This is a genomic window from Paenibacillus sp. EKM301P, assembly GCF_011800295.1.
Classification (GTDB): Bacteria; Bacillota; Bacilli; order Paenibacillales; family Paenibacillaceae; genus Paenibacillus; species Paenibacillus polymyxa.
Genome location: NZ_JAALFM010000003.1, coordinates 634,386 through 682,680, shown reverse-complemented (window position 1 = coordinate 682,680; position 48,295 = coordinate 634,386). Strand labels below are relative to the sequence as shown.

The following is a 48,295-nucleotide window of genomic DNA, read 5'->3' as shown; positions in this document are numbered from 1 at the left end:
GCATGTATTAGGCACGCCGCCAGCGTTCGTCCTGAGCCAGGATCAAACTCTCCATTAAAGACCAACCGAAGTTGGTTATAGAAAGAGCGATTAGCTCATTTTGAAACTGACGAGATAAAATATCTCATTGTTTGATTTTGCGAACAAAATCATTTTACTCACTCGTTGTTCAGTTTTCAAAGATCAAACATTCGTTGTTTGCTTTAGAGCAACTCTCGTTCCCCTCAGCAACTTTTATAGTATATCATGTTATTCAGGTTTGTGTCAACACTTTTTTAAAAGTGTTTTTCGCTTCTTTATTCCAACACTTGAAGCGACAATAAAGAATATATCATATCTTCACTATATTGCGCAACTATTTTTTTTGAAAAGACCCAGTTAAGTAACAATACACTCGATATAAAGCTCTCTTTGAAGCATAAGGTTAATGATCTCCCCCTCTACTTGAATCAACGGACGAGTCGGGTGATCTCGATCAGCAAAAATAATTTCCCCTGTACGGTTATCATTCAGACGCACCTTGGTCCCATTATTAAATTGGGTTAGCTTTTGAATGAAGACTTGCACGACACTTGGGTCCAGCTTTCCAAATGATTCTGATTTAATTTGCTCTAGAACCAGATAAGGCGATTGGGCAGGTCGGTATGTTTTTTCTAGAGTCATGGCATGGAATACATCAGCCACCCCTACGATTTTAGCGTATATATGAATTTGCTCTCCCTTAAGGCGCAATGGATATCCAGTACCGTCCACTTTCTCATGATGCTGAAGAGCTGCCAAACGTACACCTTCGTTAATAGCCTTCACATTTTTAAGCATTTGGTATCCTAGTGATGTATGGAGGCGTACTTCTTCTTGCTCTTCTCGTGTTAGTTGGGAGGGCTTGTACAGAATGGACGGGTCCATCTTAGCATTCCCTATATCATGAAGCAATCCGGCAAAAGCCACCTGCATCCAATCCTTTTGAGGCAACCCAATCCATTGTGCAATGGAGTAAGAGGTAAGGGAGGTTAGCACGGCATTGTGAAAAATATAGTCCACTTCGATCATAGCAGGCGGAGTATAGGTCATTACATTATAGCGTTGGATATGTGCCAGCAAGGACTCCAGTTGTCCGCGCAACTCATATATAGATAAATTAGAGACAAGTACGGATTGAAACGCATTCTTAACAAGCATCACCATTTTGTCATACTCATCCTGGAATTGTTCGGCTTCATCTCGCCCATCTAACGAAGCTCCCTGCGATTCAGCTGTCCCAGATCGAACAGTGGTAGGCTCGCTACTGGATTTTGCAATATCATCCGTCCCTACCTCTACTTGTTGAATCAGGAACGCCTCTAAAATCTCTAAGTCACGTGGTAGCAAAATACGCCCTTTCGGTAGCAGCAGGCTGCCCATTTCAGTAAAAACGTCGCTTTGCAATTTAAGTCCTGCTTTTAATTCGGATACGGGTACAGTTGTCATGGTCAACCTCTCTGTTCTCACAACAGCTGCTCCAGCTGCCAGTTATGATGTCATTATATTACTTGGAAATGATCCTGTACATTCATTTTATGCCATTTAAAACGTGCTAGTCTGAATTGTGATCAACCTGAACAAGAAAAAAAGACTCTCTTGACCAAATAGCCAGAGAGTCTCTTCAATCTAAATTTGTTGCTTCTATATTCAGGGCTTATTCGTCCCCAGAAGATTCTGAACCGTTACCTTCCGTATCTTCTGCATTCGCTCCAAGAGTTGGTTCAGCAGATGACAGAGTTGGCTCCTCACCAGTTCCTCCATCCTCTAATAAATCCTCAAGCAGTTCATCTTGCTCCTCATTCTTGTTCGCCCGACAAACCGTTGCAACCGAATCATCATCGCGAATATTAATCAATCTTACCCCTTGCGTATTCCGACCCATCGTGGAGATTTCCCCCATGCTAGTCCGGATCAAGGTGCCACTAGCTGTAATAATCATCAAATCCTCTTCGGCTTTTACTACCTTGAGGCCGACCACTGGACCATTTTTATCGGTAACGTTAATCGTCTTGATCCCCTTGCCTCCACGGCTCTGGATACGATAATCCACAGCAGGGGTACGTTTGCCATAACCCTTGGCCGTTACGATCAGAATATCCAGGTCGGTATTGACGATATCCATGCCGATTACAGCATCGCTTTCGTCAAGACTAATCCCTTTAACTCCTGTAGCGCTACGCCCCATAGATCGTACGTCACTTTCAGGGAAGCGGATAGACATACCTTGTGCTGTACCGATAATCATTTCCTGCTGTCCATCAGTCAGCTTCACTTCGATCAGGGCGTCATCTTCACGCAAATTAATGGCAATCAGGCCGCCTTTGCGGATATTCGCATAGTCATCAAGAGGTGTTTTCTTAATAATCCCATGCTGGGTCGCAAAGAATAGATAACTATCCTCCACAAATTCCTCAATTGGAATTACTGCATTGATCGACTCACCCTGCTCAATCTGAATCAGGTTAATAATCGGTGTCCCCCGAGCTGTCCGGCTTAAATCCGGAATCTCATAGGCCTTAATCCGGTATACCTTGCCCTTGTCCGTAAAGAATAACAAATGATGATGTGAATTCGTAATGAACAGATGCTCTACGAAGTCCTCATCTTTGGTATCCATACCTACTACACCACGACCACCGCGTTTTTGACTACGATACGTAGTAACAGGGAGGCGTTTGATATATCCAGTATGGGTTACAGTAATAATAACGTCTTCACGCGGAATGAGATCCTCATCCAGAATACTTTCTTCACCCACTGTAATTTCAGTGCGACGTTCATCGGCGAAGCGTCCTTTCAACTCATTCAGCTCTTCGCTAATGATGTTGAGTACCAGATGCTCATTCGCCAAAATTTCGCGGTATTCCATTATCTTTTGAATTAGCTCGTTATATTCGTTCTCGATCTTCTCACGTTCCAAACCGGTTAAGCGTTGCAGACGCATATCGAGAATAGCCTGAGCCTGCTCAAGAGTCAGTGAGAAACGCTCAATCAGTCCTTCACGGGCTGCTTCTGCAGTTTGGGAAGAACGAATCAAGGAAATAACTTCGTCCAGATGGTCAAGAGCAATACGCAAGCCTTCCAGAATGTGTGCTCTAGCTTCGGCTTTTTTCAGATCAAATTCTGTCCGACGACGAATAACCTCAACCTGATGCTTGAGATAATAATACAAGACATCTTTCAGGTTCAAAATCTTCGGCTCATTGTTTACAATCGCAAGCATATTGATACCGAAATTGGACTGCATGGCCGTATGTTTAAACAAATTATTCAGAACGACGTTCGGGTTCACATCTCTACGCAACTCGATCACAATACGCATACCCGTACGGTCGGATTCATCGCGAAGATCCGTAATGCCCTCAATACGCTTGTCACGTACTAGTTCAGCAATTTTCTCGACCAGACGAGCCTTATTCACTTGGTAAGGCAGCTCATGCACGATAATCCGTGCTTTATTGCCAATCTCCTCTATGGTGGTCTTTGCACGCATAGTCACAGACCCGCGGCCAGTCTGGTACGCCTGACGAATGCCTGAGCGACCTAAGATATAACCTGCTGTCGGGAAATCGGGCCCTTGAATGTAATCCATAAGTTCCATCGGCGTAATGTCAGGGTTTTCGATCAGTGCTTGTACACCATCGATAACCTCTCCCAAGTTATGCGGTGGAATATTGGTTGCCATACCAACTGCAATCCCGCCGACACCGTTAACCAGCAAGTTAGGATAACGTGCAGGCAATACGACAGGCTCGTTCTCTTCACCATCGTAGTTAGGCATAAAATCAACGGTCTCTTTGTTCAAATCACGGAGCATTTCCATGGCAATCTTGGACAGCCGTGCTTCAGTGTAACGCATTGCTGCTGCCATATCTCCATCCACGGAGCCAAAGTTACCGTGTCCATCCACCAACATATAACGCAAGGAAAAATCCTGCGCCATCCGCACCATCGTATCATATACAGCCGTATCACCATGAGGGTGATACTTACCGATAACTTCACCGACGATTCTTGCCGATTTTTTATAAGGCTTATCTGGCGACATGCCTAGCTCGGACATCGCGTACAGAATACGACGGTGTACCGGCTTCAGTCCGTCCCGCACATCAGGCAAGGCACGGCTAACAATAATACTCATGGCATAATCCATAAAGGATTCGCGCATTTCCACTCCGATATCCCTATTGATGATTTGCGAGTTATTTTGATCCGCCATGCTGGTCCTCCTTCTCATCCTTCAATACAGCGCTCTCTATGTGAAAAGCCTAACAAGACACTGCCTATATACTCCGCTCCTTGCGCAGGATTTTGGCTGAAATCCTCATCTGTATAATTATATTACTTTCACAAAAAGAGCACAATTAAACGCATTTGTCCTCTTTACAGCGTAAAACCCTCGTCATTCCCCTTCTGCCTGTAGCAGATTGCTATTTTCTTGTACAACTTACAAGCCCTGATTATAACAAATTCCCCTGAACTGGGGATTAGCCCCCACCCTAAGGGCCTTTTCCACATACAATACGTATACGGTCAGGGTTCTACTTAGCAAAATTCCGAAAAACGCCGTATTTCTCTATTATATCATTGTTTTACGCGCTTGTCCTTTAGTTTCCCTTGTTTTGTTAAAGGGTGTGAATTCCAGGTACATGACTCATAATTCGAAAAGAAAGGGATGAGAATACTTGTCTATTCAGCGAGTATCCAGTAAGTGGGCCAAAACAAATGCCATTCTTCCCCATCCGACATTGGCCGCTTATATACCGGAAACACGTTTGTACACGTTTGAGCATCTGAATGAAATGTTGGCGGTGTATGGAACTGTCTATATTAAGCCGGATAATGGTACCTATGGCAAAGGGGTTATGCGTGCAGAAAGGCAGACAGAGCAGCTTCCGCCGACAGAAGAAGGAATCATCGAGGAGAGAACTTGGTATGTGCTTCGCTATGAAGTAGATATCCTCACCTTTGAAAGCCTGGATGAGCTGCATAGGGTGGTTTCTTCTCGTATAAAGAAACGTCCATATCTGATACAGCGCGGAATTCCTCTTCTTCAGCATGAAGCCCGTCCCTTCGATCTGAGGGTATTGACCCAGATGAACTTGAGACATCACTGGGAAACAACGCTTATTGTAGGACGTGTAGCTGCTCCTGACAAAGTCGTCACCAATCATCACAGCGGTGGGACAACGCGTTTTTTCAATGAACTGGTGGCTCCATATATGGATGTAAAGGAAGCCGTACGACTGGAGCAAAAATTATCGAAAATGGGCGAGCGAGTAGCCTGGCAGCTACAAAAAAGATACCCTCGTTTAAGGGAAATCGGGTTAGATGTGGGATTGGACCAGCAAAACTATCCATGGATTTTGGAGGTCAATACAAGACCAGCCATCAAAGTGTTCGCTTCCCTCCCAAATAAAAGCCTCTATCATAAAATATTCAGATATGCAGTAGGCTACGGCCGGTATACGGCATCCACAGGTAAACCTGTACGCTCTAAGAAAAAGGCCTAAAACATTGAAATTAAATATTCAAATCCATCCGGGCTGGTTAATGACAAGAAAAGGGACGCCCATTTGGGCGCCCCTTGTACACTCTTGCTTATACAACCCTAATGAACAGATAACATAGCCATCAGGATGGAATAACACACATTAGAAATCTAGGTTTTTCACGTACTTCGCATGTTCTTGGATAAAGTCACGGCGAGGCTCTACATTGTCACCCATTAAGGTATTGAACAGTGTATCAGCCAGCATCGCGTCACTGACAGTTACCTGCAGCATTGTACGGCTCTCTGGGTCCATCGTGGTTTCCCAAAGTTGGGTCGCATTCATCTCACCCAAACCTTTATAGCGCTGTACATTGTACTTCGCATTTTCTCCAAATTCCTTGATGATCTCGTCACGTTCCGCTTCAGAGTTCGCATAACGCACAACTTTGTTACGCTCAACTTTGAATAGTGGTGGCTGAGCAATGTATATATAGCCTGCATCAATGATTTTGCGCATGTAGCGATAGAAGAATGTCAGCAACAATGTGCGAATATGAGCACCATCGACATCGGCATCTGTCATGATAATAACCTTGTGGTAACGGGCTTTGCTGATGTCAAAATCATCTCCAATCCCTGTACCCATTGCTGTTACCATTGACCGTATTTCATCACTGGACAAAATACGGTCCAAGCGTGCCTTTTCCACATTCAGGATCTTACCGCGAATTGGCAAAATCGCTTGAAAGTGACGATCACGCCCCTGCTTGGCCGATCCCCCTGCTGAGTCACCTTCGACGATGTACAGTTCACTGATCGAAGCATCCTTAGAGGAGCAATCCGCCAGCTTACCTGGGAGCGAACTGATTTCCAGCGCACTTTTGCGACGTGTAAGTTCACGCGCTTTGCGTGCTGCTTCCCGGGCACGAGCTGCTTGTAACGATTTATCAACTACACGGCGGGAGACGGACGGGTTCTCCTCCAGAAATTCCTGAAGTTTCTCTGCGAACAGGGACTCGACAATTCCTCGAACTTCACTGTTGCCAAGCTTTGTTTTAGTCTGACCCTCAAACTGTGGTTCAGGAATTTTGACGGAGATAATCGCTGTCAAACCTTCGCGTACATCGTCACCAGTCAAATTGGCATTGTTGTCCTTAATCAAGCCATTTTTGCGTGCATAATCGTTAATAATCCGGGTTAATGCACTCTTGAAACCTGATTCATGAGTTCCGCCCTCATGAGTATTGATATTGTTGGCGAAAGAATAAATATTCTCGGTATAGCTGTCGTTATATTGCAATGCAACTTCGACTTGAATCATGTCACGAGAGCCTTCGACATAAATCGGCTGTTCATGCAGGGCTTCTCTTTTTTGATTCAGAAACTGCACATATTCACTGATTCCACCCTCATAGTGGAATGTATCGCTGGCGCCTGTCCGTTCATCGGTCAAGCTAATTGCAATGCCTTTGTTCAGGAAAGCCAGCTCACGAATCCGCGTCTGCAGCGTATCATAGTCATATACGGTCGTTTCGGTAAAGATTTGTTCGTCCGGATAGAAGGTCGTTTGGGTACCTGTCTCTTCGGTGTCACCGATGACTCTGACATCATACTGTGGGGCACCACGATGGTATTCCTGCTCATATACATGTCCATCCCGTTTAACATGAACAATCATTTTGCTGGAGAGCGCGTTCACCACGGATACACCAACCCCGTGCAGACCACCAGACACCTTGTACCCTCCGCCTCCGAATTTACCACCTGCGTGAAGTACGGTCATTACGACTTCCAGCGCTGATTTTTTCATTTTGGCGTGTTCACTTACCGGAATACCGCGGCCGTTATCTGTAACGGTAATGCTATTATCTTTGTGAACGACAACTTGAATGCTGTTACAATAACCCGCCAGCGCTTCGTCAATACTGTTGTCCACAACTTCCCAGACCAGATGATGGAGCCCCTTGGCGCTCGTGGAGCCAATATACATCCCAGGACGTTTCCGAACCGCTTCCAGGCCTTCGAGGACCTGAATCTCGCCTGCATCATAAGACGGTTGATTCATAGACATGCCTTTCACCTACTTCTATAGATTTCTATGGTTAAGCATTGGCAACAAACTGGTTTGCCCGCTTTTTGAGTGTTGTTGAGGAGATGGGGGAATAATACACCGTATTCTGAGTCACTACGATGGACTTGGCTTCCTCTTCGCCAATCATCTCGACATGCTTTTGCTGTTGGGCGTGGTTCACGTATTGTTTGGAGATTTTAGAGGATTTTTCAATCGAGATATCGAAAATAGCCACAAGCTCGGACGAGCGGATGATCTTTTCTCCACCCAGATGAATATACATAGCGGTCACTCACTCCTTAGTGTTCCACATGCCCGTCGTGGACGTGATAAATATGGGCACCCTTAAGTCGTTCTGCGTTCAACGTCTCAATCCCGGTTGCCGTGATAAAGGTCTGTACCTTGCTTTGGAAAGTCTCGATCAGCTGAGTCTGACGATAGGGGTCCAGCTCAGACAATACATCATCCAGTAGCAGGATAGGATACTCCCCAATTTCCTCATGAATTAATTCTATTTCGGCCAGCTTCAAAGACAGGGCCGTCGTCCGCTGCTGCCCCTGAGAGCCATACGTATGCACTTCTCTGCCGTTAATGGCAAAGGCCAAATCATCACGATGGGGTCCCGCCAAAGTCATGCCACGGCGGATTTCCTGTTCCCTCATTTGGGATAACTTTATCATAAATCGCTCCAATAAGACAGCTTCATCTTCTTCCTCTGGCTCACCGAAGGAGGGAACATAGGTTAATTTTAACTCTTCTGTCCCCCCTGCAATCCCTTCATGAATGGCTTGGGCCCATTTTTGTAGCTTTGTTATAAATTGTTTCCGCTTTTTTACAATTTTAACACCATGCTCAACAAGTTGCTCATTCCATACCTCCAGCATCAGCTGCACGGACGCCATATCTTTACCCCAAGCTTGCTTGAGCAGATTATTTCGCTGAACCAGCACTTTCTGATATTGCTGCAAATGATACAAATATCCTGGCGCAACCTGTCCGATTTCCATGTCAAGAAACCGGCGGCGAACCCCCGGTGTTCCTTTGACAATTTCCAGATCCTCGGGCGCAAACATGACCACGTTTAACGAACCGATAAAATCGCTCAGCTTTCGCTGCTCTAGCCCGTTGATCTTTGCTTTTTTGCCTTGTGTGGATAACGAGAGATCCAATCTGATTTTCCCGTATTTTTTATCCACATCGGCAGCTAGATGGGTGGAAGTAGCCCCGAAAGAAATTAATTCCTTATCGCGGGACGTTCGGTGACTTTTAGTCAAGGCCAATACAAAAATCGCCTCAACCAGATTCGTTTTGCCTTGCGCATTTTGTCCGATCAGCAAATTAACGGGCCCGAATTCATTCAGCTCCAACTGTTGATAGTTCCGGTACTGCTGCAAAACAATGTTGTTCACAAACACATAGGGTCCCCCTTGTTATTCCGCACCTAAAAGGAGTCCTTGCCGTTCAGGCGATCATGCTCCTGCCGTAACCTCGAAACGTCCAATGTCCTCTACTTCTACGGTATCGCCTGGGTACAATTTTCTCCCCCGACGTTCTTCTGGCTCACCATTAACGCGGACTTGTCCCTCCTGCAGCAGGGCTTTAGCCATGCCTCCTGTGGATACACAATCGGCTAATTTCAAAAATTGATCGAGCTTGATGTATTCGGTCTGTATAGATATTGGTTTCAAGGCCTGTTCATCCTTTCGCTTGTTCGGGTGGGTGACGCTAGTTGGTTGTGCGATATGGCAGGATGATATACAGCGCATTGCTGGAATCTGCCGGTTTTAAAATAATGGGGCTCATAATGCCAGTAAAAGCAATCGTCAGCTGCTCGCTGTCAATCACCTTCAGCACGTCGAGCATATATTTGGAGTTGAACGAGATTTTGAGTGGCTCTCCCTCAAATTTAGACACATTTACTTCCTCACGCACTTTACCAAGCTCAGATGAGCTGGAGGAAATCTCTAGATCACCGTTTTCCAACGATTGCATTTTCACAATATTCGTTTTTTCCTCACGGGACAACAAATAAGCACGGTCAATAGACTCGCTCAAACTTTTTGTGTCCACAACCAGTTCTGTTTTGTAGGAAGTCGGAATAATTCTAGAAGTATCAGGATAGGTGCCATCCAAGATGCGAGAATAAAATAACACACGATCCACCTTAAATAATACCTGATTGTCCGCTACGACGATATCCACAAGCATATTTTGATCCGGAATAATTCTGCTCAGCTCATTGAGTGTTTTACCTGCAATGACAACATTGCTAAAACGCAAGCCTTCAGAGGTCTCCAAATGAGCGCTGCGGGTGGCAAGGCGGTGGCGGTCCGTGGCGACAAATTTTAATTCACCCTCAGCCAGATTCCACAATACACCCGTCAAAATAGGTGTCGTTTCATGGGTAGAGATGGAGAATACCGTCTGTTTAATCATATTTTTAAGCAAATCACCTGGCACAGAGATGACTTGATTTTCTTCAATGTTGGGAAGCACCGGGAATTCCTCAGGGTCCAAACCAACGATTTGAATTTCAGTAGCACCGGATGAGATAAAGGTTTGGAATTGGTCTTTTACCTCCATGCGGATCTCCTGAGACGGCAACTTTTTAATAATTTCTACAAAGAATTTAGCGGGCAGCACTACACTGCCAGGTTGTTCGATCTGAACGACAGTTTGGTCACCATCCTCCATCGGAATAAAGGATTGAATAGAGATGTCTGTATCGCTAGCGGTCAGTGTGACTCCCTGGTGATTCACATCCAGCTTAATACCACTCAGAATTGGAATCGTGGTCCGACTGGATATCGCTTTGGATACATGTTGTATAGCCTCGTTCAAAACGTTTTTCAGAATGCTAATCTTCATAAGTTCCTCCTACGGGTTTTAATCCTGCAAGCACGCGTTGACGCGGGCCTTATATAGGTGATGTATATCTTTAAAATATATTAGTAATAGTAATAGGCGCACTGAATATGTGGATAACTATCTGTAACCCTAATAAAATCAAGCCTATCCACATGTGTATAAATTGTGTATAGGCTCTGAACTTGTTCAGGTTGGATTTTTGATTTTTTCTATTAGGTTGTTGATAACTTTAAATAGATCCTGATCCACTTGAATGGATTTGGAGATTTTTTCGTGCGCATGAATGACAGTTGTATGATCACGACCACCAAAAGCTTCGCCGATTTTCGGCAAAGAATAGTCGGTTAGCTCACGGGAAAGATACATGGCAATCTGCCGTGGAAAAGCTACAGCCTTCGTCCGCTTACGTGCTTTGAAATCTTCCAGTCGTAGATTATAAAATTCCCCGACTTGATGCTGTATATCCTGAATCGTGATCATTTTTGGACGGCTGGATGGGATAATATCCTTTAACGCCTCAGCCGCGAGATGGCTTGATACATCCTGATTGGTTAAGGAAGAATAAGCGACAACGCGAATGAGCGCCCCCTCCAGCTCACGGATGTTTGTATCAATTTGATTTGCAATATACATCATGGCCTCATTAGGAATATCCAGGTTTTCTGCCCGCGCCTTTTTCCGAAGAATAGCAATTCTCGTCTCCAAATCCGGCGGTTGAATATCCGTAATAAGTCCCCACTCGAAGCGAGAGCGTAGCCGTTCTTCCAGCGTTGGAATTTCTTTAGGCGGTCGATCGCTTGAGATTATAATCTGCTTGCGTTCCTCATGAAGCGCGTTGAACGTATGGAAAAATTCCTCTTGCGTCGATTCCTTGCCCGCAATGAATTGAATATCATCAATGAGCAAAATATCAATGTTGCGATATTTATTCCGGAAACTCTCTCCGCGGTTGTCCCTGATGGCATTAATGAACTCGTTCGTAAACTTCTCCGACGATAAATAAACGACCTTGCTGGTCGGATTATGCTCCAAAATATAGTGACCGATAGCATGCATCAGATGCGTTTTCCCCAGACCTACACCACCGTATAGAAACAGCGGATTGTAAGCTTTGGCCGGCGCCTCGGCGACGGCCAGCGATGCCGCGTGGGCAAAACGGTTCCCCGATCCAATGACAAATGTATCGAATGTATATTTGGGATTCAGCATATGGGATACAGCTTCTTCTTGAACGACCGGCTGCTGCTGAGGTTGTTGCTGAAGGTCAACCTCGGCGGGCTTGTTCTCTTCAATAACGAACTTGACCTCTAAATGTTTGCCCAAAATCTCATAAACCGTTGCTCCGACTAACTTGGTATAGCGGCTTTCAAGCCATTCCACGGCAAAAGTTGTCGGTGCAGAAATCACAATGGAGTGGTCATTTAGTTTCGCTGCCTTGGTAGCCTTAAACCAAGTGTCGTAACTCGGCTTACTCAGCTTGGTTTGTATGATGGATAGAATTTGCTGCCATAGTTCAGAGGTATGGCTGTCCACAGACGTCACTCCTTTTAAATCCTGACATTTTGCCGAATTAAGCTGCAGAGAGCTGCTCTCGGCGCTTCGGCAAAACGCCTAAAATCACAAAAATATTGTTGAAGGCCATAAAAAGACATACCGCCGCCTAAATCATGCGGCAGTGTAGTGAGAGAACGCAGCACAAAATGCCCTGAAAAATAGTATTGGAAAATTCCACTGCTGATCAGCAGAAGAAAGGCGATATTTCTCAGGAGGGAATGTGCGGCACGATCCGTTCTCTTAATCCCGCAGGCCAAAACGGGACTGCAATATGTCGAAATCAAATGAAAAATGTAGAATATATCCCCAGAATCCCGAATCCGCACAAAAATAAAAAGATGGATAAATTGAACTTGTTCACAACTTTATCCACAGGGTGTTGATAATATGGAGGGTAAAACAACATATTCACATTCAAAAGTAATATCATCATAGCAAAAGAAGCCTTGTATTTCAATGACTCGTGGTTATTTATCCACAAATTCAATCTGTTGTGTACAATTTTTATTCACAACACAAGATATTGTTTATAATTTGTTCAGTTTTCGACAATAACTCTTTTTTGCTCTAAAATGTTATGCACAGGTTATGACCATTTAAATCACAATTCCATTCTTTTTGTGGATCTGTGTATAACATCCGTTGCCTTTTGGTTACACCGGGTTGTTTTTGTGTTGAAAATTTCCGGTAACGTTTCCGACAATATTTTTGACGAAACTGATAGTGGGGATTTGAAACGGCGTGGATTGAAGTCGTAAATGAATAGATGAAAAAAAGGCAGTTTTTAGAATAGGAACGTAAGCTACAGTAAAATGCTGATGAATGTTGATCAAGGAGAAGAAACGAAAAAATTGGGAATAAAGGGATAGAAAAGAGTAGAGTGGGTGATGCAAAAAGAGGAAGAGGGCTTGTGAATGTGAAAAAGAGGGAGAGAATTCAGAAGTACATTGACTTTGACCGCTATTTGTGGTTAAATGTACAAAGGTGTTTTTTGTGGAGATTGCTATGTTAGGTATATTCCATATAAAACGTATTCCTTGTAAGGAGGTGCAGCACAATGAGACCGACTTTCAGACCGAATGTCAGCAAACGTAAAAAAGTTCACGGCTTCCGTAAAAGAATGAGCACGAAGAATGGCCGTAAAGTTTTGGCAGCTCGTCGCCAAAAAGGTAGAAAAGTATTGAGTGCGTAATGCGTGCATAAAGACCACTACGGTGGTCTTTTTTTTCATAATTGAAGTATTTATGGATCGGATGCTTCTTCTATTGTAGAAATGTAGTGTAAAAAGAGGGACAAGTCCTACATCCTGCTCTATATTAGATGAAGTTATTGAAAACGGATATAAAATAAGCGAGATTACCATGTTGGAATATTGTCCATACTTCTTACTATATAAGAGGTAAGGATTGCTTACCGATATGTGTAAAAGAAATGAGCAAGGAGAAGCGCCGTGCAAAAAAAATTGCGTCTACGAAACCGGGCGGACTTTGGGCGCGTATACCGCCATGGCAAATCTTTTGCCAACCATCAGTTTGTGGTGTACTGGTTCCGCCGCAGAGAGGTAGAGCAGTTCCGCGTCGGAATTTCGGCTAGCAAGAAGATCGGCAATGCAGTTGTACGCAACCGGATGCGCAGGATCGTTAAGGAAATCGTGCGCCATCATGAGCAGGAATTGGTGGAGCAGATTGACCTGATTTTTATCGTTCGTAAGGGTGCGGTTACTAAGTCGTATCAAGAGCTGGAGAAAAGCGTGCTGCACGTTTTGCGCAAAGCCTCGCTGCTCAAGTCTACGCGCCGATAGTCAGTATCTTTGTCCTACAGGATATGGTATGATTTACGTTGGAATGGATTGGTTAAGAAAGGGGTTATGAAGTGTCGCGTTTGAAGACTCAACGAGGAAAATGGTTCCTCCTGATTGCCTTATTGGCACTTGTTGCTGTGCTGTCCGGATGTACCCAGGCGGCTCACAATTCTTACACGACGGCAGACTTGGCCAATGGATCTTGGTGGCAAAGATATGTCGTTTACTGGTTTTCGTATGCGCTGGATACATTTGCCCAATGGTTCTCTGGAGAATATGGCCTGGCCGTACTGATTCTGGTGATCATTGTGCGTACTATTATTTTGCCGCTTACACTCAAGCAAGTACGCAGTTCCAGAGCAATGCAGGCTATTCAGCCGCAATTAAAAGAAATTCAAGCGAAATACAAGGATACACCTGAGCGAGTCCAGCAAGAAACGATGAAATTGTTTCAAGAAAACAAGGTTAACCCAATGGCGGGCTGTCTGCCTTTGTTAGTACAGATGCCCATTTTCATCGCGCTTTATAATGCCATTTATTATAACTCGGCATTGCGGGATCATGACTTTTTGTGGCTCCAGTTAGGTAAACCGGATCACTTCTTTATCCTGCCGATTCTAGCAGCGATTACGACTTTTGTCCAAACTTGGATGATGATGAAAATGAATCCGACACCGCAGCAAGGACCTATGCAATTTTTGCTGTATGTCTATCCGGTGCTAATTCTATTCATGTCGTATAACTTCCCGTCTGCTTTGCCGTTGTACTGGTTTTTCAGTAATATTTACACGATTGTTCAAAACTATTTCCTTTATCGGAATAATGATAAGGACGCAGCATTGGCTAATGTAAAAACAGCGAGTCTCGCGAAAACAGGTTCCTCTAATAATAGTAAGAAAAAAGGCGGCAAAAACACGAAGGGGGCTAAAAAGTCGAGATGACCAAAGTCGTGACATCAGGAAAAACCGTTGAAGATGCTGTAAGACAAGGACTCTCCCAGCTGGGAGTAAGCCGTGAACGGGTAACCGTAAACGTGTTGGAACAGCCGTCAAAAGGATTCCTGGGGTGGCTAGGGGTCAAAAAGGCGAAGGTGGAGCTTACGCTGCTTTCTGAGCCGTCTCCTGAAACCACACACACGGCTGAACCTCATGTATCGGCTCAAGCACCTTCTGACGTGGGACAGGCTGTATCACAAGCTGGGTCTGTTGCGCAGGAAGCACAGATGAACATGGAAGCATCCAGGGGACATATAGATCCTTATGAAGAGGCGGTGCGTTTCATCCGTGAAACAGCTGCAGGAATGGGACTCGACGTCGAAGTCGATGTCCGTCATCGCAAGGATGAAAGTACACTGGATATCTCCGGTCCATCGCTCGGTATGCTGATTGGCCGCAGAGGACAGACATTAGATGCATTGCAGTACCTGACGAATATTGTTGCTAACCGTCATTCTGATAAATTTATCCGAATTGTGCTGGATGCCGAGCAATTTCGTGCACGTCGGCGGAAAACGCTGGAGGATTTGGCGGAACGATTAGCGAACCAGGCTGTTCGTTACGGCAAGGAAGTGGTACTGGAGCCAATGCCGTCCCAGGAGCGGAAGCTGATTCATGCCAAGCTCCAGCAGCATGCGCTGGTTAGAACATACAGCAAGGGGGACGAGCCTAATCGGCGCGTTGTCATTGCTAAGAAATAATCCGACGCAATGGCTCTCTGCAAGCTGCAGAAGCCATTGCTTTTTTTCTTATATTTCACACTGAAACGGGTGCCGTCCTTGATGAAGGGCGGCAATGCCGTTTTTACTTGATAGGAGGTAGAAACGATATGCTGAGCGATACCATAGCTGCCATTGCAACGGCTGTCGGCGAGGGCGGCATTGCAGTTGTGCGGGTCAGCGGTCCAGAAGCGGTCACGGAAGTGGAGGCTTTGTTCCGTAGTAAAACGCCCTTAAGTAAGGCTCCAACGCACACGGTACACTATGGACATATTATAGATCCTCAAAGCCAAGAGAAGGTGGAGGAAGTTTTAGTTACAGTGATGCGGGCACCACGCTCTTTTACAACAGAAGATGTGGTAGAGATCAGCACTCATGGCGGAGTGGTAGCCGTTAAACGGGTGATGGATTTGTTACTGCTGCAAAATATACGTCTGGCTGAGCCAGGTGAATTTACGAAACGCGCTTTTTTGAATGGTCGTATTGACCTGAGTCAAGCGGAGGGCGTTATTGACTTAATTCGTTCCAAATCGGATAAAGCCTTTTCGATGGCTCTGAAGCAGGTGGATGGGCAGCTGTCCCAGAATATTCGTCGTTTGCGTCATGTTTTGGTCGAGACACTTGCTCATATTGAAGTGAACATTGATTACCCTGAGCATGATGTAGAATCCTTTACGTCTGAGTTAATCAAGGATAAAAGCAGCCAGGTTATAGCGGAAATTGATCGGCTGCTGCATACAGCGGAGCAGGGGAAAATTTTGCGTGAAGGGCTGACTACAGCGATTGTCGGAAGGCCGAATGTAGGCAAATCGTCGCTGCTTAACACGTTGGCTCAGGGCGAACGGGCGATTGTGACCGATATTCCGGGTACGACCCGTGACGTTATCGAGGAGTATGTGACGATTAATAATATTCCGCTCAAGCTGTTGGATACAGCTGGAATTCGTGAAACGATGGACGTCGTGGAACGGATCGGGGTAGAGCGTTCAAGAACGGCAGTTAGTGAAGCGGATCTGTTGCTCATCGTTATGAATGCCAACGAACCACTGCACGAGGATGAAATGGCATTAATGGAACAAATCCGCGGTAGACAAGCGATTGTTATTATGAATAAAATGGACTTACCGGCCCAAATAGACCGGGATTTGTTGCTGCGCTATGTTCCTGAAGAGCTTATTGTGCCAATGTCTGTGAAGGAAAATGAGGGAGCAGATCGGTTGGAGCAGGCTATATCGAATTTATTCTTTAGCGGCAAGCTAGAATCAGCGGATATGACGTATGTCAGCAATGTACGGCATATTGCTTTGCTGAAGAAAGCGCGCCAATCGCTGGTAGATGCCTATGAGGCCGCTGATCAATTTGTTCCAATTGACATGATCCAGATTGATGTAAGGCTGGCATGGGAGCATTTGGGTGAGATTGTAGGCGATACTGCGCATGATGCGTTAATAGATCAAATATTCTCACAATTCTGTCTGGGCAAGTAGAACATTCAAGCATGGCTGTTTTAAGCCTGCTATCGTTATAGATACACAAGAGCATATTCGGGGTGAAGACTCGAATGTATAAGGAGGCAAGAGAGGTATGGGATATCAAGGAGGCGACTATGATGTGATCATCGTCGGTGCGGGCCATGCGGGCGTAGAATCGGCTTTGGCAGCGGCACGGATGGGCTGTCGTACATTGATGATCACAATTAACTTGGATATGGTCGCATTCATGCCCTGCAACCCGTCTATTGGTGGTCCCGCAAAGGGTCATGTAGTACGGGAAATTGATGCATTGGGTGGCGAAATGGGTCGGAATATCGACAAGACATTTATTCAAATGAGAATGTTAAATACTGGTAAGGGTCCTGCCGTGCATGCCTTGCGCGCACAAGCAGACAAGTTCTCTTATCAGCATGCGATGAAGGAAACGATGGAGAAAGAACCGAATCTGACCTTACGTCAAGGCATGGTTGAAGAGCTGATTATAGAAGACGGCCAATGCGTAGGTGTGATTACGAAGACGGGCACAGAGTATCGTAGTAAAGCAGTTGTCCTGACGACGGGCACCTATCTGCGCGGAAAAATCATTATGGGTGAGCTGATGTATGAGAGTGGTCCGAACAATCAGCAGCCTTCGCTGAGACTTTCTGAACATTTGAGAGAGCTTGGGTTTGATCTCGTTCGCTTTAAAACAGGGACGCCACCACGTGTGCATAAGGATACGATTGATTTTAGCAAAACAGAAATACAGCCAGGCGATGACCAGCCGAAGTTCTTCTCCTATGAAACGAAGTCCTCGGATAATGAGCAGTTGCCTTGCTGGCTGACGTATACTTCAGTGGAAACACATCAGATTATTAATGATAATTTGCATCGTGCACCGATGTTCTCTGGTCTGATCGAAGGAACGGGACCACGTTATTGCCCCTCTATTGAAGATAAAGTGGTGCGTTTCAGTGATAAGCCGAAGCACCAAATCTTTCTGGAGCCTGAGGGTAAAAACACATCTGAATACTATGTTCAAGGCTTGTCAACAAGCTTGCCAGAGGATGTGCAATTAGCAGTACTGCGTACCATTCCAGGGATGGAAAAGGTAGAAATGATGCGTAACGGTTACGCTATTGAGTATGATGCGATGGTACCTACTCAGTTGTGGCCTACTTTGGAAACGAAAAAAGTACCTGGCTTGTTCACAGCAGGTCAGATTAACGGGACATCCGGTTATGAAGAAGCTGCGGGTCAAGGAATTATGGCTGGGATTAATGCAGCTCGCAAGGTGCAGGGAAAAGAGCCCGTCGTACTGGATCGTTCTCAAGGCTACATTGGGGTTCTGATTGACGACCTGGTGACAAAGGGTACAAATGAGCCATATCGTTTGCTGACATCCCGTGCAGAATACCGTCTGTTGTTGCGGCATGATAACGCGGATCTTCGATTGACTCCGATCGGGCATGATATTGGTCTGATTACTGACGAACGATACGAGCGCTTTTTGGATAAAAAACAAAAGGTAGAGCAAGAAATTGAGCGTTTGCGCTTAGCTAAAGTTCGTCCGGTTGATGTAAATGAGATGCTGGAGCAAGGCGGATCTGCACCGATACAGGACGGCAGTAATTTGTTAACAGTACTGCGTCGACCTGAGATCAGCTATGCACAAGTGGCACAAATTTCACCTTCACCTGTAGCTCTTACTGAGGAAGAGCAAGAACAGGTAGAAATCCAAATTAAGTATGCGGGCTACATTGAAAAGCAATTAATGCATGTAGAACGCCTGCAAAAGATGGAGAAGAAGAAGCTTCCAGAGGATATCGCATACAATGAAGTTCAAGGCTTGGCCATTGAAGCCAAGCAGAAACTTGAGAAGATCCGTCCGATGTCCATTGGTCAGGCATCCCGTATCTCCGGTGTAACTCCTGCGGATATTTCCATTTTGTTGGTTTATCTGGAGCACTATAACCGTGTAACGGCAGCGAGGGGATCTTAATGGACGCGATACAACAGCAGTTTAAGCAGCGGCTGGCAGAGCATAGCATTGTGATTAATGACAGTCAGTTAGAGCAATTTGAAACGTATTACCGTGTGCTGGTCGAATGGAATGAAAAAATGAACCTGACGGGCATTACTGAGCGAGATGCAGTGTACACCAAGCATTTTTACGATTCTGTTTCACTTGCCTTTTATGTTCCGTTAAATGATGTGGGGAGCCTGGCTGACATTGGGTCAGGTGCTGGTTTTCCTGGGATTCCCTTGAAAATATGCTTTCCACATATTCAATTGACCATTGTAGACTCATTGAACAAACGCATACAATTTTTAGCTCATGTTGTAGAGCAGTTGGGACTGGAAAATGTCGAACTGATTCACAGCAGGGCAGAGGAATTGGGGCGCAAAGCAGGATATCGTGATAGCTATGATCTGGTCACAGCTCGAGCCGTTGCCCGTCTCGCGGTACTAAATGAATTTTGTCTTCCTTTTGTCCGTGAGGGGGGCCACTTTGCAGCGATGAAGGGTAGCGACCCAACGGAAGAAATCAGGGAAGCCTCCTACAGTTTGAAAGAGCTAAAGGGAAAAATCAAGCATGTTCAGGCCTTTCAGCTACCTGTTGAGGATGCAGCCAGACATATGATTATTATTGAAAAAAGAGCAGCTACACCACGGAAATACCCGCGTAAGCCAGGTACTCCTTTGAAAACACCTTTAGTGTAAATGTTTGAAAAAAAGTGAATGTTTCACGTGAAACATTCACTTTTTTATGGTTTATAAACTCCTTGCTTAAGATGACTCCTTGCCGAATGCCCTCTACATAATTTATTCTTTTATCCTTCTGAAAAGCTGTTAGAGACGATAGGATTATGACTGGAAAAGTGATAGAATAGAGATAATCGTTTTAGTGTAAGTTGGCTGCTTCCCGTACCCATGATTTCAGATATACATATAGGGAAGTGGGACAACAAATTTGTCAGGGGAGTACGTGGAGTGTACCCGCTTACGGCGCTGTTTCATATAGAAGGGTCTACAATCCCCGTAAGGAACTGTTTTTCACGAAGCGCTGTTTGTATGGTGCTATTATGAAATTAGGTGGTATTATACGGAATGAAAGAACAATTTTCCAAGCTATTTGGTTTGACGGAGCGCTCCAATGGGGACGAAATAAAACAAATTCCAGTTCGGGATATTGTCAGCAGTCCTTATCAGCCCCGCACCATATTTGACGACGAAAAGATTGATGAGCTATGCCAGACTATTAAGACGCATGGTGTAATTCAACCGATTGTCGTTCGTTTCCGTAATGGACAATATGAAATTATAGCAGGGGAACGTCGTTGGAGAGCTGTCACCAAGCTGGGTATGGAGACGATTCCAGCCATTGTTCGTGAGTTTAATGATTCACAAGCTGCATCCATCGCGTTGATTGAGAATCTTCAGCGGGAGGGCCTAACTGCGATTGAAGAGGCTGTAGCTTATCAAAAGCTGATTGACCTGCATCAACTCACCCAGGAAAGCCTCGCTCAGCGACTTGGCAAAAGCCAATCCACTATTGCTAATAAGATACGGCTGCTTCATTTGCCGGAGAGAGTGAAAGAGGCTCTAATGGAGCGGAAGGTGTCCGAGCGTCACGCTCGTGCATTATTGTCGTTAGAGACCGAAGAGCTACAGTACAAGGTTTTAGATGAAGTGATTGCTAAGGAACTCAATGTGAAGCAAACAGAGGCACGAGTTGCCTTCTATAAACAAGTATCCACGATTAAGAAATCTAAGCGGATTTCCTTTACCAAGGATGTCCGGCTTGCGCTGAATACGATTCGTCAATCCATTGATATGGTGTCTGGCTCAGGGTTGGATATCAAAACAAAGGAATCTGATCATGAGGATCACTATGAGATTGTCATTCAAATTCCCAAACGTAAGTAAGGGATGAAGCGTACAGCGGCAGCAATTGCCGCTTTTTCTGTCTAACGCCAACATAAAACCGCAGCATACTCGTATTCTATTTTGAAATTGCCGTTATCCGTAAGTTAAGGACTAAGTAACGTCTTCATAGAGCTTTTGCAATCATGGAACGTAGCAGGATTCCGATTAAATTATGAGGTGAATGAAGTGTCAAAAATAATAGCCGTAGCCAATCAAAAGGGCGGAGTAGGCAAAACGACTACTTCCGTGAATTTGGGCGCCGGACTTGCTTCCCTCGGCAAAAGGGTATTGCTCGTGGATATCGACCCGCAAGGTAATACAACTAGCGGTGTGGGTATCAATAAGGCGGATGTGGCAAATTGTATTTATGATGTACTCATTAACGAAGTTGACCCTAGCGAGGCGATTATCAGTACACAGGTTGAGGGATTGGATATTATCCCGGCAACCATCCAATTAGCAGGTGCTGAAATCGAGCTGGTACCAACTATTTCTCGCGAATTGAGATTAAAAAGATCACTTCAACTCGTCAAGCATAATTACGATTATATATTAATTGATTGCCCTCCATCACTGGGGATTTTGACGCTCAATTCCTTGACGGCTTCCGATTCAGTCATTATTCCAATCCAATGTGAATATTACGCGCTGGAAGGATTAAGCCAATTGTTGAATACCGTGCGATTAGTGCAAAAACATCTAAACACCTCATTGCAAATTGAGGGCGTATTGCTAACCATGTTTGACGCCCGCACGAACTTGGGTATTCAGGTGATTGAAGAAGTGAAAAAATATTTTCAAAGCAAAGTTTATCAGACGATTATTCCACGCAACGTGAGACTCAGCGAAGCACCATCACATGGCCAGTCCATTATTACGTATGATCCCCGGTCTCGTGGGGCAGAGGTATATATTGAGTTGGCAAAGGAAGTGGTATCTTATGAGTAAACGGTTGGGAAAGGGACTGGACGCACTTATTCCCTCCCTTACAGTCAGTGACGAGGATAAGGTTGTTGACATTCCGCTCAGTCAGTTGCGGGCGAACCCATACCAGCCTCGGAAAACGTTTGATGAGGAGTCCATTAAGGAATTAGCGGAATCCATTCGTCAGCACGGTGTTATCCAACCCATTATTGCGCGTAGTGTCTTGAGAGGTTATGAGATTATAGCCGGGGAAAGACGGTTTCGGGCCTCTCAATTTTGCGGGAATCCAACCATACCTGTGGTTGTTCGCAATTTTACAGATCAGCAGGTAATGGAGATTGCCCTGATTGAGAATTTGCAGCGTGAAAACTTAAATGCAATGGAAGTGGCGGTGGCTTATCAGGGGTTAATGGATCAGTTTTCTTTAACTCAGGAAGAGTTGTCCATGAAAGTGGGAAAATCACGTTCACACATTGCCAATTTTCTCCGTTTGCTCGCATTGCCTGAGGAGGTTAAGGATCATGTTTCACGTGGAACATTGTCTATGGGGCATGCTAGAGCAATTGTCGGGCTCAAAGATCCAGACATGGTAAAACAGCTGGCCATGCAATGTATTGAGCAACAGTGGAGCGTTCGTGAACTTGAGGAAGCCGTACAACAGTTGGATCATAAGCCTGGAGAAACAAAAGCTAAAGCCAAGGTGCGAAAAAAGGACCCCTATATTGACCATATGGAAGAGTCCCTGCGCGAGCGTTTTAAAACAACTGTAAAGATCAAGCACAATAAAGATAAAGGAAAAATCGAATTGAATTATTACAGCCAGCAGGATTTGGAAAGATTACTGGAGCTATTACAGTAGTCTGTAAAAATATGGACATGTCTCCTTGAGTGAAATGGAAAGTGAGATATGTCTTTGCTTTGTCTGGAATTGCAGGAATTAGAATGGTTTTGATGGATAAACTAATAGCCTTGTGTTATTTGTCTCGCTGTTCTCAAACGTTTAAAATAAAAGGTAAGCAAAGCAGTAACATGATTTTTGAGGTAGAGGGGTAGAAACAAACATATGGCTGAATTGAATGGACTAATCATGGAGCAGCTTGCTGGTATTGTTGCAGGGATCGTGCTTATTTTGCTTATCCTGTTGATTGTTGTTATTGTACAGGGATCAAAGCTAAAGAAGATGCGGCGAAAGTATGAAACCATGATGGCAGGCAGCGGGGTAGAGAATTTGGAGACGCTGCTGATTGATTTAAAGGTACAGATGGACACGATTGAAGATGAGCAGGAAGCCCACCGTGCAAGTATGAAATCACTACGCAGCAAACTGACTGGCTTGAAGGGACATATAGGCATCAAACGCTATAATGCCTTTGGTGAGAGAGGGAGCGATCTAAGCTTCTCTCTGGCTATTGTAGACGATAATCAGGACGGAATAGTATTGACCGGTATTTATAACCGGGATGGCTCATATGTGTATGCCAAGCCTCTGGAAGCAGGACAATCTTCTTATTCCTTATCACCTGAAGAGAAAGAAGCTATTACTCTTGCGCAGCAAGTAGGACAGACCGGTAATGCCACTCCTTAATTGCGGAGTATAAGCTACTAGCTATGATATCTGATAATTTCATGACCAAATTTAGTCTCGTATTTTGCAACACAAAGTATTCCATGAAGCCGCCGACGTTAACGATACCAGTCAAATGGATATCGCCGACCGGCGGTAATTCTTTATTTACACCTGCTCCAGGCTTGAGAGGACCCTCTGCAACCTGAATGCATCCAACACTGGAGGTTTGTCCAAGACATGCGTCTATCCCAATGATATAAGGCTGTTCGTATCGGTCATGTATGCCGTTCAGCGTCGTTTGAAGGTTCATAGCATGTACAGGCTCATCTAATGTCCCATACAAGTTAAACAGGGGGCTTTTATAGCGTGACAAATGGGTACCAACGAGCGGACCAAGGCAATCTCCAGTAGAACGATCGGTGCCGATGCAAATGATGACGATATTTTGCAGACTCCGTGCCTGATGCAGATGGAACAGCAAACGATGGATGATGGCTGATTGGATCCCGGGATCGGTGTGTGATATTTTTAAGCTTAGGGGTTCTTGCCCCGGAATGAAGTCAGAATGAGTCATGGAATCTCCCTTTCGTCCTGTAATGGAGCGTGCAGGTTGTGCTCGCCTACTTTTAAGATTTCACTTGGCCTGCGGGTAACAATTATTCTCAAGATAGTAGCTAGTATATGGATAAACTTGCGTTTTTATACTCGGGAAAAGTAGATTATTCATAGTCGTATGTTTGAAGTCGGGAGATATGCTTATATAGATAGGAAATAGAATGTGGGAAATAGTAAGAGTAGTTCCCTGGTTTGAGGAGGAGTACAGCATGACCTTTATACATTGGTTGGCCGGTAATTTAGACACGGATGACGTAGTGCAAGGTGCGATTCATTGGAAGGATGCTGTATGGAAATGGCTTACAGATAGTGCGATGTGGTCTACCTTTTTGTTTGTGGTTTTGAAAATCGTAATTATTTTCATCATTACACGTATCTTTATTCGAGTTATTAATAAAATTATAGATAAGTCGATGGAGCAAAAGGGAGATAACGGCAGATTCCGATTGAATACCAGACGGTTAACGACTGTGGGCGAACTGCTGAAAAATGTAACAAATATTGTGTTCAATTTCATCTTGATTATGCTGGTGCTATCGCAAATGGGTATAAATCTAGGCCCTCTGATTGCTGGAGCTGGAGTGCTTGGGTTGGCTGTAGGTTTTGGGGCACAGAGCTTGGTTAAGGATGTAATTACCGGATTCTTTATTATTTTTGAGGATCAATTTGCCGTAGGAGACGTCATTCAGACGGGAACTTTCAAGGGGACGGTAGAAATGATTGGGCTGCGTACAACCAGGCTGGTGAGCTGGAAAGGTGAGGTGTATATTTTACCGAACGGCTCCATTACGACGGTAACGAACTTCTCTATGTCCAACGCGTTGGCGGTGGTAGATGTGCCGATGAAGGCGGAGCGTAGTCTGGAGGAAGCCGTCAGTTTGGTAAAGCAGGCGATCCAAGGCATCGAAGAGTCCAATGCGCAGATACTTAATATGCCGGATGTGTTAGGCGTTCAGTCCATGACTACATCAGAGTATATCGTACGGGTTGTGGCGGAATGTATGCCGAACACAGGGGCCTTGGTAGAGCGTGATATTCAGAATAATATCAAGAGGGCTCTAGAGGACGAGGAACATCGTCAGGCCGCACTGGAGACGGCGATCACCCTTGAAAAAGAAGATGAGTCAGGAAGAAAAGGGGGAGAGAAGGGTGGAGCGTAAGTCGTTTGAACTAGGGGATATTGTGCAGATGAAGAAGCCTCATCCATGTGGAACGAACGAGATGGAAATTATCCGGATGGGGATGGATATTCGAATCAAATGTGTCGGATGCCAGCATAGTGTGCTGATTCCGCGTGCCAAGTTCGAAAAGAATATGAAGAAAGTGCTGCGCTCAAAGTCCAGCGCTGGCGAGCAAAATTCGGAAACCATTTGAGCAGAGAAAGTGGATCATGGTGAATAAGAAATCAGCTTGCGTCATGGTAGCAATGATGATATAATTATCCTTGCTGCGGAAAGGTACCCAAGAGGTCCAAGGGGGCTGACTCGAAATCAGTTAGGCGTCGCAAGGCGTGCGTGGGTTCGAATCCCACTCTTTCCGCCACTAACTTCATGAACTTGATCAATCTCTTACGTCTGCTGACGTAGGGGATTTTTTGGTTTATGGAAATAAATCATTATTAGGTTATAAAAATGAATGTAGCGATATCGAAGAATGATTAAGAACCTCTTGGTGAATGAATAAGGTGTTAAAGTAAAAGAAAGCTCCTAACAGCGTTTGAAATAATTGCCGTCAGGAGCATTCTTTTGTTATAGCTGGTTAGGCGGGTAATGATAGCGTTTTGTTCTCTTTGAGCCAGAGATCATCAGCAGGATGGCAGCGATCAAATGGAGTGCCCAGCCAACAAAAGGAATCCAGGCTAGCAAGGAAGTGAGTACTCCCCAGACAGAACCGTAGATCGCTTCCTGATTGCGTAACGACAGGATAAGTGTTACTGCATGCAGGACAAGCATAAACCCCAGTGCTGAGTAGCCAGTCCCCATGACAATAGCTCCTCCCACAATCGGTACAGCCAGCACCAATTCGAATATACCTGATATCCACTTTAATATACGAGAATAGCTCATCTTTAAACCTCCGTAGATAGTAGGTCTTTGTACTTGGATATATTCTAGCAGAAGGAGCTGAATTAATCTGCATTTTACCAGCATATGCAAAAAGTCCGATAATGCAACAAAGGAGGACCACAAAGGTCCTCCATCGTAGGCGATACATTTTTAACAGGATACGATCTGTCCAATCACATCATGAAACTCGGTGTACTGACTAGCAATACCGTGTTGAAAAGACAGTGTCCTTTTACACAAACCTAACGCTTCTAATGCCCGGAATGGATCTCCTAACAGTTTGTAAGGCTACGTTGTCCAACGGAACCACACCTCTCTGTTGTATCGCCTAATCATAATATGGCCAGGATTCCGAAGAAATATACATTAGTGGACACGAGCTTTCGTTTTTTTCTTCCACTTGCGATTATGGTTGGTGGTCTTCGGAAAAGAATCGCCTCTTTCCAACGTTATTTGCTGCGGGTTTTGGATTTCAGTATGAAAGCTTTTTTCTCCAACCTCCATATATACGCCGTCATTTGGGACCTTATCCCCGGGTACGAACTCAGTCTTTTCACCCATACGGTTGTGCCTCCTTAGATAATGAATTTGGACTGCAACGGTTATTGTGCGCTGTCTTAAACAGAAACATGCGAAATCAGGGCACACAGATAGTAGTTAATCAAAAATAATTTCCTTTATATATGCAAAATTTGTGAAGTGATATAAAAATGTATAAAGCTAATAATAGGTTGTGTGTGAACAGCTTTTAGCCTTGTGCTCGAAATTGCAGGTTGCATTCAGGCGCTCGATTTGGTAAACTGTTTTAGTGCGAGTTTAGGCTCGTTCCTTGCTCTCAACTGAGATTGAGGGCCTTATGTCCATAAGGAGGTGTAAAGAATGCGCAAATATGAAGTGATGTACATTATTCGTCCTGACATTGAACAAGAAGCTGTTCAAGCGACAGTCGACAAATTCCAAGGTATCATCTCTAACGGCGGTGGCGAAATTACGAATCACGATGTAACTAAACGCCGTCTTGCGTATGAGATCAAGAAATTCCGTGATGGTTCTTTCGTTCTGGTAAACTTCACAGCAGAACCTGCTGTTGTTACTGAGCTTGAGCGTATCATGAAAATTTCTGACGAAGTAATTCGTTATCTCATTACGAACGACGTAGCTTAATTATTGTACGTGATTATGTAATGAACAACGCTCAAAGGAGGGGATTGGATTGTTGAACCGTGTCATTCTGATCGGTCGTTTGACCAAAGATCCAGAGCTGCGCTATACACCGTCTGGTGTAGCAGTAACCCAGTTCACCCTGGCTGTAGACCGTCCGTTTACAAGTCAAGGCGGCGAACGGGAAGCGGATTTCTTGCCGATCGTAACCTGGCGTCAGCTTGCTGAAACATGCGCTAACTATCTTCGTAAAGGTCGTTTGACGGCTGTTGAAGGCCGTGTACAGGTGCGTAATTATGAGAACAATGAAGGCAAACGTGTATACGTGACTGAAATTGTAGCTGATAATGTACGTTTCTTGGAATCTAGCCGCGATAGCGGCAACGGTGGCGGCAATAGCGGTGGAGGTATGCGTGAGGAGTCTCCTTTCGGAGGCGGTAACAGCAATAGTGGGCGCGGGAATAATAACTCGCGAAACAATCAGGATCCTTTTTCCGATGACGGAAAACCGATCGATATTTCGGATGATGATCTACCATTTTAATTGGGAAAGGACTGACAAAGAATGGGCTTCAGACAAAGAGAAGGCGGAGACGATAACAAAAGACCAGCTCGTCGTGGTGGTCGCAACAAACGTCGTAAAGTATGTTTCTTCACTGTGAACAAAATTACTCACATTGACTATAAAGATACAGACCTGCTTAAAAAATTCATCAGCGAACGTGGAAAAATTCTTCCTCGTCGTGTGACTGGAACAAGCGCGAAATATCAACGTATGTTGACAATCGCTGTTAAACGTTCCCGTCAAATCGCATTGCTTCCTTACACTACTGAATAGTAGTGGGTGGAAAGAAAAGATGTTCCCAATTCTGGGGGCATCTTTTTTTATGATTTTTTTTATTGACAACAAGTGCCATCTATTGTAACTTACTAATAATACAATCCATGTTTACCCATTAAGTATGATTTGCCTTTTAGTGGCTTAGGAAATTACAAGCTCCCCAACTCGCCAGAGTACACATTTCGATCATTCGGAATGTTATTTTATATTACATAACACTCATTTTTTTGTCATTTTCCACAAGTAAATTTCATAAACTTTACAAAAATAGATGTTTTGCAATTGCATATTACATAAAAAAAGATATTGACGTGATATTATTTTACACTTAAGATAAACCTTAATAAAAATGTAATGGTTGTCGGTGCACAAAATTGACCAAGGGTCTAAAACATGTGTTCTACGCTATCATTAGGAACAGTAAGGAGGATGTGCAAACTTCATTTTCAAACCTCAAGCTTTAACGAATCACCGCAGGAATGAGACAGGCTGTTAAATAAAGACCGACTAAGGGGGATTAACAGGATGGTGCAAACGAAGAAATGGGTTTCTTTGCTTATGGTGCTTACGATCGTTGGTGTTCTGTTTGCAGGATGTAGTGGAGGTGCTAATGAGGCACAGCCGCAGCAAGGTAATGCGGATAAGAAAACAGAGGGAAATGAAGGCAGCGCACCAGTTACAGAGGGTGTAATTAAAGCGACGGATTTGTCACAAAATCCTCCGGGAGCAACAAATCGGAAAGATAACATTGTAGTAGGTATGACATCACCTAAAGGGGTATTTAACCCGCTATTCTGGCAAACAACTTACGATTTATATGTAGTTAGAACGGTATTTGATTCCTTCTTACAGGTGAAGGCAGATGGTACATATGAAAATAGTTTGGCTGAGAAGGTTGATGTATCGCCGGATGGTCTAAAATACACCTTCCATCTGAAACCAGGTGTGAAGTATAGTGACGGCACTCCAGTAACCGTAAAGGATTATGCTTTTGTTCTCAAAGTGCTGCATGATCCGAATTATGATGGAGAAAGCGATATATTATCTTTTAAGATTAAAGGCGGTAAGGAATACCACGATGGCAAGGCGAATGATATCTCGGGTATCAAGGTCATCGATGATAATACAGTAGAGGTAACCGTTACAGAAGCAACAGCTTATACGAAGGATTATCTGGGTGAGCAATACTTCATGCCAGAAGCTTATTACGGAAAAGGGTTCAAGAAGGGTAACCTGGACAGCATCAAGGCGCTTAATAATAAACCAATCGGCTCCGGGCAGTATGTGCTGAAGAGCTTTTCCCCGGGTCAGCAAGTCGTACTTGAAGCGAATCCAAACTACTTCAAGGGCGCACCAAAGGTAAAATCAGTTATTTTCAAAACGACAACAGAAGAAACAAACCTGTCTATGCTGCAAACAGGCGAAACGGACATGGACAACATCACAGTTACGGAAGACAATGTAGAGGAATTAAAGGCTCTAGGCTTCTTGGACGTGAATATTATGCCGACCAATGGCTATGGATATATTGCATTTAATCACAAGGAAAAGAAATTCCAGGACCCTAAAGTACGTCAGGCTTTAACTATTGGTTTAAACCGTAAAGAGATTGTACAGGGCGTGTATGGCCCATATGCGAATGTCATTAACATTCCACAATCTACCGAATCTTGGTCTTATACGGATGAAGGCATCAACAAATATGAATTTGATACAGCGAAGGCGAAGGCTTTGCTGGATGAGGCAGGCTGGAAGGTTGGTGCTGACGGGATTCGCGAAAAGGACGGCGAAAAGCTGACCATTAACTTCTCCGCAACTGCTGATAATCCAGTAGTAGAGGCCTTGCTACCAATCATGTCCAATAACTATAAGGAGCTAGGCATCAAGCTGACTTCCGAAACTTTAGATTTTAACGCCATTATGGATAAAAAGGATACAGGCAAGTTTGATATGTTCTTTGCGGCCTGGGGCTTAACTCCAGACCCGGACACAACGACTTTTATTACGAATGGTGCACAAAACGATATCGGCTACTCTAATAAAAAGGTCGATGAATTAACGCTTGCTGGTAAGCATGAACTGGATCAAGAGAAACGCAAACAGATTTACAAACAGCTCTATCAAGAGTTGAACAAAGATCTGCCAACTATCTTTATGTACCAACGCAGAGATATGTGGCCAGTGAATGGACGTGTATCCGGCCTAGAAATTACGCCATACAAAGATTTTGAGTTCACTCTGCATAACGCTCAAATCGCTCAATAAGGGATGCCAACCGTATGCTCAGCTCTCACGAGCTGGGCATATCACTTTATTCGTCTGGAGGAATGAATATGAAGCAGTACATTATTCGAAGACTGCTGCAACTCATCCCCACACTTATTGGCATATCCATTATCGTTTTTGCGATTTCAGCCATGGTGCCGGGTGATTATATTACAGCCAAGCAGAACCCGAATATGACCGCCGAGAAGGCGCAACAGCTACGACATATCTACGGGCTGGATAAGCCGGAATACCAACGTTATTTTATATGGGCCGGTAATATGTTAAAGGGAAATATGGGGGATTCATTACAGCATAAGCAGCCGGTAACGAAGGTCATTGGCAATTATGTATGGAACTCTTTTATTATCGCTTTTTTTAGTCTTATTTTTAGCTGGCTCATTGCAGTTGTTGCAGGGGTATTTTCAGCTAAGTTTCAATATTCCCTATTCGATAAGTTCGTTACGTTATTCATTTTCTTATGTATGTCGCTGCCTTCATTTTTTATTGGTCTATTGGCCATCAAAATATTTGCCCTGGAATGGGGAATTCTCCCGGTTGGGGGTATGACTACAGCAGGGATGGAAGCAGGTTCGTGGGCGTATATGGTGGATGTCCTCAAGCATATGTTCCTGCCGACACTCGTACTTACGATGCTGAGTACAGGAAGCCTGACTCGTTATTTCCGTACAGGCATGTTGGAGGTCATCCGTCAGGATTATATCCGTACCGCACGCGCCAAGGGCTTGAAGGAACGGACGGTTATTTTCAAACATGCACTGCGCAATGCCCTGATTCCAGCAATCACACTGCTCGGGTTCGAGCTTCCAGCCTTATTTGGTGGGGCAATGATCCTGGAAAAGGTATTTGTATGGCCGGGTGTGGGGCAGGTCTACCTGGAGTCCATTAGTATGCGGGACTATCCGTTTATGTTGGGCTTCACCATTTTCCTAGCTGTTCTCACGCTCATCGGCAATCTACTTTCTGATGTATTGTATGGCATGGCAGATCCAAGAATTCGCTTGAAGTAGGAGGGATACTATTGTCCGCAGAAACAGTCACGATTGAAACCAATCAAAAGGCGGCGATCCGTCCTGAAGCGTCTCCATGGAGAATCGCCGTTCGCCGTTTTAACCAAAACCGCTTGGCTTTAGCAGGTCTCGTTATATTAATTCTGATGGTTATCATTTGTGTATTTGGTCCCATGATTTCACCTTATCACTTAGATGATTACAAGCTCTCTGACAAAAACTTATCCCCTAATGCGAAGTACTGGCTCGGTACGGATAAGTTTGGTAGAGATATTTTACTGCGTACGATGCTGGCTGGCCGTATTTCTTTGACAGTGGGGCTGGTCGCCACGTTTATTTCGGTCATGATCGGGGCAACGTTGGGTGCGCTGGCAGGGTTTTATCGTAAAGGCGTGGATACGGTTATTATGCGGATTGCTGATATTTTTATGGCGCTGCCTACATTGCCGCTGCTTATTATTTTAGGTGCTGTTCTATCGGATTTGAAGGTTGATCCGTCGAACCGTATTTATTTTCTGATGCTTATTATTGGGGTCCTGAGCTGGACGAGCTTGTCCCGTCTGGTCAGAGGGCAGATTCTTACGCTGCGTGAACAGGAGTTCATGCAGGCGACGGAAGCGCTGGGGTTGAGAGACCGCCGCAAAATATTCCGACATCTGCTACCGAACACGATTCCTACTATTATTGTTACGGCTACGCTTGGAGTGGCTGGTGCGATTATTACAGAATCTGCGCTCAGTTACTTGGGGATTGGCGTCGTGCCGCCCACACCTTCGTGGGGGAACATGATATCGGCTGCGAATAATCTGATTGACTTCCGCAAACGGCCCTGGATATGGGTACCACCGGGAATGTGTATTCTAATTACCGTTGTAGCGATTAATCTGATTGGTGACGGCTTGCGTGACGCGCTGGACCCTAAAATGAAGAAGTAGGAGACGAACGTTTATGGAAAATGCTTTGATTGAATTTCGTAACCTGAAAACCCACTTTCATACCTCTAACGGAACTGTCAAAGCGGTCAATGACGTCAGTTTTAAAATTCGTGAGGGTGAAACGCTCTGTGTGGTAGGAGAATCTGGCTGTGGTAAGAGTGTAACTGCGATGACAATGATGCGGTTGATTGATTCTCCCCATACCTCAGACGGACAAATCTGGTTTGAGGGCAAGGATCTCCTAAAACTCAATAAAGGGCAAATGCAGCAAATTCGCGGCAATGACATTTCGATTATTTTTCAGGAACCGATGTCTTCTCTGAATCCGGTGCTTACGATCGGGGAACAGATTACGGAGCCGTTGCTGATGCATACATTAATGAGTAAAAGGGAAGCACGCGTCCGGGCAATTGAACTAATTAATTTGGTGGGCATTTCGCGATCGGAGGAAATATTCAATTCCTATCCTCATGAGTTGAGTGGCGGTATGCGCCAGCGGATTATGATTGCGATTGCTTTAAGCTGTAATCCGAAGCTGTTGATTGCGGATGAACCGACAACGGCACTGGATGTAACGATCCAGGCACAGATTCTCGATTTAATGCGGGATTTGAAGGATAAGCTTAAAACGTCCATTATGCTGATAACACATGACTTGGGTGTCGTGGCAGAAATGGCGGATTATGTGGTCGTTATGTATGCCGGGAACGTTATTGAAGAGGCTCCTGTCATTGAGTTGTTCAAAAATCCGCAGCATCCGTATACTCAAGGACTATTAAAGGCAAAGCCTGTCATTAATCAGAAAATGGATCGGCTATATTCCATCCCAGGGCAGGTGCCAAACCCCATTGAGCTGGGCGAAAATTGCCATTTTCATGATCGATGCGCACATTGTATGCAAATATGCAAGGATCAGGCCCCTCCCTTGAATGAAAAGGAGAATGGCCATAAGGTTGCCTGCTGGCTATATGAGAAAGAAGGAGGGCAACGAATATGAGCGAGCCTTTAATTCAAGTGGAAGGGCTGAAAAAGTATTTCCCAATCACAGGCGGGGTTTTTCAGCGTACGGTCGGACATGTCAAGGCGGTCGATGATGTATCCTTTCATATTCATAAGGGTGAATCGTTTGGTCTGGTAGGAGAATCGGGCTGCGGTAAAAGTACGATTGGACGTACGATTCTCAGATTGATGGATAAGACAGAGGGATCAGTACGGTACAAGGGCGAAGATTTGCACGCATTAAACAAGGAGCAGATTCGTGCGCTTCGTCCAAAGCTGCAAATCGTCTTCCAGGACCCTTTTAGTTCACTGAACCCGAGAATTAAGGTGGGTGAGGCGATCGGAGAGGCTTTGCTGGATCACGGGTTGATTGATCGTAATGAGCTACGGCAGAAGGTCAACGAAACGCTGAACATTTGTGGGCTGTCCTCATATCACTATGATCGTTATCCGCATGAGTTCTCTGGCGGTCAGCGGCAGCGGATCGGGATTGCAAGGGCCTTGATTTTGAATCCTGATTTTATTGTGGCTGACGAGCCGGTATCTGCTCTGGATGTGTCGATTCAAGCCCAGATCATTAACTTGTTAAGCGATTTGCAGCAGGAACGCCAACTGACGTACCTGTTCATCTCGCATGATCTGAGTGTAGTCGAGCATCTGTGTAGCCGGATTGGTGTGATGTATCTGGGCTCAATGGTAGAGTTGGCTTCCAAGGAGGAGCTGTTCAGTAATCCGCTACACCCATACACCAAGGCTCTGCTATCAGCAGTACCGATTCCAGATCCGACGATCAAAAGGCAGCGGATTGTGTTAAAAGGGGACATCCCGTCTCCGGCTAATCCGCCGTCAGGATGCAAGTTTCATACACGCTGTCCTATGGCGGAAGCGCGCTGTAGAACAGAGGCTCCAGTATATCGAGATGCGGGCGACCAGCATTTTGTAGCCTGTCACTTTGCCTGATACGACATACTGAAGAAGCAAAATATCCGTCATCCTGTAACAAGGATTGGCGGATATTTTGTCGTGAAATAAAAAAAGGTAAAAAAATTGTATCTTTTTTTCGAAAAATTGCAGACAAAATGGATTTTTCATCGTCTAATAAGATATGGAGGTTATTACGATGATGAAAAAACATTGGTTACGTTGGGCTATTGTCGTCCCGGTACTTATTATATTGATTTTTATTACTCTTGGACCCCGCTTGTTGATCGGAAAGCCGAATGTGGATGCAGACGCTGCAGTGCTGATGGACATGCACACCGGGGAATTACTGATGGATGTGAATGGCGATAAGCCTATGCCTTCTGCAAATATGTCCAAGCTCATGACCGAGCTGTTGGTACTGGAGGATATTCGGACCGGACGGTTAGGCTGGAATGATGAGGTGCGAATTAGTCGTTATGCCAGTACGGTGGGTGGTGTGAATCTGTCTCTTCGGTATGGGGAAAGAATAACCGTATCTGAACTGTTCCAAAGTATGGTTGTGTATTCAGCGAATGACGCCGCTGTAGCGCTGGCAGAGCGTTCATCAGGGAATGAGTTCGCTTTTGTGAAGCGCATGAATGAAAAGGCTGCTCAAATTGGGCTGTCACCCGATAGTCGCTTTAGTAATGCCTCTGGGGCTGGTCAGAGTGAATTGGGGCCGAACCATCCTAAGGATATTCGCGGAGAAACGAAAATGACGGCAAGCGATACTGCAAAGTTGGCCTCTTACTTGATTACGTCACATCCTGAGATTCTCAGAACGTCCAGCCGCACACAGATGGAATTGAAGGATAAGGGCATTTACATCAGTAATACGAACTGGATGCTGCCTTCCTTGGCTGGACCGTACTCTTATGCGGGGACGGACGGATTGAAAGCAGGGTACACAAGCGATGCTGGATACTGCTTCACTGGTACAGCTGAGCAGCATGGCAAACGATTAGTCGCTGTAGTGCTGGGTGCACCGAGCAAGGAAGAGCGTTTCGCACAGACACGGAAGCTGTTTGATTATGGTTTTTCTCTGTCCACCTCTTTTCCGGTACGATTGCAAAATTTGGTGAAACTGTCTTTGCATTAAGATAAAAGATAACTTTGAAAGCTACATAGAATACTTATATAAACGTAAATGAGGGCTTTGACCGTAAGGGCAAAGCCTTTTTTGTCATGAGTTTGAGGAACTAACCACGCCATGGCACTTTTGACAACAAGGTAGCAGACCTTTTATGCTTTGAGGGGAAGTTTCCGCTTCATGAGGGATCAATCCGGTTTAATGAAGAGATGGGATTTGTGGACGAAAGAAGGAAGGAAGCCATGATGGAGAGAAGACATAAGAGAAGGACCCGTGGAAAGCCCAAAAAGAAAAAGAGGTTTACCGCTCTATATATTTCATGTATTGTCTTGCTTTTAGTTGCAGTAGGGGGCTATCTATTCCGCAAACAGCTGACGCTCGTGGCTTTTGACTGGTTTGTGTCACCGACGCTGGAAAGCAAGCTGGAGAAATCCTACCAGCCTCGTCAATCCAAGGAACAACAGCCCCAAGAGACCATTGCTTACCAGAAGGAGCCTTTTTCGGTGTTATTACTGGGGACAGATCAACGGCCCAATGAAAAGGCACGTGGTCGCTCAGATACGGTGATATATGCTGCTGTACGGCCCGCAGAATCGCGTGTGCTCTTGATTTCTATCCCAAGGGATACGTATGTACAGATTGCCGGACATGATTCCAATCGAGATGGCGAGGATGATTTTGATAAGTTGGGGCATGCTTATGCGTTCGGAGGCGAGGATATGTCCATGGGCACTGTAGAGAAGCTGATGGAGCATAAGGTCGATTATTATGCTACGATTAATTTCCAGGGTATTCAGGATGCCGTGAATGCAGTGGGCGGAGTAGTGTTACCTATCGACCAGCCCATCGAGAATAAAAACCCGCTGCATATCAAGTTCCGTATTGAGGCGGGCAAGCCGCTTTATAATGGTGAAGAAGCCATGTATTATGTTAGGTATCGGGAAGATAGCGACTTCAACCGCACAAAACGTCAGCAAATTTTTTTGAACGCAATGGCGGATAGGCTGCTGAATATCGACGGAATTACCAAGATCCCGGAGTTGCTCGATATCATGGGGGCCAATTTCACAACGGATATGGAACCTGCCTTTATTACTGGGCTTGGCAAGCAAGCTATTTCACAAGGGAATCCACAAATCTCAAGTTTTACGATTACGGGGGAAGGGTTCAAGAAGAAGGGCCTGTACTATGACCGGGCTAATGAACAGGAACTTGAATATGCTAGACTTATGATTGCGAACTGGCTAGACTCTGATACAACCCCGCAGACGCTGAGGCTTCCCGACAAACAGGACATTCAGTGAGTAATCAATGGATTTATATTTGGATTTTGAGGGGGATTCGTTTCTCATGAATATTGCTTTTTTCTTGCTTCCCAAACAAGAGGTCGCTTGTGTAACGGCGGATGCTACTCTACGACAAACATTGGAACGAATGGAATATCACCGGTTCACAGCGGTTCCTATTTTGGATAAGGAAGGTAGATATACGGGTACGGTTACAGAGGGTGACCTATTGTGGCATATGAAAGAGTCCGAGGGGAAAATCACCTTTGAAAACGCTTCTAAGTTTATGCTCAAGGACGTTCCGCTGCGGGTTTCGATGAAACCTGTATCCATTGATGCCAATATGGAGGATCTGATTAATTTGGCGAAGGTACAGAACTTTGTGCCCGTTGTGGATGATATGGAAAGGTTTATCGGTATCGTGCGCCGCAGCCAAATTATTGAGTATTGTGAGAAATTTGTGTCTAAGGAATCGCTTAATACTTCAAGCTAAAATAAGCAGCAAAGCCGCACTGAAGATTACTATTAGCCTAGGGGCTAACAGTGTTGACATGGGCTTATAATAAGTAGCAAAGCTGCTCTGTAAATAACGATTTACCCTATGGGGTAACAGTTATTTTCAAAATAGGATATGCTATAATGGAGAATAAAGCTTTTTCAGAGGGGTGTGACTCTTCATCATATGCCTAAAGAAATGGATGTAGTTAAACGAGCCAAGGTTATTGAATGGCTTAAAACAGAGGTGCTTGACCAAGTCTCCCGTCTGTTTAAGGCGATGTGGGAAGGCAGTACAGTCCGTATTGGTGACTGTTTGGCCAGCCTGGTGATGAGCAGTTATATTCTGGGGAGGCGTCTTGGGGTGTCTTACCGTGAATTGGATGATCTACTCATCGACAAGCTAAGAAAGCACAGAAAAGAAGGACACCAGCTGGAGGATTGGTATCAGGACATTTCCGCACTGGAAGAACATATGCGTAAGAGGTGAAAACGTTGAAATTCCGCTTGGCCACTGTAGCATGGAGCGTTATTTATTTGCTTCTGCTGCTGACTCTATTGACACCATTTAGAATTATTACCGTATTTTTTCTGATTGTGCCTGGCGCTGTATTGTTTTCATCGCTGCCTTTCAAAGGATTTCTGGTTCACGTCATACCGGTGCTTTTAATTATAGCGCTACTCGATGTGTATTCGCTGCTTCCTGCGATTTACTTTCTGATTCCTTCTATATTGATGGGACGGATATATAAAAAGGGAGGATCTGCTTTTCAGGCGTTGATGACCGGAACGGGCATTATTTTAGCCGAATTGTTGTTTGTACTGTTTATCGCTACGTATTCCTTCGGGTTTGATCTTTCGCAGTCCCTTCGGGATCAGGCTGAGATATCGGCCAGTATTGTACAGCAGATTTTAAGTGCGAATCCGATGTTTGCGAATATGAGCTGGACAGCTGAAGATACGCAGAAACTCGGTACAATGCTGATTGGTAAAGTTCCATATGTGATGATCGTCAGCTCGTTTATACTGGCAGTGATCACACATGCTTTGGCACGTCCAGCATTGAGCAGTCTCGATGTGCCGGTACGTAAAATGAAGCCTGCCCGCGAGTGGATGCTACCACGCACGCTGATCTGGTACTATCTGCTGGCAATTGTAATTGGATGGATAGCGGATTCCTCCGATAGCAGCTGGATTCAAACGGTTTCTATTAGTATGCTACCGCTGATCCATGCATGTTTTATTATCCAGACAATTGGTTTTGTATACTTCTGGACGCATAGCCGTAAAATGAGCCCAGTGATTGCGTTGCTGCTGTCGCTCGTCGTTCTGGTGTTCCAGCCGCTCCGCATTATAGGTATTATTGATTTGGCCTTTCCGCTGCGTGAAGCTATTACAAGATCAAAGAAATAGGGTGAACAGTCATGCCTAAATTTCTACAAAAACGCTGGCACGGCTATCAGACGGTCTGGGCGTTTTTACTGCTGCTGGTGCTTGTCATATGTATTTCCATGTACAACTGGGAACTGGGTGTGATAGGACTGCTGCTATCATTCTTGCTCGGCGGATTGATGCTGAAGACGGAGCTGGATTTCCGTCGGGAACTGAATCAATATATCAGTGGCCTTTCCTTCCGGATCAAGCGGGTGGAGGGAGAAGCAATCAGTACACTGCCGTTCGGTATCATTTTATACAGTGAAAATCGGACGGTAGAATGGCACAATCGCTTTGCCAGTGAGATGTTCGAGGAGCAATCGTTGATTGGAGAGCCCCTTCAAGATTTGTTTCCTCAACTCGCAAACGCTCTAAGCACTAAAAAGGAAACGAAAGAGTCTGCTCGTGAACTAAAGGTGGAATTACAGCATGATGAGCGTCATTATCAGTTTCTAATCGTGCCTGATGAGCGTCTGATATATTTGTATGAAGTGACGGAGCTCGCGGTACTGCGCAAGCAGTATGAGAACGAGCGGTTAGCGCTTGGTATTGTCATGCTTGATAATATGGACGAGGCTGCTCAGGGAATGGACGATCAGCAGCGTACCGCGCTTATTGCGAAGGTTTCCAGCGAGATTACGTCTTGGGCCAATCAATATAATATTTATTTGCGCCGGTTGTCATCTGAGCGTTATCTTATTATGCTGAATCATAAAGCACTCCAGGAGCTGGAGCAAAGCCGATTCGTCATTTTGGATACCGTGCGGGAAATGACAGCAGATTTGAAAGTACCGATGACATTGAGCATTGGCTTGTCTTTCGGCGCAGAGAGTATCAAGGAGCTGGGCGAACTAGCTCAATCCAGTCTAGATATGGCGCTTGGACGTGGGGGAGATCAGGCAGCAGTGAAAGCGGGACAGCGCCTGTCCTTTTACGGAGGCAAGTCCAATGCTGTCGAGAAGCGTACCAGGGTGCGTGCCCGAGTCATTGCGCATGCGTTGCGTGATCTGATGCAGGAGAGCGACCGTGTGCTGATTATGGGACACAAAATACCGGACATGGATGCAATAGGAGCAGCTATCGGTGTGTGGAAGGCTGCGGCACTTTACAATGTAGAGGCCCATATCGTACTGGACAAATCCAATCCGTCTATTGACCGAATGATGGAGCAGGTAAACAAGGATGAGAAGCTGTCGCAAGCGCTCATGACACCGGAGCAGTCGCTTCAGGTGATGACCGAGCATAGCCTGCTGGTTGTGGTGGATACGCACAAGGCGTCAATGACGATTGAGCCGCGTCTGGTGCAGACGGCCAGCCGGGTGGTGGTTGTGGATCATCACCGTCGGGGCGAGGAATTTATTAATGATTCTGTTCTGATCTATTTGGAGCCATACGCGTCATCGGCCTGTGAACTGGTGACTGAGCTGCTGCAATATATCCATGAAAAGGTCCAGCTGACACCGCTGGAGGCAACATCACTGCTGGCGGGGATTACGGTGGATACCAAGCATTTCTCCCTGCATACAGGCTCACGCACGTTTGAGGCAGCTGGCTTCTTAAGACGTAGTGGAGCAGATACAGTGATGATCCAGCGCATGTTAAAAGAGGACCTGGATGAATATATTGCTAAGGCGGAAATTATTAAGCATGCTAAAATGATATATGGGCATATCGCAATTGCGGTGACCGAGCCCGGACAAAAAATACCGCAGCTCCTGATTGCTCAGGTGGCGGATTCATTACTCAATATGACGGATGTACTGGCCTCCTTTGTGGTCAGTGAACGTCCTGACGGCCTGGTGGGGATCAGCGCCCGATCACTCGGACGCATGAACGTACAGGTCGTCATGGAACGGCTAGGCGGCGGAGGACATCTGACGAATGCGGCGGTTCAGCTGGATTGCTCGCTGGAGGAAGCTAAGCGCAGAGTGGTCGACGTACTGGCCGAAATTGATGGGGAAGAGGGGTTATTTGAATGAAAGTAATATTCATTAAAGATATGAAGGGCCAAGGTAAGAAGGGGCAGGTTAAGGAAGTATCCGACGGTTATGCAGCGAATTTTCTGTTGCCGCGTGGGATTGCCCGTCCAGCAACGGAAGGAAATATGAAGACGCTGGAAAACCAAAATGCTGCTGAGGAGAAACGCAAGCAAGAGGAAAAGGAAGAGGCACAAGTACTCGGCAAAAAGCTGGAAGAGACTACAATTCAGCTCAAAGCAAAGGCTGGAGAAGGCGGACGTCTGTTCGGCGCGATTACAAGCAAGCAAATCGCAGAGGCTGTTGCTAAAACAGGCATCAAGCTGGACAAACGCAAAATCGAGCTGGAAGAACCGATTCGTACGTTGGGCGTGACTCAAATGACCGTCAAGCTTCATCCTGAGGTCAAAGCTACGCTGAAAGTACAGGTGACTGAAGAATAATTATGGGCGGCGAATTTTTTGATCGGATTCCTCCGCAAAATCTGGAGGCTGAACAGGCGGTTATTGGGTCTATTTTGCTTCAGTCTGAAGCACTGATTACCGCAATGGAGCGGGTGCAGACCGAGGACTTTTACGATAAAGCTCATCAAATGATTTACGAAGCAATGATTGAGCTGGGTGAATCCGGACAGCCGATTGACTTGGTTACGCTGACCTCGAAAATTCAGGACAAAGGTCAGCTGGAGGATATCGGCGGTGTCAGTTATCTGGCGAAGCTGGCTCACGGGGTGCCAACAGCGGCTAACGTGGATTACTATGCCCAGATCATTGAAGAAAAAGCGATGCTTCGTCGCTTGATTCGTGCAGCTACACAGATTGTGAGCGAAGGCTATAGCAGTGGCGAGGATGTCGCCGGTATGCTGAGTGATGCTGAGCGCAAGATTATGGAAATCTCCAACGGGCGCTCAGGCAGTGGTTTTATCGCCATCCGTGATGTCGTGATGGAAGTGTTCGACCGCGTTGAATTGCTGCATCAGAACAAGGGAAACACGACCGGAATTCCGTCCGGATTCGTTGACCTGGACAAGATGACGGCGGGTTTCCAGCGCAATGACCTGATCATTGTGGCTGCCCGTCCATCTGTAGGTAAAACGGCATTCGCCCTGAATATTGCACAAAACGTTGCAGTACGGGCAAAAGAGACGGTTGCCATCTTCAGTCTGGAGATGTCGGCGGCTCAGCTCGTGCAGCGGATGATCTGTGCCGAGGCTAACTTGGACGCGAACGTCATGCGGACAGGTGAATTTAAAGGCGACGACGATTGGGCGAAGCTGACGATGGGCATTGCAGCCTTGTCAGAGGCGGAAATCTATATCGATGATACGCCCGGCATCACTGTGGCTGATATCCGTGCCAAATGCCGCCGTCTCAAGGCGGAAAAGGGACTGGGTATGATCGTTATTGACTACTTGCAGCTCATTCACGGACGTGGCAAAGCGGGCGAGAACCGGCAGCAGGAGGTATCCGAAATTTCACGGACATTGAAACAAATTGCCCGTGAGCTTGAAGTGCCTGTAATTGCCCTTTCCCAGCTGAGCCGGGGTGTGGAGCAGCGTCAAGATAAGCGGCCCATGATGAGTGACTTGCGGGAATCGGGTTCCATTGAGCAGGATGCTGACATCGTTGCGTTTCTGTACCGGGATGATTATTATAATCAGGAAACAGAAAAGAAAAATATTATTGAAATTATCATTGCCAAGCAGCGTAACGGCCCGGTCGGTACGGTAGAGCTGGTATTTCTCAAAAATTATAATAAATTCGCTAATTACGAGCGTGCCCATTCGGATGCGTTCGCCGGTTAATATATTAGTATGATTAGAAAAGGCTCTTTCGACGCGGGTATCGCGATTACGAGAGAGCCTTTTTTATAGAATTCATATATTTTCATAGAACGATTGAAACTCTCAATTACGAACAATACTATTTTCATGTAATATAATGTTCGCTTTTTATTTGACTTTGAAAAATGGTACTGGTACACTTATAGTGCTGCTTCAACGCAGTGGGAGATCATTACGCCCGGGACTTTCCGAACTTACGGAATGTCTGCGACGGACGTTTTTTCCTGCTGTCCGAGAACGCTCCATACCTGCCCGCTGAGGCGGTTGAAGCCAGATATGTGTTAGCGCGTCAGCTCAAAATCAGAGTGTCTGTGGGCACTCCACGGAGGAATGAAACATGTCAACTGTAGTCGTTGTGGGGACACAATGGGGAGACGAAGGCAAAGGTAAAATCACGGACTATCTGGCGGAAAGCGCTGAAGTAGTGGCCCGTTACCAAGGCGGAAACAATGCTGGTCATACGATTCTCATTGACGGTAAAAAGTATAAGCTGAGCCTGATTCCATCCGGCGTTTTTTATGAAGATAAAAAGTGTGTTATTGGCAACGGCATGGTAGTGAATCCAGCCGCTCTTATTGAAGAAATTACTTATATTCATGATAATGGATTTTCCACGAAAAATTTGGTCATTAGTGACCGCGCACATGTCATTATGCCTTACCATATGACGTTGGACGTGCTGGAAGAAGACCGCAAAGGTCCTAACAAAATTGGTACTACCCGTAAAGGGATTGGCCCTGCTTATATGGATAAAGCTGCTCGTAACGGTATTCGTATTGCTGATTTGCTGGAAGCAGAAGAATTCGAAAAGAAACTGCGCCATCTAACGAAGGAAAAGAATCAAGTGATTGAGCAAGTATACGGCGGCGAGCCGCTGGATGTTGAAGAAATATTGAAACAGTATCTGGAATATGCTGAGTTTATTCGTCCTTATGTAGCGGATACGTCTGTTGTGCTGAACGATGCAATTGACGCCAATCGTAAGGTGTTGTTTGAAGGTGCACAAGGCGTTATGCTCGATATCGACCAAGGTACGTATCCATACGTTACGTCCTCTAACCCGTCGGCTGGCGGCGTATGTATCGGTTCTGGTGTAGGCCCATCCAAAATTCAACAAGTGATCGGTGTAGCTAAATCGTACACAACTCGTGTAGGGGATGGACCTTTCCCAACGGAACTACACGATGAAGTCGGCGATTACATTCGTGAAACAGGCCATGAGTACGGTACGGTTACAGGTCGTCCTCGCCGCGTAGGCTGGTTTGACAGCGTTGTTGTGCGCCATGCCCGTCGTGTTAGTGGATTAACTGGTCTTTCCCTGAACTCGCTGGACGTATTGACAGGCCTGAAAACAGTTAAGATCTGTACAGGCTACAAATACCGCGGCGAGATCATCACGCATTATCCAGCTAGCCTGAAAATGCTGGCAGAGTGCGAGGCGGTATATGAGGAAATGCCAGGCTGGAACGAAGACATTACTGGCGTGAAGACGCTGGAGGAACTGCCGGAGACTACCCGCCATTACGTACAACGCGTATCCGAGTTGACAGGTATTCCAATCGCTATTTTCTCGGTTGGTCGTAACCGCGATCAAACGAACCAAGTGCTTCCGATTTATTTGTAAGACATCCGTATGATTCTATGAAGGCATCATGCCTGTTCGAAAGTATAGCTATTCCTGCTAAATCAAGGGGAGAGAGGTAATTCATGCCTCCCTCTTCTTTTTTATATGGATGTGTTGGTGCTAGTTTTACATATTCCAAGGGTTAAAAATCGTCATATCTCGTCAATACTGGTCTATATGCACTTCATGATGTACACATGGCAAGATGCGTATAAGGAGGTAACGGGATATGAGGTGGCTTGGATGGCTGCTTAAAAAAGGAATGACGGTGGTGCTGGTCAGCGCGCTGACACTGGCAGTGACCGGTGTGGTCGTGAATGCTTATGTTCAATCGCTATTACGGCAATTTAACATTCAGCTCGATCATCAGCCGATATGGGGATGGGGCTGGCTAAAAGGCAGCGCTGGTACTGATCAAAGTACAGGTACAGGGAAGAGCAAGACGACAGGGAGCGACTCTGGAAGTGTAACACCGCCTGATAATGCTTTGCCTGTCATGGGACAGGGCTTAGAAGAAAGCGGAAATAAGACAGGTGGTGCATCCAATGACAAGGGATCTCAGGAAGGGACCACGTCGGCGGGAACACCAGACAGCGAGCCGCGTCAGCAGGCAGAAGGTACAGCTACACCTGAAACGAGTATCGAAGGCCATGATTTGGTCATTACGCCCGACCATCTGACGGAGAAAAAGAACAATTTACCGGCGGCTCAGAAACAGGAGATTTTTACGATTCTTATGAATAAACTTCCGCCAGAAGAGATGCAGAAAATATCAGCTGCGATGGAAGGCGGTCTCACCGAGCAGGAGCTGCAAGATATTCAGCAGGTGCTTGCGAAGTATTTGACCAAAGAGGAATATAACAAATTGATGGGTATGCTTAAATAATGCATAAATAAAACGCATAAATGTATGGGCAATGTTAATGCTCAAAACAGGACTGTAGAATCCGCGCCGGGCGCGGATTTTTTTGCGTGCTAGGAAGTAATTGGAGTGCAGTTGAATTCTTTGTAAAAGCTATGTTAAAGTAAACTGTGTTGTGAAAAGGTTAAATTTTTGAAACCTTTTACGTAACTATGCAATACTAGATAGCGACTATTATCATAGATAAGCTTGTAAAACGGCTACTTTTATCATGTAAAAGGACAATAATGAACGCATTTAATAGAGATAGGATATGCTGAAAAGGAGAGAACCATGGAGGTTTCTAAGGGGAAGTTATCACCAGACCACAGGAATGGGAATTCAAGTGTTGAAAGCAATTCTGCCGATAAAGCAGGGAAAATAGCAACATGGTGGAACGGACGGAAAAGATGGTTAAGTTGGACGGCAGGCGGCATTGTGATTGTTGGCGGTCTTATTTTTGCTAGCAATCAGTATGTTGGTGCCAATACGGTTCCTTATTATAAAGTGTATGTTAAAGGCGTTGAGGTCGGCAGTATCCTGAATGAACAACAGCTTAAGCAACTGTACACAACGAAGAGCAAACAGTATAAAGACAAGTATCCTGACGTGCAAATGGTGCTCAATACGAGCGCGGTCACGACGAGCACGGAAAAGGCATATAAGGCAGATATCGATAGCGCAGCCACGTTGAAGAAGCTGGATGGCATGCTGACTGCCTATGCCAAAGGAGTAGAAATGAAGGTCAACGGACAGATGGTTGGCATTGTAAAGGACAAAGCGACTGCACAAGCGGCTTTAAAGCAAGTGCAGAAGAAATACACACCTGCGGGTGAAGGTACGGCGACAGGCATTAAGGGGCTGGTTCGCAAAACATCCGTGGGGAGTAGTCATGCTAGCGCAAGCACGAAGGCGCCTAAAGCATGGCTGGAGTCTGCCAGTATCCGTGAAAAGATTGCGTATGAGCCTGTGAAAGCAGATCCGAACAAGGTGCTGACGGAGGAAGAAGCGGTTAAAGTACTGACCGAGGGACGTGAAGCTCCTACAACCTATACGGTGCAAGAAGGCGATTCTTTGTCGTCGATTGCTACGAAGTTCGATACGACGGCTTGGGAGATTAAGCAGAACAATCCCGGTCTGCGTGAGTTGTATTTGCAAATTGGGGACGAGTTAAAGGTCACGGCTCCCAAGGTACCTGTTACGGTACGAACGGTAGAAAAGGTCGTCGAGCAGATTGCTATCGAGCCTGAAGTAGAGATTCGCCAGAGCGATGAATTGAAGGCAGGAGTTACGAAAGTCGTCAGACCGGGACAAGCAGGTCTTAAAGAGATGGACTACCGTTTGACCAAGGAGAACGGTGAGGTCGTGCAAGAGGAATGGCTCGGTCAAAAGGTGTTACAGCCGTCTGTTACCGAGGTGGTTCTGAGAGGAACGAAAGTCGAGGGGGAAGGCTCGGGCCAATTTGCCTGGCCGACTGCGGGTGCAATCATGACGAGCAGCTTTGGAGGACGTTGGGGACGTATGCATGAAGGTGTTGACTTGGTCGGCGATCATACGATTCAAGCTTCAGATGAAGGTGTCGTCACATTTGCCGGTCAGCAGAATGGCTACGGTAATGTCATTATGATTGATCATCGCAACGGCTATCAAACAGTATACGGGCATTTGAACAGTATTGGTGTCCATGTGGGACAGGTTGTTCAGCAAGGTGAAGCGATTGGTATCATGGGAAGCACCGGACGTTCCACAGGCACACATGTTCACTTTGAGATTCGCAAAAATAATACGCCACAAAATCCAATGACGTATTTAAGATAGATTGGATGTTTAAATCGAGAGTTATGTGATTCGATGAGGATCAAGGAGAAAGACCATGTTTTCTGCATGCTTAACAGCCAGGTGCAGGCATGGTTTTTTCTGCGTAAAGAAAAGGGTCTGGAAAAGTAATGGAATAGCGTACGGGTATGATAGAATAGAATAAGCATCTTATGGGTACTGACAAACGAAAGTTAATAATAGATGATGATCCGTGAGAAGAGGTGAACGCTGTATGCAAGGGACGATTCTAGTAGTGGATGATGAACAACCTATCGCTGATATTTTGAAATTTAATTTGGAAAAAGAGGGCTACGAGGTCATTTGCGCCTTTGATGGAATCAGTGCGGTGGATATCGCGGTTAAGCAACAGCCAGACCTGATTTTGCTGGACCTGATGCTGCCGGGCATGGACGGTATGGACGTATGCCGCGAGGTGCGCGGACATCAGCTTCAGACGCCAATTATTATGCTGACTGCGAAGGATGGGGAAATCGACAAAGTGCTAGGGCTGGAGCTGGGTGCGGACGATTATGTTACGAAGCCGTTCAGCACACGCGAATTGCTGGCACGGGTAAAGGCACAGATGCGTAGACAGCAACGCGGCGTAGCAGGCACGCCGGAAAGCCGCCCACAGGAGGATAAGCAGGGGCTACGCGTAGGCGATCTCTTTTTTGATGCGGATATGTATACAGCCTATAAAAACGGAACTCCACTTGACCTGACGCACCGCGAGTATGAGCTCCTGTATTATATGGCGAAAAATGCAGGCAAGGTCATGACTCGCGAGCATTTGCTTCAAGCGGTATGGGGATTTGAGTACTACGGGGATGTGCGGACGGTAGACGTGACGATCCGGCGACTGCGCGAGAAGATTGAGGAGAACCCGAGCAAGCCGGAGACGATCCTGACACGGCGTGGCCTCGGATATATCGTTAGCGGGGGCAAAGGTGGCCTGCGGGCATGAGATGGCTGTCCTTCTTTCGCACCATTCATGCCAAGCTGATTATTATCTATGTGCTGCTAATCTTGGTGGCCATGCAGTTGATTGGAGTCTATTTTGTCAGCTCGATGAAGAACTCGTTGACGAGTAATTTTACGCAGGATTTGCAAGCACGGGCGGAGATGCTGTCCGTGCTGGCGGAGCAGGATCTGAGTGGCAGTGATGGCAAAATGGAGGAAGATAGCGTCGAAAGTCTGCGTGCACGCGTGAATAACTTGTTTGATTTCAGCGGCGCGGAAATTCAGGTGCTGGATGCCAGTGGCAAAGTACTGATTACTTCTCAAGGCTCTCATGCTGACTATGTCGGACGTAAAAATACGCAGACAGTGGTTAGCCGCGCACTCCAAGGAATCCGTGATAACGAGGAATATATGGTGGACGAAGATAACGTCCGCAAGAAGGTCGTCGCCAAGCCTGTCATCAGCCAAGGCAAAATCGTCGGTGCTGTGTACATCGCTGCTTCCATGGCTGAGCTGTACGATACGATGAAACGCATTAACAATGTGTTTCTCTCAGGTATGCTGATTGCGCTCGCG

General features: G+C 45.6%; 46 protein-coding genes, 1 tRNA gene and 1 rRNA gene (1 of these 48 running past the window's edge). 36 read left to right on the top strand and 12 right to left on the bottom strand.

Annotated features, from left to right (window positions below; translation table 11 throughout):
- The 3 genes from HFD99_RS11350 to gyrA form a co-directional block, all read right to left on the bottom strand.
- A 16S ribosomal RNA gene (locus HFD99_RS11350) occupies window positions 1–58 on the bottom strand; the annotation flags it as partial.
- Window positions 59–378: 320 nt separating this feature from the next.
- On the bottom strand, window positions 379–1,467 hold the full coding sequence (locus HFD99_RS11345; protein ID WP_090889282.1) for an HD-GYP domain-containing protein: 1,089 nt from the start codon (window positions 1,465–1,467) through the stop codon (window positions 379–381).
- Between the two features lie 208 nt (window positions 1,468–1,675).
- Window positions 1,676–4,240, bottom strand: a complete 2,565-nt coding sequence (gene gyrA, locus HFD99_RS11340; protein ID WP_016822436.1) for a DNA gyrase subunit A — start codon at window positions 4,238–4,240, stop codon at window positions 1,676–1,678.
- Window positions 4,241–4,706: 466 nt separating this feature from the next.
- Between gyrA and HFD99_RS11335 the strand changes: the two genes are divergently transcribed.
- The gene (locus tag HFD99_RS11335; protein WP_016822437.1) at window positions 4,707–5,534 is read left to right on the top strand and encodes a YheC/YheD family protein; all 828 of its coding nucleotides are present in this window, start codon (window positions 4,707–4,709) and stop codon (window positions 5,532–5,534) included.
- A 141-nt stretch (window positions 5,535–5,675) separates the two neighbouring features.
- Here the strand turns inward: HFD99_RS11335 and gyrB are convergent, their stop codons facing one another.
- From gyrB to dnaA, 6 genes are all read right to left on the bottom strand, one after another.
- Window positions 5,676–7,586 (bottom strand): DNA topoisomerase (ATP-hydrolyzing) subunit B, encoded by a 1,911-nt coding sequence (gyrB, locus tag HFD99_RS11330; protein WP_016822438.1) that lies wholly within the window; start codon window positions 7,584–7,586, stop codon window positions 5,676–5,678.
- Between the two features lie 31 nt (window positions 7,587–7,617).
- On the bottom strand, window positions 7,618–7,869 hold the full coding sequence (remB, locus tag HFD99_RS11325) for an extracellular matrix regulator RemB (protein ID WP_007433255.1): 252 nt from the start codon (window positions 7,867–7,869) through the stop codon (window positions 7,618–7,620).
- 16 nt (window positions 7,870–7,885) lie between these two features.
- Window positions 7,886–9,001 (bottom strand): DNA replication/repair protein RecF, encoded by a 1,116-nt coding sequence (recF, locus tag HFD99_RS11320; RefSeq protein WP_016822439.1) that lies wholly within the window; start codon window positions 8,999–9,001, stop codon window positions 7,886–7,888.
- A gap of 54 nt (window positions 9,002–9,055) precedes the next feature.
- Window positions 9,056–9,274: a S4 domain-containing protein YaaA gene (yaaA, locus tag HFD99_RS11315; protein WP_016822440.1), complete on the bottom strand. Its 219-nt coding sequence runs from the start codon at window positions 9,272–9,274 to the stop codon at window positions 9,056–9,058.
- Between the two features lie 37 nt (window positions 9,275–9,311).
- A complete protein-coding gene (dnaN, locus tag HFD99_RS11310) occupies window positions 9,312–10,454 on the bottom strand; it encodes a DNA polymerase III subunit beta (RefSeq protein ID WP_016822441.1) in 1,143 nt (380 codons plus the stop codon).
- Window positions 10,455–10,640: 186 nt separating this feature from the next.
- Entirely contained in the window at window positions 10,641–11,987 is a 1,347-nt protein-coding gene (gene dnaA, locus HFD99_RS11305; protein ID WP_013368644.1) for a chromosomal replication initiator protein DnaA, read from the bottom strand.
- Between the two features lie 1,078 nt (window positions 11,988–13,065).
- Here dnaA and rpmH point away from each other — a divergent pair.
- The 11 genes from rpmH (at window position 13,066) to HFD99_RS11250 (ending at window position 23,434) form a co-directional block, all read left to right on the top strand.
- Window positions 13,066–13,200 carry a 50S ribosomal protein L34 gene (rpmH, locus tag HFD99_RS11300; RefSeq protein ID WP_007433250.1) on the top strand — a complete coding sequence of 45 codons (135 nt, stop codon included), beginning with the start codon at window positions 13,066–13,068 and terminating at the stop codon, window positions 13,198–13,200.
- Between the two features lie 258 nt (window positions 13,201–13,458).
- Window positions 13,459–13,809 carry a ribonuclease P protein component gene (gene rnpA, locus HFD99_RS11295; RefSeq protein ID WP_013373922.1) on the top strand — a complete coding sequence of 117 codons (351 nt, stop codon included), beginning with the start codon at window positions 13,459–13,461 and terminating at the stop codon, window positions 13,807–13,809.
- Window positions 13,810–13,880: 71 nt separating this feature from the next.
- Entirely contained in the window at window positions 13,881–14,750 is an 870-nt protein-coding gene (locus HFD99_RS11290; protein ID WP_016822442.1) for a YidC/Oxa1 family membrane protein insertase, read from the top strand.
- The gene (gene jag / locus HFD99_RS11285; protein WP_016822443.1) at window positions 14,747–15,505 is read left to right on the top strand and encodes an RNA-binding cell elongation regulator Jag/EloR; all 759 of its coding nucleotides are present in this window, start codon (window positions 14,747–14,749) and stop codon (window positions 15,503–15,505) included. Before HFD99_RS11290 ends, jag begins: the two co-directional genes overlap by 4 nt.
- A gap of 128 nt (window positions 15,506–15,633) precedes the next feature.
- Window positions 15,634–17,010, top strand: a complete 1,377-nt coding sequence (gene mnmE, locus HFD99_RS11280) for a tRNA uridine-5-carboxymethylaminomethyl(34) synthesis GTPase MnmE (RefSeq protein ID WP_019689096.1) — start codon at window positions 15,634–15,636, stop codon at window positions 17,008–17,010.
- Window positions 17,011–17,107: 97 nt separating this feature from the next.
- Window positions 17,108–18,997, top strand: coding sequence for a tRNA uridine-5-carboxymethylaminomethyl(34) synthesis enzyme MnmG (gene mnmG / locus HFD99_RS11275; protein ID WP_016822445.1), 1,890 nt, complete (start codon window positions 17,108–17,110; stop codon window positions 18,995–18,997).
- A complete protein-coding gene (rsmG, locus tag HFD99_RS11270) occupies window positions 18,997–19,719 on the top strand; it encodes a 16S rRNA (guanine(527)-N(7))-methyltransferase RsmG (RefSeq protein ID WP_044786764.1) in 723 nt (240 codons plus the stop codon). The genes mnmG and rsmG overlap by 1 nt, the downstream gene beginning before the upstream one ends.
- Window positions 19,720–20,106: 387 nt before the next feature.
- On the top strand, window positions 20,107–20,925 hold the full coding sequence (gene noc, locus HFD99_RS11265) for a nucleoid occlusion protein (protein ID WP_013373916.1): 819 nt from the start codon (window positions 20,107–20,109) through the stop codon (window positions 20,923–20,925).
- Window positions 20,926–21,111: 186 nt separating this feature from the next.
- On the top strand, window positions 21,112–21,873 hold the full coding sequence (locus HFD99_RS11260) for a ParA family protein (protein ID WP_013373915.1): 762 nt from the start codon (window positions 21,112–21,114) through the stop codon (window positions 21,871–21,873).
- Complete coding sequence (locus HFD99_RS11255) at window positions 21,866–22,708, top strand: ParB/RepB/Spo0J family partition protein (protein ID WP_016822448.1); 843 nt, start codon at window positions 21,866–21,868, stop codon at window positions 22,706–22,708. Before HFD99_RS11260 ends, HFD99_RS11255 begins: the two co-directional genes overlap by 8 nt.
- Window positions 22,709–22,912: 204 nt before the next feature.
- Window positions 22,913–23,434, top strand: a complete 522-nt coding sequence (locus HFD99_RS11250) for a DUF4446 family protein (RefSeq protein ID WP_016822449.1) — start codon at window positions 22,913–22,915, stop codon at window positions 23,432–23,434.
- Here HFD99_RS11250 and yyaC read toward each other — a convergent pair.
- Complete coding sequence (gene yyaC, locus HFD99_RS11245) at window positions 23,388–23,990, bottom strand: spore protease YyaC (protein WP_019689093.1); 603 nt, start codon at window positions 23,988–23,990, stop codon at window positions 23,388–23,390. The genes HFD99_RS11250 and yyaC overlap by 47 nt on opposite strands.
- Before the next feature lie 250 nt (window positions 23,991–24,240).
- Here yyaC and HFD99_RS11240 point away from each other — a divergent pair, with 250 nt between their 5' ends.
- From HFD99_RS11240 to HFD99_RS11230, 3 genes are all read left to right on the top strand, one after another.
- On the top strand, window positions 24,241–25,191 hold the full coding sequence (locus tag HFD99_RS11240; protein ID WP_019689092.1) for a mechanosensitive ion channel family protein: 951 nt from the start codon (window positions 24,241–24,243) through the stop codon (window positions 25,189–25,191).
- Window positions 25,181–25,405: a DUF951 domain-containing protein gene (locus HFD99_RS11235; protein WP_016822452.1), complete on the top strand. Its 225-nt coding sequence runs from the start codon at window positions 25,181–25,183 to the stop codon at window positions 25,403–25,405. The genes HFD99_RS11240 and HFD99_RS11235 overlap by 11 nt, the downstream gene beginning before the upstream one ends.
- Before the next feature lie 77 nt (window positions 25,406–25,482).
- Window positions 25,483–25,573, top strand: a tRNA-Ser gene (locus HFD99_RS11230).
- Between the two features lie 206 nt (window positions 25,574–25,779).
- On the opposite strand, the gene HFD99_RS11225 is transcribed toward HFD99_RS11230, so the two are convergent.
- Window positions 25,780–26,097, bottom strand: coding sequence for a hypothetical protein (locus HFD99_RS11225; protein ID WP_016822453.1), 318 nt, complete (start codon window positions 26,095–26,097; stop codon window positions 25,780–25,782).
- 366 nt (window positions 26,098–26,463) lie between these two features.
- Window positions 26,464–26,658: a YjzC family protein gene (locus tag HFD99_RS11220; protein ID WP_013373906.1), complete on the bottom strand. Its 195-nt coding sequence runs from the start codon at window positions 26,656–26,658 to the stop codon at window positions 26,464–26,466.
- Window positions 26,659–26,976: 318 nt separating this feature from the next.
- Here HFD99_RS11220 and rpsF point away from each other — a divergent pair, with 318 nt between their 5' ends.
- The 21 genes from rpsF to walK form a co-directional block, all read left to right on the top strand.
- A complete protein-coding gene (gene rpsF / locus HFD99_RS11215) occupies window positions 26,977–27,261 on the top strand; it encodes a 30S ribosomal protein S6 (protein WP_007433230.1) in 285 nt (94 codons plus the stop codon).
- Window positions 27,262–27,310: 49 nt separating this feature from the next.
- On the top strand, window positions 27,311–27,802 hold the full coding sequence (gene ssb / locus HFD99_RS11210) for a single-stranded DNA-binding protein (protein WP_123797866.1): 492 nt from the start codon (window positions 27,311–27,313) through the stop codon (window positions 27,800–27,802).
- 21 nt (window positions 27,803–27,823) lie between these two features.
- A complete protein-coding gene (gene rpsR / locus HFD99_RS11205; RefSeq protein WP_013312800.1) occupies window positions 27,824–28,096 on the top strand; it encodes a 30S ribosomal protein S18 in 273 nt (90 codons plus the stop codon).
- 528 nt (window positions 28,097–28,624) lie between these two features.
- Window positions 28,625–30,364, top strand: a complete 1,740-nt coding sequence (locus HFD99_RS11200) for an ABC transporter substrate-binding protein (RefSeq protein WP_019689090.1) — start codon at window positions 28,625–28,627, stop codon at window positions 30,362–30,364.
- A 68-nt stretch (window positions 30,365–30,432) separates the two neighbouring features.
- Complete coding sequence (locus tag HFD99_RS11195) at window positions 30,433–31,395, top strand: ABC transporter permease (protein WP_123797865.1); 963 nt, start codon at window positions 30,433–30,435, stop codon at window positions 31,393–31,395.
- A gap of 11 nt (window positions 31,396–31,406) precedes the next feature.
- Window positions 31,407–32,330, top strand: coding sequence for an oligopeptide ABC transporter permease (opp4C, locus tag HFD99_RS11190; protein ID WP_016822456.1), 924 nt, complete (start codon window positions 31,407–31,409; stop codon window positions 32,328–32,330).
- A 13-nt stretch (window positions 32,331–32,343) separates the two neighbouring features.
- Window positions 32,344–33,327: an ABC transporter ATP-binding protein gene (locus tag HFD99_RS11185; protein WP_123797864.1), complete on the top strand. Its 984-nt coding sequence runs from the start codon at window positions 32,344–32,346 to the stop codon at window positions 33,325–33,327.
- Window positions 33,324–34,289 (top strand): ABC transporter ATP-binding protein, encoded by a 966-nt coding sequence (locus tag HFD99_RS11180; protein WP_016822458.1) that lies wholly within the window; start codon window positions 33,324–33,326, stop codon window positions 34,287–34,289. Before HFD99_RS11185 ends, HFD99_RS11180 begins: the two co-directional genes overlap by 4 nt.
- A gap of 160 nt (window positions 34,290–34,449) precedes the next feature.
- The gene (locus HFD99_RS11175) at window positions 34,450–35,391 is read left to right on the top strand and encodes a D-alanyl-D-alanine carboxypeptidase family protein (protein WP_123797863.1); all 942 of its coding nucleotides are present in this window, start codon (window positions 34,450–34,452) and stop codon (window positions 35,389–35,391) included.
- A gap of 233 nt (window positions 35,392–35,624) precedes the next feature.
- Complete coding sequence (locus HFD99_RS11170; protein ID WP_045244807.1) at window positions 35,625–36,686, top strand: LCP family protein; 1,062 nt, start codon at window positions 35,625–35,627, stop codon at window positions 36,684–36,686.
- A 46-nt stretch (window positions 36,687–36,732) separates the two neighbouring features.
- The gene (locus tag HFD99_RS11165; RefSeq protein WP_013373897.1) at window positions 36,733–37,161 is read left to right on the top strand and encodes a CBS domain-containing protein; all 429 of its coding nucleotides are present in this window, start codon (window positions 36,733–36,735) and stop codon (window positions 37,159–37,161) included.
- A 189-nt stretch (window positions 37,162–37,350) separates the two neighbouring features.
- Complete coding sequence (locus HFD99_RS11160; protein WP_013373896.1) at window positions 37,351–37,653, top strand: MazG-like family protein; 303 nt, start codon at window positions 37,351–37,353, stop codon at window positions 37,651–37,653.
- Between the two features lie 5 nt (window positions 37,654–37,658).
- Window positions 37,659–38,576 (top strand): DUF2232 domain-containing protein, encoded by a 918-nt coding sequence (locus HFD99_RS11155; protein WP_016822461.1) that lies wholly within the window; start codon window positions 37,659–37,661, stop codon window positions 38,574–38,576.
- An 11-nt stretch (window positions 38,577–38,587) separates the two neighbouring features.
- A complete protein-coding gene (locus tag HFD99_RS11150) occupies window positions 38,588–40,576 on the top strand; it encodes a DHH family phosphoesterase (RefSeq protein WP_016822462.1) in 1,989 nt (662 codons plus the stop codon).
- Window positions 40,573–41,016: a 50S ribosomal protein L9 gene (gene rplI, locus HFD99_RS11145; protein ID WP_016822463.1), complete on the top strand. Its 444-nt coding sequence runs from the start codon at window positions 40,573–40,575 to the stop codon at window positions 41,014–41,016. Before HFD99_RS11150 ends, rplI begins: the two co-directional genes overlap by 4 nt.
- A 2-nt stretch (window positions 41,017–41,018) precedes the next feature.
- Window positions 41,019–42,377, top strand: coding sequence for a replicative DNA helicase (dnaB, locus tag HFD99_RS11140; RefSeq protein ID WP_013373892.1), 1,359 nt, complete (start codon window positions 41,019–41,021; stop codon window positions 42,375–42,377).
- Window positions 42,378–42,753: 376 nt separating this feature from the next.
- Window positions 42,754–44,040: an adenylosuccinate synthase gene (locus tag HFD99_RS11135; RefSeq protein WP_016822464.1), complete on the top strand. Its 1,287-nt coding sequence runs from the start codon at window positions 42,754–42,756 to the stop codon at window positions 44,038–44,040.
- A 229-nt stretch (window positions 44,041–44,269) separates the two neighbouring features.
- Window positions 44,270–44,926 carry a hypothetical protein gene (locus HFD99_RS11130; RefSeq protein ID WP_025366254.1) on the top strand — a complete coding sequence of 219 codons (657 nt, stop codon included), beginning with the start codon at window positions 44,270–44,272 and terminating at the stop codon, window positions 44,924–44,926.
- 309 nt (window positions 44,927–45,235) lie between these two features.
- A complete protein-coding gene (locus tag HFD99_RS11125; RefSeq protein WP_123797862.1) occupies window positions 45,236–46,759 on the top strand; it encodes a M23 family metallopeptidase in 1,524 nt (507 codons plus the stop codon).
- Between the two features lie 232 nt (window positions 46,760–46,991).
- Window positions 46,992–47,723: a response regulator YycF gene (gene yycF, locus HFD99_RS11120; protein WP_013373888.1), complete on the top strand. Its 732-nt coding sequence runs from the start codon at window positions 46,992–46,994 to the stop codon at window positions 47,721–47,723.
- Window positions 47,720–48,295, top strand: the 5' portion of a protein-coding gene (gene walK / locus HFD99_RS11115) for a cell wall metabolism sensor histidine kinase WalK (protein WP_025366252.1). Its footprint extends 1,254 nt past the window's final position; 576 of the gene's 1,830 nt are visible here — the first part of the coding sequence; the start codon lies at window positions 47,720–47,722; its stop codon lies off the right edge, out of view. The genes yycF and walK overlap by 4 nt, the downstream gene beginning before the upstream one ends.

Coding starts and splice junctions, on each gene's coding strand:
- HFD99_RS11345 (WP_090889282.1), bottom strand. CDS start 1,467: ATGACAACTGTACCCGTATCCGAATTAAAAGCAGGACTTAAATTGCAA.
- gyrA (WP_016822436.1), bottom strand. CDS start 4,240: ATGGCGGATCAAAATAACTCGCAAATCATCAATAGGGATATCGGAGTG.
- gyrB (WP_016822438.1), bottom strand. CDS start 7,586: ATGTCTATGAATCAACCGTCTTATGATGCAGGCGAGATTCAGGTCCTC.
- remB (WP_007433255.1), bottom strand. CDS start 7,869: ATGTATATTCATCTGGGTGGAGAAAAGATCATCCGCTCGTCCGAGCTT.
- dnaN (WP_016822441.1), bottom strand. CDS start 10,454: ATGAAGATTAGCATTCTGAAAAACGTTTTGAACGAGGCTATACAACAT.
- rpmH (WP_007433250.1), top strand. CDS start 13,066: ATGAGACCGACTTTCAGACCGAATGTCAGCAAACGTAAAAAAGTTCAC.
- jag (WP_016822443.1), top strand. CDS start 14,747: ATGACCAAAGTCGTGACATCAGGAAAAACCGTTGAAGATGCTGTAAGA.
- mnmE (WP_019689096.1), top strand. CDS start 15,634: ATGCTGAGCGATACCATAGCTGCCATTGCAACGGCTGTCGGCGAGGGC.
- mnmG (WP_016822445.1), top strand. CDS start 17,108: ATGGGATATCAAGGAGGCGACTATGATGTGATCATCGTCGGTGCGGGC.
- rsmG (WP_044786764.1), top strand. CDS start 18,997: ATGGACGCGATACAACAGCAGTTTAAGCAGCGGCTGGCAGAGCATAGC.
- noc (WP_013373916.1), top strand. CDS start 20,107: ATGAAAGAACAATTTTCCAAGCTATTTGGTTTGACGGAGCGCTCCAAT.
- HFD99_RS11255 (WP_016822448.1), top strand. CDS start 21,866: ATGAGTAAACGGTTGGGAAAGGGACTGGACGCACTTATTCCCTCCCTT.
- HFD99_RS11250 (WP_016822449.1), top strand. CDS start 22,913: ATGGCTGAATTGAATGGACTAATCATGGAGCAGCTTGCTGGTATTGTT.
- yyaC (WP_019689093.1), bottom strand. CDS start 23,990: ATGACTCATTCTGACTTCATTCCGGGGCAAGAACCCCTAAGCTTAAAA.
- HFD99_RS11240 (WP_019689092.1), top strand. CDS start 24,241: ATGACCTTTATACATTGGTTGGCCGGTAATTTAGACACGGATGACGTA.
- HFD99_RS11225 (WP_016822453.1), bottom strand. CDS start 26,097: ATGAGCTATTCTCGTATATTAAAGTGGATATCAGGTATATTCGAATTG.
- HFD99_RS11220 (WP_013373906.1), bottom strand. CDS start 26,658: ATGGGTGAAAAGACTGAGTTCGTACCCGGGGATAAGGTCCCAAATGAC.
- rpsF (WP_007433230.1), top strand. CDS start 26,977: ATGCGCAAATATGAAGTGATGTACATTATTCGTCCTGACATTGAACAA.
- rpsR (WP_013312800.1), top strand. CDS start 27,824: ATGGGCTTCAGACAAAGAGAAGGCGGAGACGATAACAAAAGACCAGCT.
- HFD99_RS11200 (WP_019689090.1), top strand. CDS start 28,625: ATGGTGCAAACGAAGAAATGGGTTTCTTTGCTTATGGTGCTTACGATC.
- HFD99_RS11195 (WP_123797865.1), top strand. CDS start 30,433: ATGAAGCAGTACATTATTCGAAGACTGCTGCAACTCATCCCCACACTT.
- HFD99_RS11185 (WP_123797864.1), top strand. CDS start 32,344: ATGGAAAATGCTTTGATTGAATTTCGTAACCTGAAAACCCACTTTCAT.
- HFD99_RS11180 (WP_016822458.1), top strand. CDS start 33,324: ATGAGCGAGCCTTTAATTCAAGTGGAAGGGCTGAAAAAGTATTTCCCA.
- HFD99_RS11175 (WP_123797863.1), top strand. CDS start 34,450: ATGATGAAAAAACATTGGTTACGTTGGGCTATTGTCGTCCCGGTACTT.
- HFD99_RS11170 (WP_045244807.1), top strand. CDS start 35,625: ATGATGGAGAGAAGACATAAGAGAAGGACCCGTGGAAAGCCCAAAAAG.
- HFD99_RS11165 (WP_013373897.1), top strand. CDS start 36,733: ATGAATATTGCTTTTTTCTTGCTTCCCAAACAAGAGGTCGCTTGTGTA.
- HFD99_RS11160 (WP_013373896.1), top strand. CDS start 37,351: ATGCCTAAAGAAATGGATGTAGTTAAACGAGCCAAGGTTATTGAATGG.
- HFD99_RS11150 (WP_016822462.1), top strand. CDS start 38,588: ATGCCTAAATTTCTACAAAAACGCTGGCACGGCTATCAGACGGTCTGG.
- rplI (WP_016822463.1), top strand. CDS start 40,573: ATGAAAGTAATATTCATTAAAGATATGAAGGGCCAAGGTAAGAAGGGG.
- dnaB (WP_013373892.1), top strand. CDS start 41,019: ATGGGCGGCGAATTTTTTGATCGGATTCCTCCGCAAAATCTGGAGGCT.
- HFD99_RS11135 (WP_016822464.1), top strand. CDS start 42,754: ATGTCAACTGTAGTCGTTGTGGGGACACAATGGGGAGACGAAGGCAAA.
- HFD99_RS11130 (WP_025366254.1), top strand. CDS start 44,270: ATGAGGTGGCTTGGATGGCTGCTTAAAAAAGGAATGACGGTGGTGCTG.
- HFD99_RS11125 (WP_123797862.1), top strand. CDS start 45,236: ATGGAGGTTTCTAAGGGGAAGTTATCACCAGACCACAGGAATGGGAAT.
- yycF (WP_013373888.1), top strand. CDS start 46,992: ATGCAAGGGACGATTCTAGTAGTGGATGATGAACAACCTATCGCTGAT.